This window comes from Scytonema hankhaensis NUACC26 (assembly GCF_045865695.1).
In the GTDB taxonomy this organism is placed as follows: domain Bacteria; phylum Cyanobacteriota; class Cyanobacteriia; order Cyanobacteriales; family Nostocaceae; genus Scytonema.
Genome location: NZ_BAACAP010000187.1, coordinates 1 through 57,671 on the forward strand (window position 1 = coordinate 1; position 57,671 = coordinate 57,671).

46 protein-coding genes and 3 pseudogenes (1 of these 49 running past the window's edge) are annotated in these 57,671 nt (G+C 40.9%); 25 read left to right on the plus strand and 24 right to left on the minus strand.

Annotation, left to right across the window (positions count from 1 at the left end):
• Window positions 1-243: 243 nt before the first annotated feature.
• Window positions 244-1,947: an alpha/beta hydrolase gene (locus ACKTT2_RS18800; protein WP_407889657.1), complete on the plus strand. Its 1,704-nt coding sequence runs from the start codon at window positions 244-246 to the stop codon at window positions 1,945-1,947.
• Window positions 1,948-2,114: 167 nt separating this feature from the next.
• Here the strand turns inward: ACKTT2_RS18800 and ACKTT2_RS18805 are convergent, their stop codons facing one another.
• Entirely contained in the window at window positions 2,115-2,495 is a 381-nt protein-coding gene (locus ACKTT2_RS18805) for a winged helix-turn-helix transcriptional regulator (RefSeq protein ID WP_407889659.1), read from the minus strand.
• A gap of 91 nt (window positions 2,496-2,586) precedes the next feature.
• Here ACKTT2_RS18805 and ACKTT2_RS18810 point away from each other — a divergent pair, with 91 nt between their 5' ends.
• The 4 genes from ACKTT2_RS18810 to ACKTT2_RS18825 all read left to right on the plus strand — a co-directional run bounded on the left by ACKTT2_RS18810 (window position 2,587) and on the right by ACKTT2_RS18825 (window position 6,629).
• Complete coding sequence (locus ACKTT2_RS18810; protein ID WP_407889661.1) at window positions 2,587-3,177, plus strand: isochorismatase family protein; 591 nt, start codon at window positions 2,587-2,589, stop codon at window positions 3,175-3,177.
• Between the two features lie 189 nt (window positions 3,178-3,366).
• Entirely contained in the window at window positions 3,367-4,254 is an 888-nt protein-coding gene (truB, locus tag ACKTT2_RS18815; protein ID WP_407889663.1) for a tRNA pseudouridine(55) synthase TruB, read from the plus strand.
• Between the two features lie 57 nt (window positions 4,255-4,311).
• Window positions 4,312-5,355, plus strand: a complete 1,044-nt coding sequence (locus ACKTT2_RS18820; protein WP_407889665.1) for a threonine aldolase family protein — start codon at window positions 4,312-4,314, stop codon at window positions 5,353-5,355.
• Between the two features lie 443 nt (window positions 5,356-5,798).
• A complete protein-coding gene (locus tag ACKTT2_RS18825; RefSeq protein WP_407889667.1) occupies window positions 5,799-6,629 on the plus strand; it encodes a dienelactone hydrolase family protein in 831 nt (276 codons plus the stop codon).
• Here the strand turns inward: ACKTT2_RS18825 and ACKTT2_RS18830 are convergent.
• From ACKTT2_RS18830 to ACKTT2_RS18840, 3 genes are all read right to left on the minus strand, one after another.
• Complete coding sequence (locus ACKTT2_RS18830) at window positions 6,610-7,224, minus strand: sensor histidine kinase (protein ID WP_407889669.1); 615 nt, start codon at window positions 7,222-7,224, stop codon at window positions 6,610-6,612. The two genes, ACKTT2_RS18825 and ACKTT2_RS18830, sit on opposite strands and share 20 nt — an antisense overlap.
• A 27-nt stretch (window positions 7,225-7,251) precedes the next feature.
• Window positions 7,252-8,346, minus strand: a complete 1,095-nt coding sequence (locus ACKTT2_RS18835; RefSeq protein WP_407889671.1) for a response regulator — start codon at window positions 8,344-8,346, stop codon at window positions 7,252-7,254.
• A 321-nt stretch (window positions 8,347-8,667) separates the two neighbouring features.
• Window positions 8,668-9,030, minus strand: coding sequence for a hypothetical protein (locus ACKTT2_RS18840; RefSeq protein ID WP_407889673.1), 363 nt, complete (start codon window positions 9,028-9,030; stop codon window positions 8,668-8,670).
• A gap of 983 nt (window positions 9,031-10,013) precedes the next feature.
• On the opposite strand from ACKTT2_RS18840, the gene ACKTT2_RS18845 reads away from it, so the two are divergent.
• On the plus strand, window positions 10,014-11,378 hold the full coding sequence (locus ACKTT2_RS18845; protein ID WP_407889675.1) for a hypothetical protein: 1,365 nt from the start codon (window positions 10,014-10,016) through the stop codon (window positions 11,376-11,378).
• Window positions 11,379-11,665: 287 nt separating this feature from the next.
• Here the strand turns inward: ACKTT2_RS18845 and ACKTT2_RS18850 are convergent, their stop codons facing one another.
• Window positions 11,666-12,013: a hypothetical protein gene (locus tag ACKTT2_RS18850; RefSeq protein WP_407889677.1), complete on the minus strand. Its 348-nt coding sequence runs from the start codon at window positions 12,011-12,013 to the stop codon at window positions 11,666-11,668.
• A 320-nt stretch (window positions 12,014-12,333) separates the two neighbouring features.
• Here ACKTT2_RS18850 and ACKTT2_RS18855 point away from each other — a divergent pair, with 320 nt between their 5' ends.
• The 4 genes and pseudogenes from ACKTT2_RS18855 (at window position 12,334) to ACKTT2_RS18870 (ending at window position 17,480) form a co-directional block, all read left to right on the plus strand.
• On the plus strand, window positions 12,334-13,224 hold the full coding sequence (locus ACKTT2_RS18855; RefSeq protein WP_407889679.1) for a clostripain-related cysteine peptidase: 891 nt from the start codon (window positions 12,334-12,336) through the stop codon (window positions 13,222-13,224).
• Window positions 13,221-14,027, plus strand: coding sequence for a hypothetical protein (locus tag ACKTT2_RS18860; RefSeq protein WP_407889681.1), 807 nt, complete (start codon window positions 13,221-13,223; stop codon window positions 14,025-14,027). Before ACKTT2_RS18855 ends, ACKTT2_RS18860 begins: the two co-directional genes overlap by 4 nt.
• Entirely contained in the window at window positions 14,024-15,832 is a 1,809-nt protein-coding gene (locus ACKTT2_RS18865; protein ID WP_407889683.1) for a ligand-binding sensor domain-containing protein, read from the plus strand. The genes ACKTT2_RS18860 and ACKTT2_RS18865 overlap by 4 nt, the downstream gene beginning before the upstream one ends.
• A 13-nt stretch (window positions 15,833-15,845) precedes the next feature.
• Window positions 15,846-17,480 (plus strand): annotated as a pseudogene (locus ACKTT2_RS18870) (Hsp70 family protein).
• A 479-nt stretch (window positions 17,481-17,959) separates the two neighbouring features.
• Here ACKTT2_RS18870 and ACKTT2_RS18875 read toward each other — a convergent pair.
• The 6 genes from ACKTT2_RS18875 to ACKTT2_RS18900 form a co-directional block, all read right to left on the minus strand.
• Window positions 17,960-18,553, minus strand: coding sequence for a macro domain-containing protein (locus ACKTT2_RS18875; protein WP_407889685.1), 594 nt, complete (start codon window positions 18,551-18,553; stop codon window positions 17,960-17,962).
• Window positions 18,554-18,702: 149 nt separating this feature from the next.
• Window positions 18,703-19,029: an element excision factor XisH family protein gene (locus ACKTT2_RS18880; protein WP_407889687.1), complete on the minus strand. Its 327-nt coding sequence runs from the start codon at window positions 19,027-19,029 to the stop codon at window positions 18,703-18,705.
• A 171-nt stretch (window positions 19,030-19,200) separates the two neighbouring features.
• On the minus strand, window positions 19,201-21,012 hold the full coding sequence (modB, locus tag ACKTT2_RS18885) for a molybdate ABC transporter permease subunit (protein ID WP_407889747.1): 1,812 nt from the start codon (window positions 21,010-21,012) through the stop codon (window positions 19,201-19,203).
• A gap of 78 nt (window positions 21,013-21,090) precedes the next feature.
• Window positions 21,091-21,885: a molybdate ABC transporter substrate-binding protein gene (modA, locus tag ACKTT2_RS18890; RefSeq protein WP_407889689.1), complete on the minus strand. Its 795-nt coding sequence runs from the start codon at window positions 21,883-21,885 to the stop codon at window positions 21,091-21,093.
• Between the two features lie 397 nt (window positions 21,886-22,282).
• A complete protein-coding gene (locus ACKTT2_RS18895; RefSeq protein ID WP_407889691.1) occupies window positions 22,283-22,498 on the minus strand; it encodes a hypothetical protein in 216 nt (71 codons plus the stop codon).
• Window positions 22,499-22,575: 77 nt separating this feature from the next.
• A complete protein-coding gene (locus tag ACKTT2_RS18900) occupies window positions 22,576-23,076 on the minus strand; it encodes a NifB/NifX family molybdenum-iron cluster-binding protein (protein ID WP_407889693.1) in 501 nt (166 codons plus the stop codon).
• 478 nt (window positions 23,077-23,554) lie between these two features.
• Here ACKTT2_RS18900 and ACKTT2_RS18905 point away from each other — a divergent pair, with 478 nt between their 5' ends.
• Window positions 23,555-23,734 (plus strand): hypothetical protein, encoded by a 180-nt coding sequence (locus tag ACKTT2_RS18905; RefSeq protein WP_407889695.1) that lies wholly within the window; start codon window positions 23,555-23,557, stop codon window positions 23,732-23,734.
• A gap of 248 nt (window positions 23,735-23,982) precedes the next feature.
• On the opposite strand, the gene ACKTT2_RS18910 is transcribed toward ACKTT2_RS18905, so the two are convergent.
• From ACKTT2_RS18910 to ACKTT2_RS18935, 6 genes and pseudogenes are all read right to left on the minus strand, one after another.
• Window positions 23,983-25,752: a PAS domain-containing sensor histidine kinase gene (locus ACKTT2_RS18910; RefSeq protein WP_407889697.1), complete on the minus strand. Its 1,770-nt coding sequence runs from the start codon at window positions 25,750-25,752 to the stop codon at window positions 23,983-23,985.
• Between the two features lie 327 nt (window positions 25,753-26,079).
• Window positions 26,080-27,045: pseudogene (locus tag ACKTT2_RS18915) on the minus strand (sensor histidine kinase); the annotation flags it as partial.
• On the minus strand, window positions 26,973-27,452 hold the full coding sequence (locus ACKTT2_RS18920; protein ID WP_407889699.1) for a hypothetical protein: 480 nt from the start codon (window positions 27,450-27,452) through the stop codon (window positions 26,973-26,975). The gene ACKTT2_RS18920 and the pseudogene ACKTT2_RS18915, both read right to left, overlap by 73 nt.
• 39 nt (window positions 27,453-27,491) lie before the next feature.
• The gene (locus tag ACKTT2_RS18925) at window positions 27,492-29,237 is read right to left on the minus strand and encodes an ATP-binding protein (RefSeq protein ID WP_407889701.1); all 1,746 of its coding nucleotides are present in this window, start codon (window positions 29,235-29,237) and stop codon (window positions 27,492-27,494) included.
• A 173-nt stretch (window positions 29,238-29,410) separates the two neighbouring features.
• On the minus strand, window positions 29,411-32,062 hold the full coding sequence (locus ACKTT2_RS18930; protein WP_407889703.1) for an ATP-binding protein: 2,652 nt from the start codon (window positions 32,060-32,062) through the stop codon (window positions 29,411-29,413).
• A gap of 97 nt (window positions 32,063-32,159) precedes the next feature.
• Window positions 32,160-33,449 (minus strand): annotated as a pseudogene (locus ACKTT2_RS18935) (dicarboxylate/amino acid:cation symporter).
• Window positions 33,450-33,836: 387 nt separating this feature from the next.
• Between ACKTT2_RS18935 and ACKTT2_RS18940 the strand changes: the two are divergent.
• Window positions 33,837-36,470 carry a DNA polymerase III subunit alpha gene (locus tag ACKTT2_RS18940; RefSeq protein ID WP_407889705.1) on the plus strand — a complete coding sequence of 878 codons (2,634 nt, stop codon included), beginning with the start codon at window positions 33,837-33,839 and terminating at the stop codon, window positions 36,468-36,470.
• A 246-nt stretch (window positions 36,471-36,716) separates the two neighbouring features.
• Here the strand turns inward: ACKTT2_RS18940 and ACKTT2_RS18945 are convergent, their stop codons facing one another.
• Window positions 36,717-37,271, minus strand: a complete 555-nt coding sequence (locus ACKTT2_RS18945; RefSeq protein WP_407889708.1) for a hypothetical protein — start codon at window positions 37,269-37,271, stop codon at window positions 36,717-36,719.
• Window positions 37,272-37,319: 48 nt separating this feature from the next.
• Here ACKTT2_RS18945 and ACKTT2_RS18950 point away from each other — a divergent pair, with 48 nt between their 5' ends.
• Window positions 37,320-37,628, plus strand: coding sequence for a hypothetical protein (locus tag ACKTT2_RS18950; RefSeq protein ID WP_407889710.1), 309 nt, complete (start codon window positions 37,320-37,322; stop codon window positions 37,626-37,628).
• A 784-nt stretch (window positions 37,629-38,412) separates the two neighbouring features.
• Here ACKTT2_RS18950 and ACKTT2_RS18955 read toward each other — a convergent pair.
• Window positions 38,413-39,120: a type 1 glutamine amidotransferase domain-containing protein gene (locus ACKTT2_RS18955; RefSeq protein ID WP_407889712.1), complete on the minus strand. Its 708-nt coding sequence runs from the start codon at window positions 39,118-39,120 to the stop codon at window positions 38,413-38,415.
• Window positions 39,121-39,259: 139 nt separating this feature from the next.
• Between ACKTT2_RS18955 and ACKTT2_RS18960 the strand changes: the two genes are divergently transcribed.
• The 3 genes from ACKTT2_RS18960 to ACKTT2_RS18970 are packed head-to-tail and all read left to right on the plus strand — an operon-like array spanning window position 39,260 to window position 40,191.
• Complete coding sequence (locus ACKTT2_RS18960; RefSeq protein ID WP_407889714.1) at window positions 39,260-39,799, plus strand: LysR family transcriptional regulator; 540 nt, start codon at window positions 39,260-39,262, stop codon at window positions 39,797-39,799.
• Window positions 39,774-39,968, plus strand: coding sequence for a hypothetical protein (locus tag ACKTT2_RS18965; protein ID WP_407889716.1), 195 nt, complete (start codon window positions 39,774-39,776; stop codon window positions 39,966-39,968). The genes ACKTT2_RS18960 and ACKTT2_RS18965 overlap by 26 nt, the downstream gene beginning before the upstream one ends.
• Window positions 39,952-40,191 (plus strand): LysR substrate-binding domain-containing protein, encoded by a 240-nt coding sequence (locus ACKTT2_RS18970; protein WP_407889718.1) that lies wholly within the window; start codon window positions 39,952-39,954, stop codon window positions 40,189-40,191. The genes ACKTT2_RS18965 and ACKTT2_RS18970 overlap by 17 nt, the downstream gene beginning before the upstream one ends.
• Window positions 40,192-40,196: 5 nt before the next feature.
• Here the strand turns inward: ACKTT2_RS18970 and ACKTT2_RS18975 are convergent, their stop codons facing one another.
• Entirely contained in the window at window positions 40,197-40,352 is a 156-nt protein-coding gene (locus ACKTT2_RS18975; protein WP_407889720.1) for a hypothetical protein, read from the minus strand.
• 605 nt (window positions 40,353-40,957) lie between these two features.
• On the opposite strand from ACKTT2_RS18975, the gene ACKTT2_RS18980 reads away from it, so the two are divergent.
• Window positions 40,958-42,208 carry a DNA cytosine methyltransferase gene (locus tag ACKTT2_RS18980; protein WP_407889722.1) on the plus strand — a complete coding sequence of 417 codons (1,251 nt, stop codon included), beginning with the start codon at window positions 40,958-40,960 and terminating at the stop codon, window positions 42,206-42,208.
• On the opposite strand, the gene ACKTT2_RS18985 is transcribed toward ACKTT2_RS18980, so the two are convergent.
• Window positions 42,194-43,054 carry a hypothetical protein gene (locus tag ACKTT2_RS18985; RefSeq protein ID WP_407889724.1) on the minus strand — a complete coding sequence of 287 codons (861 nt, stop codon included), beginning with the start codon at window positions 43,052-43,054 and terminating at the stop codon, window positions 42,194-42,196. The two genes, ACKTT2_RS18980 and ACKTT2_RS18985, sit on opposite strands and share 15 nt — an antisense overlap.
• A gap of 408 nt (window positions 43,055-43,462) precedes the next feature.
• Window positions 43,463-45,514, minus strand: a complete 2,052-nt coding sequence (locus ACKTT2_RS18990; RefSeq protein WP_407889726.1) for an amylo-alpha-1,6-glucosidase — start codon at window positions 45,512-45,514, stop codon at window positions 43,463-43,465.
• 319 nt (window positions 45,515-45,833) lie between these two features.
• On the opposite strand from ACKTT2_RS18990, the gene ACKTT2_RS18995 reads away from it, so the two are divergent.
• The 3 genes from ACKTT2_RS18995 to ACKTT2_RS19005 all read left to right on the plus strand — a co-directional run bounded on the left by ACKTT2_RS18995 (window position 45,834) and on the right by ACKTT2_RS19005 (window position 50,461).
• Complete coding sequence (locus tag ACKTT2_RS18995) at window positions 45,834-45,983, plus strand: hypothetical protein (RefSeq protein WP_407889749.1); 150 nt, start codon at window positions 45,834-45,836, stop codon at window positions 45,981-45,983.
• A 204-nt stretch (window positions 45,984-46,187) separates the two neighbouring features.
• The gene (locus ACKTT2_RS19000) at window positions 46,188-47,165 is read left to right on the plus strand and encodes a hypothetical protein (protein WP_407889727.1); all 978 of its coding nucleotides are present in this window, start codon (window positions 46,188-46,190) and stop codon (window positions 47,163-47,165) included.
• An 80-nt stretch (window positions 47,166-47,245) separates the two neighbouring features.
• Window positions 47,246-50,461 (plus strand): PAS domain-containing protein, encoded by a 3,216-nt coding sequence (locus ACKTT2_RS19005; RefSeq protein WP_407889729.1) that lies wholly within the window; start codon window positions 47,246-47,248, stop codon window positions 50,459-50,461.
• 51 nt (window positions 50,462-50,512) lie between these two features.
• On the opposite strand, the gene ACKTT2_RS19010 is transcribed toward ACKTT2_RS19005, so the two are convergent.
• A complete protein-coding gene (locus ACKTT2_RS19010) occupies window positions 50,513-51,535 on the minus strand; it encodes an AraC family transcriptional regulator (RefSeq protein WP_407889731.1) in 1,023 nt (340 codons plus the stop codon).
• A gap of 142 nt (window positions 51,536-51,677) precedes the next feature.
• On the opposite strand from ACKTT2_RS19010, the gene ACKTT2_RS19015 reads away from it, so the two are divergent.
• A complete protein-coding gene (locus tag ACKTT2_RS19015) occupies window positions 51,678-52,286 on the plus strand; it encodes a cupin domain-containing protein (protein WP_407889733.1) in 609 nt (202 codons plus the stop codon).
• A 518-nt stretch (window positions 52,287-52,804) separates the two neighbouring features.
• On the plus strand, window positions 52,805-53,122 hold the full coding sequence (rbp, locus tag ACKTT2_RS19020; protein ID WP_407889735.1) for an RNA-binding regulator: 318 nt from the start codon (window positions 52,805-52,807) through the stop codon (window positions 53,120-53,122).
• Window positions 53,123-53,249: 127 nt separating this feature from the next.
• On the opposite strand, the gene ACKTT2_RS19025 is transcribed toward rbp, so the two are convergent.
• Window positions 53,250-53,633, minus strand: a complete 384-nt coding sequence (locus ACKTT2_RS19025; protein ID WP_407889737.1) for a hypothetical protein — start codon at window positions 53,631-53,633, stop codon at window positions 53,250-53,252.
• Window positions 53,634-54,262: 629 nt separating this feature from the next.
• Here ACKTT2_RS19025 and ypfJ point away from each other — a divergent pair.
• The 3 genes from ypfJ to ACKTT2_RS19040 form a co-directional block, all read left to right on the plus strand.
• On the plus strand, window positions 54,263-55,120 hold the full coding sequence (gene ypfJ, locus ACKTT2_RS19030; protein ID WP_407889739.1) for a KPN_02809 family neutral zinc metallopeptidase: 858 nt from the start codon (window positions 54,263-54,265) through the stop codon (window positions 55,118-55,120).
• A 94-nt stretch (window positions 55,121-55,214) separates the two neighbouring features.
• On the plus strand, window positions 55,215-56,252 hold the full coding sequence (gene speB, locus ACKTT2_RS19035) for an agmatinase SpeB (protein ID WP_407889741.1): 1,038 nt from the start codon (window positions 55,215-55,217) through the stop codon (window positions 56,250-56,252).
• A 631-nt stretch (window positions 56,253-56,883) separates the two neighbouring features.
• Window positions 56,884-57,671 carry the start of an efflux RND transporter periplasmic adaptor subunit gene (locus tag ACKTT2_RS19040; RefSeq protein ID WP_407889743.1) on the plus strand. The gene runs 910 nt beyond the window's last position, so only the first 788 of its 1,698 coding nucleotides appear in the window; it begins with the start codon at window positions 56,884-56,886; its stop codon lies beyond the right edge, outside the window.

The following is a 57,671-nucleotide window of genomic DNA, read 5'->3' on the forward strand; positions in this document are numbered from 1 at the left end:
GTCACTGGTCACTGGTCAGGTGGTCACTGGTCACTGGTCAGGTGGTCACTGGTCACTGGTCAGGTGGTCACTGGTCACTGGTCGCTGCCAAAAAAAGTACCCTCTGTAGATACTAGTCATCAGTAACTCATACCTGCTAAGTTTGTTATTTTGAGGCATATCTCACCATCCTTTCCAGGTTGACTGCACAGCTACCACACAAAAGCGCCTCCTCCAACATCACTTCCTTGCACAATTAAACCGATGAACACCTTATTTAGTCATTGGACTAGCGCCCTGAGAAAAAATTCTCTACCGCTAGTTTTATCTGCTTTGCTACCAACATTTGGATTAGGCAATTCCGCCTTTGCCGCCGAACGAATTTACGCATCGTATTCTGCTTTTGAACGTTCTATTTCCATCCAAGCATTAGAAGACTATGCTAAAACTGGTGCTATTGACAATGATTTGGACGTTTACAAGCAATATCTTAAAAAAGGGCAACTTCAACAGTTGCGGCGAGTATTACTGACACCCATCAAAGTCAACCATGTCGCCATTTCCCAATTTCTTTATACTCCACAAGGAGAATTTTTACTCAATCGTTTGGGAGAAGTTATTAGAACGGAATCTCGCCAACCAAAACCAAGCTTACACGCTTTACGTTCGGCGCTGATTCTAGCAGCTGCTGAACCGGAAGGTTTAACTTTATTAAATATATTGCGCAAGTATCCTAGCCGTAGTATGTACATTGACTTGGCACGTACTATGGGCATGGCATCGGAGTTAGAAAAACTTGTCAATGAGACCAAACGTGCAGTTGCTGCAGTTGAAGAAAAGTCAAGCATAGAAGCATCTGCCAGCAAACTACCATTTAATCTGTCTCTCCAACCAGATTTAAGGAGAAAAGGACGATATAGAGGGCAAAAACAAACTTTGAAGTTTTTTGATGCTACCCGCAACCGATTTTTGCTGACCGATATTTACCTTCCTAACACTCAAGGTCGAGTTCCTGTTATTGTTGTTTCTCACGGTTTGGGTTCGGACAGTAGTAACTTCACCTATGTAGCAACTCACCTTGCTTCTCACGGCTTTGCTGTCGTTGTTCCCAATCACCCTGGTAGCGATACTAAACAATTGCGATCGCTTCTCAACGGCAAAACAAATGAAGTAGCACCGCCAGATGAGTTTCAAAATCGACCTCTAGATATTAAGTATATATTAGATCGGCTAGAAGATCTTAATAAAGTTGACTCTCGTTATAAAGGTCGGCTCAATCTACAACAAGTAGGAGTTTTTGGTCACTCCTTTGGAGGTTATACGGCTTTAGCACTAGCAGGTGCAAGAGTTAACTTCGAGCGGTTGGCAAAAGATTGTCGAGAAAATTCTATTAAAGACACTTGGAATTTATCTCTACTTCTTCAGTGTAATGCACTTGCCTTGCACCAGAGCGATGCTGCAAGGCAGCCGCTTCGCGAACGCAAAGTCTATGATTTCCGAGACAAAAGAGTCAAAGCCGTGGTAGCCGTCAATCCAATTACAAGCAGTATTTTTGGAGAAACTGGATTAAGTCAAATTCAAACTCCAGTCCTGATTGCTGCTAGTAGTGATGACACCATTGCACCAGCTTTATACGAACAAATAGTCCCTTTTTCCTGGATTGAAAACTCACAAAAATACTTAGCTGTTATTTCAAAAACAAGCCATTTTTCAGCAATTGGAGAAGGTAAAGGAAGTACTAATCAATTTCCACTACCATCAGAATTAGTTGGAGAAAATCCTAGCCTTGCACGTCGGTATTTAACCGTTTTGAGTTTACCATTTTTTGCGACTTATGTTGCAGATATGCCAGAATATAAAACATTCCTTAATGCTGCTTATACCAAAGCCATATCCGGTCAGTCTGTCAGTTTAACTTTTATAAAGTCTTTGACAAGAAACGAATTGGCACGAGGGTTTAAGAAGTAATTTTAACCACATCATAAGTTGGAATATTTAATCTGATAACAAAGGCTGAATGCCGCGATGTAAAAAATCCGGAATAAATGAAGCCTTTGTTACAGGTTTCAAAAAAAGTTCTTGATTTTTTATCTGCAATCACCCTCTACGAGATTGGACAGTTGTTTCATAAAAGCTCAATCAAGTTCAGCACCGTCATATTGATTTCTTGCAGCCTCTACATCTTGAAAGTTAACTTTTGACCATTCACAAAGACTTTTTAGCACTTGACTCAAGGTTTGCCCTAAGGGAGTTAATGAGTATTCAACTCTTGCCGGTATAACGGGATATACTTGACGCTCAATCAGACCATTTCGTTCTAAGTCGCGCAGAGTACGAGTGAGCATTCGTTGAGAAATATCGCCAATCTCTCGCTGCAATTCACTATAACGCTTTGTACCGTGAGAGAGAACATATAAGGCTGCCACAATCCATTTATCGGCAACTAGGTCGAGGGTTTGCCGTAAATAGGGGTGAGAGTCGAGCAGGTTAGAAGTGGGTGTTTCAGGTTTATGCATACATTTTTGTGCGTATGGTACTATTTTGTACCTACTTGCTTATTAAAAACAACGCACAATATAATCGGCACGTGATTTCAGAAGGCTAAAAATGAAAAATAAATTTACTGTTCATAATTCAGCAATGCTATTGATTGACCATCAACAAGGCACAATTAAACTGGCTCGAAATTTGCCGCGAGAAGAGATCGTACAAAACACCCGCGCTCTTGCTCGTACTGCAAAGGAAACGGGTATGCCGCTTGTTTTAACTAGCAGTATGGAAACCGAGTTTCAAGGCTTATTGCTCGAAGATTTACAAACTATTGCGCCGGAAGAATACGCGCAGAGAATAAAACGTCCCGGTATCGTGGATTGTTGGGAATATGAAGAATACAAACAAGCGGTTGAGGCGACGGGTAAAAAGAAGTTGATTATGGCAGGCTTAACTAATGACGTTTGCATCGTATATCCAGCAATCAGCGCCGTCGAAGATGGTTACGAAGTGCAAGTTGTAGTTGATGCAGGTGGATCGCCAACGACAATTGCCGATGAAATGGCTTTACAGAGAATGTCTAGTCATGGTGTCACCCTGACTTCAACAAATCAAGTTATGGCAGAGTTAGCAGTATCGTGGTCACATGATTTTGGGAAAACGATCCAAACAATTATGTACCAAGAAATTCTTTCAAAATTACTATAGTACCGATTTCACAGCGATTTACCCACCAACGACACCACTCGACGTTATATAGTAGTCCTAAATTATTTATCAAAAACAAAATACCCGACTTCTTTAAGAAGTCGGGTATCTGAACCTTTCAATTTTTACAAATTAGATAGATTGCTATAATAAATCGGATTCAAAGAAAGAAAAACTATAAAATTTACCGTGCAAGGCTTTCTCAACCTCAACAAACCATTTGGCTGGACTTCCCACGATTGCGTGGCAAAGACACGAAAACTGTTACGTCTTAAACGTATAGGACACGCCGGAACTCTAGATCCAGCTGCAACAGGTGTGCTACCTATGGCATTGGGCAAAGCAACTCGGTTATTACAATACCTTCCTGGGGAAAAAGCATATAAAGCGACTATTCGTTTGGGTTTGCAAACGACGACTGATGATTTACAGGGTGAAGTTGTTGCCTCTCAACCTTGTCAGGATTTAAGTTTGGAGACAGTGAAACCTTTACTGCAACAATTTGTCGGCAAAATTGAACAAATTCCACCCATGTACAGCGCTATTCAAGTTCAAGGAAAGCGCTTGTACGATTTAGCACGCAAAGGCGAAACTGTTGAAGTACCTATTCGCATAGTCGAGATTTTCCGCCTGGAAATTTTGGATTGGCGAGAAGGAGAATTTCCAGAATTAGATGTCGTCATTCATTGTGGGGCTGGTACTTATATTCGGTCAATAGCTAGAGATTTGGGAACTGCTTTACAAACTGGTGGAACTCTTGCGGCTTTGGAACGGATTGCAAGTAGTGGGTTCCACTTAACAGAGAGTGTAACGTTAAGCGATTTGGAAGCACAACTGCAAGCAGGGGCTTTTCAACCTATGCCCTCTGATGCACCATTACAACATCTTGCATCCGTTACTTTACCGACAACTTTTGCTCAAAAATGGTGTCAAGGTCAGCGCGTGGCTGTTATTCAAGAAGTTTCGGGACTTGTACGGGTTTACCATGAAGATGGGCGATTCTTGGGAATTGCTCAAGTATTAGATTCCACTGACAATCCATTGCTGGTTCCAGAAATGGTTTTTGAAGCAATTTAACTTTGTTTTGGTAACATAGAGTATTTTGTGAACCACACCTAAAAAAGTATATAGCGCATGGATTCTTATTTAGAGCAATTTGCCAGTGATAATTACTCCGGTATTTGCCCGGAAGCATTGGAATACACGATTAAAGCAAACCAGGGTAGCGTTCCTGCTTATGGAAATGATATATGGACTCAGAAAGCTACAGACCGTTTTCGAGATTTGTTTGAAATTGATTGTGAGATATTTTTTGTTTTTAATGGCACTGCTGCTAATTCATTAGCATTGGCTTCATTATGCCAGTCTTACCACAGTGTTATTTGCCACGAAACTGCACATATTGAAACTGATGAATGTGGTGCTCCTGAATTTGCTTCTAATGGCTCTAAACTGTTATTGGCGAAAGGAGAAAATGGTAAGTTAACCCCAGATGCAATAGAAGGTATTGTCAAAAAAAGAATTGACATACACTATCCCAAACCAAAAGTCATTAGTCTGACTCAAGCGACAGAATTAGGTACGCTCTATTCTACAGATGAGTTGCTTGCTATTAAGTCTATTGCGAAAAAGTACAATTTAAAAATTCATATGGATGGAGCGCGATTTGCTAATGCAGTGGTTTCAATTAATAAAAGCCCTGCTGAGCTAACGTGGAAAAGTGGGGTAGATGTTTTGTGTTTTTGCGGCACAAAGAATGGTATGGCAATGGGAGAGGCAATTATTTTTTTTAATAAAACTTTAGCAGAAGATTTTGCCTATCGTTGCAAACAAGCAGGGCAACTTGCCTCAAAAATGCGATTTATTGCTGCACCTTGGCTCGGTTTATTGGAAACGAATGCTTGGCTTAACAATGCACGTCATGCCAATCAGTGTGCTGAATATTTAGAAAACAAATTATTACAGATAGAAGGTGTTGAAATAATGTTTCCTAGGGAGGCTAATAGTGTTTTTGTCAAATTGCCCGAACAAGCGATCGCACAGCTACAAGCAAAGAACTGGCAATTTTACACCTTTATTGGTGTAGGAGGAGTACGATTTATGTGTTCGTGGAATACAACTCAGGCAAGAATGGATGAATTAATTAGGGATATTAAAGAAGCAGTTGTAAAGATATAAAAAATTAGTTTTTGAAACTTAAAACAGCACTATAAGAGGATGTTTGAAAAGTCCTTTCATCAGTAGCAAAATATTCAAGCTCCCCCTAAATCCTCCTTACAATGGGGGACTTTACTCCCTTTGGGCTCTAAAATTACCGCTCTTTGTAGGTGGGGCTATGCCCACCAAAGCCTAACGGTGGGTACTGCCCACCCTACGTGTAATGGTAATCTTCTGACGGGAAGGGAGTAAGAGTATTTTCCCCCCTTTTTAAGCTATGCATTGGTCACATCTTTCTTTACAATCTTAAAAGCCTTGCGCCCTTACATCTTTATCCGGAGAGGTTTATGACTCAATTCTAGTTAAGTTTGGAGATCGCGTGAAGACTCGCTCTTGTATGGCTACTTTATGCTAATTTTTTGTAAAACTAAAGATCGCGATCGTATAGCTAGAGGTTAAAGAAGATGAACGAAATAACGCGCCGCGAATTCATTGTCACTGCTTCCCTAGCAACGGGTTTTGCTCTAGCCGTACAACCCGTTTCTGCTAAAGTCATTACAACCTCTGCCCAAGGGTTGGTTGCTGGTGCGGTGAAAATTCCCGTTAAAGATGGAACAATTCCTGCTTATAGAGCAATGCCTGCCACAGGTCAAAATTTCCCAACTGTTTTGGTAATTCAGGAAATTTTTGGCGTACACGAACACATTCAGGATGTTTGTCGTCGTTTTGCTAAGTTAGGGTACTTGGCAATTGCACCTGAATTGTTTGTGCGTCAGGGGGATGTCTCAAAGTTAAGCAACATAGATGAAATTCGTAAGATAGTTGTGAAGGTACCAGATGAGCAAGTGATGTCCGATCTTGATGCTACGGCAGAATGGGCTGTAAAATCAGCCAAAGGTAATGCCGAACAACTAGCAATTACAGGTTTTTGCTGGGGGGGTCGCATTACCTGGCTGTATGCCGCACGCAATCCTAAAGTTAAAGCAGGTGTGGCGTGGTATGGGAGATTAGTTGGCGATGCTAGTGAATTAACGCCAAAGCATCCTGTTGATATTGCATCGACTCTAAAAGTCCCCGTACTCGGACTTTATGGTGGCGAAGATACGGGTATTCCCCTAGCTACAGTAGACCAAATGCGCGAGCAACTGAAATCTAGTAGCAGCAAATCCGAAATTGTTGTTTACCCCAATGCACCACATGCCTTTTTTGCCGATTATCGTCCCTCTTACCGAGAAAGAGAGGCAAAAGACGGATGGCAACGCCTTCAAGCATGGTTTAAGAAGTATAAAGTGTAACAGTAAAGCAAACTTGCCCGGATCGCGATTCCACTTGAATGGAACCTCCTAAATACTCTACCAATTTTCTGACGATCGCTAATTCCAAGCCACTGTTGTTTGGTCTTGGAGATTGATTATTGGGAATGCGGTAGAATTTGTCAAATATCTGAGACAGTTCCAATCCAGAAACTTCTGCCCCATAATAAGCCACGCTCAAGTGAATTTTTTCAGAGATTGAACGAGCAGCAATAGTAATATCACCATTTAAGGCATACCTGTAAGCATTTTGCAAGAGATCGTGGAGAATGCGTTCAAAACAGGATATGTCTGTTGTTAAAAGTGGTAATTTGGGGTCGAGTTGAACTTTTACGGTTAGCGGTTGTTCTCGATTTTGTACAACAAAGGCTTCTAAGATATGGGGAATCCAATTGTGTAAATCGAGTGTTGTCAGTTCCAGAGGACATATACCGGCTTCTAAATATTGTAAATCTAGCAAATTCTCAATAAAGTAAAGTTGGCGATCGCACTCTTGCTGCAAATTTATTAAGTACTGTGACGCTTTGCTGTTGTGAGCTTCATTATTACAAATTTCTGTTGCTAAAACTTGGCTCAACGATTTGATATCAGCAATAGGAGATCGTCACTCAATAGAGATGGTACGTAAAAAATCATCTTTGAGTTGGTTGAGCCTTTGTAATTCTTCAAGCTGTATCTGTACCGCTTGATAAAGTCGAGCCTGACGGATAGCAATTGCACATTGATTTGTCACCTGTAAAACCAATCGAACTTCAAGTTGGTCGAAACTTTTGTCCTCTGGCTTGAATAACCACAAACTCCCTAAAAAACTTCGCTCGTCGAAAATAGGGCAGACTAAAATCGTGTATTTACAATGTTCTTGTAAGATTGAACTAGGTTGACACAAACAAAACTGTACGCTTAACCCCTGAAGCAATTGTTGATGGATTTCTGGTAACCGGACTAATTCCAATATTCTATCCTTATTTAAAAGAGTTGAAGTAGCCCTGGCATATTCATGACCAATAGTACAAGATTTTAATTCGCGATCGCCAATTGAAGAATAGCATAATTCCAGTTGTAAGCCAACTGCTAATTCCCGAACAGATGTTTGCCAAATTTGTTCTTCATCAAGGCGATCGCGAACTTTATCGGTGATGCGTTTGAGACTTTCCTCAAATTCTAGCGAGCGTTGAAGTTCAGATGTCCGTTCTACAACTTGGTCTTCAAATACACTATTTAGCTTTTGCAATCGTGCTGCTATCTGTTGACGTTTTTGGATTTCTTCTTGCAATTCTTGATTTTTTGCAAATAATTGCTGCTGCTGATGATGGATAATCAATTGATTTCTAACACGTGCCAAAACTTCCAATTCTTGAAAAGGTTTAGTAATATAATCTGTACCTCCATTTTCAAATGCCTTAACTTTATCCACAGTCTGGTCTAATGCGCTAATAAAAATAATGGGTATATTAGCTGTTTCTTCGTTAGATTTTAATTCCTGACAAACTTCATAGCCATTTAAACCTGGCATATTAATATCTAGTAGAATTAGTTCTGGCGGTTCTATCCGTGCTGATTGAAGTGCCATTTTTCCACTAATAGTTTTTCTAACCTTAAATCCATTTTCTTCTAGAATTTTAGATAGTAAGCGTAAGTTATCTGGCGTATCATCAACGAGTAAGATATGACCTGAATAATTTTCTTGACTTTTCACCATAATATTATTTTCAAGATTCACTTTTTAATCATTCTTAATAAATTGATATATTTTTAAACTATGTACAATTTTTTTAAAAGATAAATAATTCCAATTTATGTTGAAACTAACTCAAATATAAGGTCTCACATTTCTTCTCTAGGAATATACCGTAGAAATGCGTAAAATATTATAGGAATCCTATTTAATTTTTGAGATATACGTAGGTAGGGCTATGCCGTACAAAATCTATATGTGGTGGGCATTGCCCACCCTACTAATTCATCCGTAGTAGAAAGTGCAGATATCTAGCCTCCGTTCACTGGTCAGGTGGTCAGGTGGTCAGGTGGTCAGGTGGTCACTCCAAGGTGATGGAATAGCGATCGCCGACATAATTTTAGCGATCTGTAACTTAATTGCGACCCTACCACAATGAGGACAAGTCACCTTAATTTCTTCCTGTTGTGGTTCTCGTTGATGCTGAATCAACACCCCTTCTTTGCAGTGCCAGCACTCGCAAATTACGCGCCCTTCGGGTTTCTCAACATCTAAGAGGCGAATGTGTTGCCCAGAGACAGGTTTCAGTTCTGGCTCATTAAAATCCGGTCGTTCTGACCGAGGACGCGGGCGAGGTCGAGTAAAATCTTCTGACTCTTGTTTGAATTGGCGACGCGGACGCGGGTGGATAGCATCTTCCTGGCGCATAAAAACATTTGCCTTGTTCTGGGCATTAAATTGTCAGTCCTTGTCATGTAATCTAAAAGCAGTATAACGTAGTTTTTCTTGATAAAACGGAATAAATCTGTGTAAGATAGCTAATGTAAGCGTATTAGCTATGATTTTATGTTTTTAACTCCGAATATGTACAAAAAAGATATGGATTTCATCCTAGAACTCTTGTAGATTGGGCTTTATGAGGGAAAAATAGAATGTCTGAAGTCCCAAGTGTGGGCATCGTCGTCCCGTCTGTCACTTCACTTGAAAAAATAAAAACTAGCAGCGCCACAACTGTTCTTTTCTTTATGCGCGTGTTTCAACTACGTTCCAAAAAGACGATCTAAAAGCCCAAGTGGATTATCTTGGGAGTAAATACCTACAGAAGCGAATGCATTACGGATAATAGTTCTGGTTTGAATTTTCAGCGAAAAAAATTTATCCAGTTGATTTGCGAGTTGCCAGGGGGGAGATAGATAGTGTTGTCGTCGCTCATAAAGAGCGCGAGCGATCGCTTTGGGTTTGATTTGATCGAATGGTTTTGTAATTTAAATAATTGCTCCATCGTTGTGTTAAATAATTCTTACAAAACGCCTCCTGACTGAGCTTATGGATGACTTTATTTCATTTGACCCATAAAAAAAGGTGGCAGCCTTTATTGGTCGGAGCATCCGGGAGTCCAAGTTCTTAAAAAATGGGGAAACCTTAATAAAAAGATTGTTATCTATGGCAGAGATTGTTAGCGCAAGAAGGTTTCCCCATTTTTTCTGGCTCCATTCCAGCCCTAATACAGATGGTACAAGTTGTTTATAAGGCTGCCACCTTTTTTTCACGTGGAGCGCCTTTAAGAGTAGAATGCACTGTTTTTCTAACAAATTATATTTTCTCAGGCGTTCTGAAAAAAAGATGACCCAAGAAGTTGACATGCACGGAGTAAATCTGTGAAGATAATATGTGTATGAGGTGATTAACTTATGCTGAAAAAAAAGAAAGGTTTCAATCTAATCCAAAAATCATTGCGATGTAAATTGCTAAGGCAAGGATTTGATTTAACGTCAACTAAAGCTCGTTATAATGAAGCCGTTTCTTTTTATTTCGCCTTGGTTAATACTTTCCCAGAACACGTATTATCAGATGATTGTGAATTATCTGGTTGGTACGCTTACGAAGCTCTTAGTTCTAAGGGAAGTCAATATGAATTCAGAATTGATATTCCAGCAGTCTTAAGGCGTTCAGCTATCCGCAAAGCAATAGGTGCTTGGTGTTCGTGGAATAGCAATTACCAAAGATGGTTAGCTAGACCTCAAAAACACAAACATCATAAACCGCCCGTTCAACCACGTCGTTTTAATTTCTCTCCTAGCTATGACGCTGGTATGTGGAAAAAAGATACTGGTAGTTCAATCATGCTGAAAATTTTGGTAAAAGGTCAGTGGAAATGGATTAAGTTTCACTACCAAGCACCTAACTATCAGCATGACGACACTGGTTTAAACGGTTGGCATAAAGCATCATCAAGCATTGTGACTAAGGGTGATAATGCTTTTATTACTTTTACGTTACAGAAATATGTATCTGCCACAGGAGGATGTAAGAAATTATTAGCTAACGACTCGGTTCGCATTCTTGGAGTCGATACAGATTTAGAGAATAATATTGCTATTCTATCTGTTCTAGAAATCGCAGCTAATGACGAGGTTGTTGAGGTTACACGTCACTTCATAAAACAAACCAATCATACAAAGCTTAGGAAGAGAGATTTAGGACTCATAGCAATCCGAATGAGAAAAACTGGAATAGTGAAAAAAGGTTTCTGTAATCAGAGATGGGAGAAAATCTCTAATAGAGAGAACGAAGCAGGACGAGCCATAGCAAGAGAAATAGTGGAATTTGCTATGTACTGGAACTGTAGCGTTATTTCTTTTGAACATCTGAAAAACTTGAAACCATGTAAAGGTAAGTATTCCAAGCGTTCAAATCAGAAAAGAGCGTACTGGTTAAAGTCGAAAGTATTTAATGAGGTTAGTCGCATTGCATTCCAAGATTATGGAATTCTTACGACTCGTGTAAATCCCAGAGATACTTCTCGATTAGATCCTTGGGGACAGGAGTTAGCACGATTAGATAATTATAGTGGCTTTTTAGCCATTAATTTAATTAAAGAGGGTAAGCTAGAAAATTCTTACCAAAAAGGTGCTAATTTTGTAGTCAACATCAATACTTCCTATTCTGCTCACTCAGGTTTGAACGCCGCGAGAAATATCGGATTAAAAGCAATATTACGTCACAGAACTAACGCAATATTCGTATTGCGGAAAGCCTCAGACAAAGTAATTTGAGAGGTATGTGTTAATCCTTGAATGGTAAGCAACGACCACGATTAACACATTAGGCAAGGGTAGACTGCCTAGTTATTCCTACTGAACTACGTTATCTATGTGGTTGGTTCTAGAAACCACTTGCTACTAATAACGACTACAGAGGAGTATAAGAAAGTGAACGATGAAAAACGAGTAATTCCTACGATTTACTACGTTTTATCGACTACTCGATATTAACAAGAAATATTAGAAATCTTAAATTATTCAGGTAAAATGCACCCAATTGTACTAAAATACACTCAAAATTAATCTTCTAGATACTGAACTACTACAGTTAAATCTTCCATAGCCCGATTTAATCTTTCGAGCAGTACCTCATACACATCTGGGTCAGCATCGACAATTTCTAACTTTTTCCTTAGATAAAGTTCTAAGGCTTCTACCCACAATAACGCCTCTACAGTGTAGATTGCTTTCAGTAATCCCATATTGGTTAGAACAGCTAGCTGAAATCCTATCTGGTCTTGTTCGGAATTGCCCAAGTATCCATTGCTAAATTCTAATTTTGCTGGAATGTAATATTCGTATTGTTCGCTGGTGATACCACTAGGTATTAATTGTGGTTGTGGAAGGGGAGGTTGAGAGTCAGTCATAATTTCAGACCTTGAAGACTATAAACTCATGTTATTTAAATCTCACGCAAAGGCGCAAAGACGCAAAGCTATTTGGTGCGTCTTTCCGTCTTTGAGAATCACCAACATCGTATATTACGTAGGTTGGGTTGAGGAACGAAACCCAACATTGAACCCTTATTGTTAGGTTTCGTTGCTCAATCCAACCCACGATGTCTTAATGTTTACTTTATAAATCATCTCTAAATCTCTATCCCAAGAGCGCATAAGCTGAATATCCCTGCACCTAGTAAGTATCAGGGGAAACTCTCTCCTCGCTTGTCGTTCATTTGTTAAGAATTATGACTCAAACAGAGCGTCGTTGGACTTTAATGGTTTACATGGCAGGAGATAACGGTAAAGTATTCAAGGACGGGACTCAGTTGATGTTTCCCATGGCAAGTCAAGGGTGGGAAGATATTAGAAAAATGGAGAGAGTAGGTTCCACTGACGAAGTGACAGTTTTAGTCCAGTTTGATACTTTAGAAGACCGCGAAAATACCTATCGAATTTACCTCAGTCCTGTTCAAGAAGATTCTGAAACCGAGAATAATACACAAGAAAACACAGAAAATCTAAAACCACCACGGAATGCACGTCGTAAAGGTGAGGAAGAGCCTGAGGTAAATTATACAGAAAACTATATAAACCGTTCTACCCCGCTAAAAGGCACTACTTCTATTCGTTCTCAAATTGAGAATATTCCAGAACAAAATACGGGAGATCCTCAATCTTTACGAGATTTTATTGTTTGGGGGATTGAGAATTATCCGGCGGAAAACTATGCTGTCATTCTTTGGAATCACGGTACTGGTTGGAAAGAAGATGATATCTATGAATTTGCTCGCGAACGAGGAGTGGATTTTCGAGCGACTCAGAATGAAGTCCGCTCGTTAACCCGCAATAATCGACGTTTGTCTCGTGCTTTTTTCCTGTCCTCTGTTACGGAAGTGCTGCAACTCCAAGATGAGGAATCACGAGCGATCGCTTTTGACGACTCATCAATGGATTTCCTCGACAATGCCAAACTTCAGCAAGCCTTTCAGGAAGCAGAGGAAAAAACTGGGCAAAAGGTCAGCTTAATTGGTATGGATGCTTGTTTAATGAGCATGGTGGAAGTGGCATACCAGTTGCGGACAAATACCGAGTATATAGTCAGTTCTCAAGAAGGTAATGAGGTTTTACAACTGTGACTTTAGCAGATGGGGCATGGTTAGATGAAATACATCCAATCTACGTTAAAATACAATCACTCACACATGAGTTAGAATCCTATTTAACGATAGAGCAGGCACGAGACGAGTACAACAAATCGATTGCTGAAGAAGATTCCCAACTAGCCACTCTCGCGGCACAAAAAAGCAAATTGGAAGCAGAAGTACGTATTCTAAACACTTCCAGACTGAAACATAAACCCATCCAACCACTAAAGCTGGATAAGAGCGACCAATCAAAGTTGCAACAACCTGTAATAATCACCCCAAAGCCCAAAGATAAATCGAGTCAAAAAAAGCCAGGGACTGAAGCTAGGGACAAGCTAAAAAAGCTAGTCAATCGATTTTACAGGTTTAAGCTTGATGCTAGCGTTTTGGGTCAGATAAATCGTATCGCTGATGATGTCGATCGCCCCTTAGGTGAAGCTCTAGCTTTATTAGATTGGAGTATTTTTGAGAATTATGCTCGCACTAGTGCTGGCGATCCATCTAAACTGGATATGCTGAAGGAATGGGCTAAAGAGTTACAGGAGTATTGCAGCTACCTATCCGGTGAAGTCGATCTACAAAAATTTCGTTACCGTGACTATTTGGGAATTTGGGAACTGTGGCGCAATCGGGAGAAATCACCCGAACACTTACAGGAGTGGCAAACTTTTATTGCTGAAACCAAACAAGCAAAACAAGATGCGATCGCTAAATTAAAGCAAGAAATTCTTGAATTGGAAGTCAAGATAGCCCAAATCAAAGCAGCCCGCACTCAAGGGGGAGAGGTGCTATGAATAAAATTACTCGCTTTGAAGAACAGCGTATTGCACGTTTTACGGGAACCTCTGAAGGAGTCAAGCCAGAAGCAGTATACCCCGGATGGACTAACTTTGTTTCTCAAAAATCAGTGCGAGCGATCGCAATGGCAATTAAATCATCTTGTCTTTGGATAGCCACAACTGGGGGAGTCATTGCTTGGAAGTGGAAAGACAATCAGCCCTATCAGCGTTATAGTAGCGAACATGGTATGGCTGGTAATGAAGTTGTATGTCTTTGCTTGGACGAAAAAGAACGCCCATGGGTAGGACATAGCGAAGGTGGCTTATCATACTTTGACGGTCAACGGTGGCAAGTTTACTTTGATTTACAAACAGAGACTGTTCGCGCACTTACAGGTGCAGGCAATTATCCGGGAATCTGGGTTGCTGGGCAAGAAATGGTGTATTATATCCCCGAACCGAGCCAGCCTCCCAAACCCGTGTCAGCAACGCCAGATGTTAGTACTGCAGATACCCTGGCTTTACTCGTTGATGACAAGCAATTACTCATAGGTAATCCTTGGGGACTTTTTCAAGCATCACACGAACAAGCCCCCGAACAAATAGTAGAGGAAATTCAATCTTGTACTGCTCTTGCAAAAGACCGTAGTGGAAGAATTTGGATTGGAACGCCTACAGGTCTGTGTCTACTTGAGAATAATAAAGTAGAATTTTGGGACGATAAAGTCAGTGGGCGAGTACTTGCAATAGCAGTCAGTGAGAAGCGTATTTGGATACTGACATCTGATGGACTTTTCCAAATACAGGAAAATGTCTGCCTGCAAGTCCCGGTGTCAGAACAGCCTGTGACAATTCGAGCAATCGCAGCTAGCACGAGTGATTCTTATCTTTGGGTAGGAACAGACCAATTGCTAGCGGGAGTACAAGTCATAAATCCCAGTCATAGCTCTTGGTATTTAGACCTGTTAACTTCCGATCCAGACGATATTTTATATAACTTTGGTCGTTGTGTCATCTCCAAACCAAACAGCGAACAGGTATGGGTAGGTACAGTCGGTGGGTTGTTTACCTATCAATCAACTAATAAAAAATGGCAGTTTTTCTCCAACAACAATGAGGATATTCGTGCGCTTGCCCTAAATTCCACAAGTAACACATTTTGGATATTAAGTTGGCCTAATGGAATGGACAAGCGACTGTTGGATGGCTCACGAGCAGATTATAATCCAGTCCCACAACCACTCAGTTTGCCGTTATTGTTGGCAATGGGTCAGGATGGTCATCCTTACGTTCTCACAGAACGTGCATTATGGCGATTAACGACAGTCAAGACAGAAGAGGTAGTTCCAAGTTCTCCTTCAGGTAGTCTGTGTATGTTGCAATATGATGGGGTCTGGTGGATAGGAACATCTCAAGGATTGTATCGTTTAATGAACGGAAAGTGGCAATTGGTAGGAGATCAACCAGGTCCTTTGGAAGCAGCCGTCTGCGATCTCGCTGTTATTGAAAATACCCTGTGTGTTGCTACTGCAAATGGTCTTTGGACTCTCAAAAATAGTCAATGGGTTCAGCACAACTTAAAACTGCCAAGCAATTTCCCTCTAGTTTGGGTAGTGGCTCCTTCTATACATTTCAAAGCTATTTGGCTAGCCTGTGAAGATGGCGTTGTTTGCTACGATCCTTTTTCCCGTAACATTCGCGAGCATTACACCTGCATCAACTCTGGATTAGCAAGTCGGCGAGTCACTGCGTTAGTTGAAAGCACTCATGTTTTATGGATTGTTACTCAAGCTGGTATCAGCTGTATCACTTTAAATTAAAAAGGTTAATGATATGAATAGTCAACAAGATAACTTGAAAGACAAATTTATTGTTGGAATTGACTTGGGTACAACTAATTCTGGTATCTCAGCATGGATTGCGGAACAACAGCAGGTACAAATTCTAACCGATTACACTTTGATTCCATCGGTTGTGGGATGGAACCGTTCTGATAACACGTATATTGTGGGACGTGAAGCCGTTGAACTGAGCAAACAACATCCAACTGATGTGGTTTATTCTATCAAGCGCTACATCGGACGTGCATTTAATGACGCTAATGTTTCTGGCGATCGCTCCAACCTTACCTATAAATTAATTCCAGGAACAGGTCAAGACAAATTAAATGATGTTGTTGTCGATTTTGGCGATCGCAACGGTGTTCCTCACCAAGTCAACGCTCCAGACATTTCTGCTAAAGTGCTGTTTAAATTACGACAAGATGCTGCATCCCAACTGGGTATCCCCATTGATGAAATTAAGTATGCTGTTATTACAGTTCCAGCTTATTTTAACGTACTTCAAAGAGAAGCAACCAAACTAGCTGGACGACAAGCAGGGTTAGAAGTTGTTGACATTTTGAATGAACCAACAGCAGCAGCTTTATCCTATCGCACAACCGTACTAGAAAAATATGGAAAATGTCGTATCTTAGTTTATGACCTCGGTGGCGGAACATTTGATATTTCCCTACTAGAATTCGAGCGAGATGAGGATGGATACGCATTTTATACTCTTGCTGTAGATGGTGATACACGGTTGGGTGGAGATGATATAGATCGCAGTATTGCCTCTTGGTTAGTTGAAGAAATTGAGAGACGTTATGGCACTCCTATCAGTCCTAACGACCGAGTGACTCGCAATATATTACGTCAAAAAGCTGAAGAGGCAAAAATCCAATTGTCTGCAAAAGATACTGTTGTTATCGATCTACCATCACTCGATATAGGACATCCTTCTTCTACTCCCTTTGATGCTCAAATTGAATTGTCTCGCGAACAACTAGAAAAATGCGCTGCTAAGATCGTATAACGGACGCTAGACATTACAAAACGAGTGGTAGAAGGGGTAGCAGGATTCACATGGAAAGATATTGATGAAGTGATTTTAGTCGGTTGGCAAACACTTATGCCCTCCCTTCAGCGCCAGATAGAAGAACTGACAGGACGGAAACCCCATGTGAGCGATCGCCCACAACTAGCTGTTGCTTTAGGTGCTGGCGAGTATGCCCATATTTTAAGTCTGGGACAAGAGAAGTTTCAGGCAAATACACTCATTAATGTCATTGCCTTACGTTTAGGTATCCGCCTTGACGATGACACTTTTAAAGTTTTGGTTGAAGCAAACAAAACTTTACCTTATACAAGTAAATTATATCCTGTCACAACAACAGAAGACAACCAACAGTCCATTCTTGTAGAAGTTCTTCAAGGACCAAAGGAAGCAACCAAAGCCAGTGATTGTGTGGTTTTAGGCTTCGTAAAAATGAACATACTTTCACCTGCACCAAAGGGAATTCTAAAATTCGAGGTTGTCCTTGATATTCAATCTGATGGAACAATGTACGTGGAAGTTAAAGACACTAGTACTGGAAAAGTTGAAAAACAAGATTTGATTGCTAACACGGCTCAGAAAATACAGCTATGATTTAAATTTTAATACCTAATTTGCCACATTTTACAAACATAGATATAGAAATATTAAATCATTTGTAAACTTCTCTCTTCTCTCTTTTTTTCGTGCTCTTTGCGTCTTTGCGGTTAATAATTTTTAAACTTGAAATAGGATTACTATAGAACCTACCTTCCGCACCCTAAAGTATCACACTACGAATTTTGAACGTTTGAGGATTTGGGGTTGGCGAGCGCCATCGCAATTTTCACCAGGTTTGTATAAAGTACAGCTTTTATAGTTAGTAAAAATCCGAAAAAACCGATTGTGACAGTAGGGGGTGCGGAAGGGGAGATAGAACGTTATTCTATTTCTTAATCCTCAATTTAAAAGGAGTCAAAATAAGTCAATCTCTGGTAGTATTTTTCATTATTATGCCATAAAAAAGTGTAGAGACACGCCATTGCGCGTCTTTACATATCTAAAAATTTCGCTTACAGAAAAACCGAGTCCTATTAATATTTGCCTTCCCATATCAAAAGTTGCCTAGAAGCAGCAACAAAGCAGTTAAGATGCTTGGGTGGGTAAAGAAAATGGTCATACGCTAATGCCATCTGTCGAGCCGCCTCACGATATGGTACTCTACCGATTCCCGTACCTAAACCAGGACAAGCAATACTATTAATCTTGTCCTTAGCGTGTTGGTTGTGGCGTCGAACAGACAAAAGCATAGCCCACATAGCAACATAAGGAATATCAGTCCCAACAATAGACATAGGAACTCGCATTGTAGGTGTATGAGCGAGAAACGGGTGCAATGGATGACCAGTTTCTACAATCATTGACGTTCCCACTGGCTGTTCGCCCAGATAATCTGTCAGTATGCGTTGCTGGACTCTTTCCATCAAAGAACTACCAAAAAAATTGATAATGGCAGCATCTATCCCACCATCCATCATACCAAAGGAGTTGGCAGGACTAACTAAACAGTCAAAATCAGATAACCACTCAAAGTAGTCATTAACTATTTCAACATTAGGGAAATAATAGAAATGTTCTTGAAATGCTGCTGCTAATAATGAATCGGGCGCTACTAATATCAGTTTCAAGCTTTATTCCTCCGCTTGAATATTTATTGTAGTAAAACCTTTATTTTTCAGCAACTCAGAGGATGTTTGTAAAGCACACCGTTGTATTAAGATCCCCCTAAATCCCCCTTAAAAAGGGGGACTTTGAAGATTTCCCCTCTTTTTGGGAGCTATGCGTAAGTCTTAATGATACATTTTGGTAGGCGAACTGCTAGATACAGTTGGCGATCGCTTGCAATTGTTGCTAGAGCATCACGGTAATTGAGAAACTGTCCCAACGTGGTATGAAATTCTGAAACATTAGATGTGCTAATAAAACTTTTAACCTTTACTGCAATTTTTCGTCCCTCTCGTTCTGCTGCTAAGAGTTGCTCTGCTGCTAAATTAATTTCAAAATCTACATCATCCACGTTGATTTCATAAGGGTCAGCCGTAATTTTCCAGATCTCTTTTTCTAAGGCAGTTCTGACAACATGATGAAATCTATCTTTCGCCATAAGAGTCAAACAAGATCCCTTACCTATGAATGCATAACATACATATATAAAGATAGCTTACTCAACTTGAGGTGATATACTGTTGTAGATTGTAGTTCTAACCCACATAAAGTGCAGATTTATCTGCTACGGGCTGCTACAGGCTGCGGTTCCATAACTTTTTCAAGTCCCTCATTCCATCAAGATAAGTCGCAAGGGATCTAAACGAACGTACCAAGGCATCGATCGCTCTTTCAAAACCGCCCATTTCTCTTTAAACACTTCTGCTTGCAAGTGATAATCAGACTGATTCTTAGGTTCACCGTTCAACTTAAGAAACAGCGTCATTCGGTGTGGAGTTTCGCTCGTTCTTGTCAGCCAACAGGGAAATGTATTTTCTTGAGTTGGCTCGTTACTGAGACTGAGATGATGAGCGCGAATTCCAACACTAGATAAAAATTCTGGAACGGGTTCAACAACGTTCAGGGTACAACCCCACTCGACTGCTTCGACTTGATGCGATGTTAAAGCAATAGCGCGAGAAAAGTTTTTACATCCTGTCAACTGAGCAACGCTAGTTGTGGCGGGGTGCTCGAAAATATCGTATCTCGTTCCGGAATGAGCAACTTGTCCTTTATCTAAAACTAGTAAATTGGGACATACTCGATAAGCCTCCTCCATATTATGAGTAACAAATAGAGTTGTTCCTTCGTAAGATGTTAATGTCTCCACCATTTGCTGTTCGAGTTGACTTCGCAAGTGAGTATCTAGTGCAGAAAATGGCTCATCTAGTAATAGTGCTTCTGGATAACTGGCTAAGGCTCGTGCTAGGGCGACTCTTTGCTGTTGTCCGCCTGAAAGTTGATGCGGATAGCGATCGCCCATTCCTTCCAAATGCACGGTTATCAATTGGGCTTCAACTTGTTGTCGAATTGCTGTTGCAGACAATCCTTTTGGTAAGCCAAAGGCAATATTTTGCGCTACTGTCATGTGGGGGAAGAGAGCGTAATTTTGCACGACAAAACCAACTTTGCGATCGCGTGGTGGCAGATCGATGCCCTGTTGAGAATCATATAACACCCGCCCATTCAGAATAATGCGTCCCGATGTTGGAGATTCTATTCCAGCAATACACCGTAGAATCATGCTTTTACCAGCCCCAGATCCTCCCAACAATCCTAATGGTTGTTTATCAGCACTAAAACAGACTTTCAAGTTAAAGCCAGGGAGACGCTTTTCAATATCTACAAATAAGCCAGAGGTTGGGGGATCTGGAATAGAGATTGAAGAGGACTTTCTTGCCTTGTCCCTTTGTCCCCTACTTGCTACTCCCAATCCCCTTCTCTTTCCCTGGTTTTCCTGCCAAAAGTTAGTTGCAATAATTCCAGATAAGGAAATCACTATGATGGCAATTGACCAAAACCAAGCTTCATTTATGGCTCCACCTTCAACCGCAAAATAAATTGCCATTGGGATAGTCTGAGTTTGCCCTGGAATATTCCCTGCTAACATCAAGGTTGCACCGAATTCACCCAAAGCACGAGCGAAAGCCAAAGTTGTTGCAGCTAAAACTCCTGGTAGTGCTAGAGGTAAACCGATCCGCCAAAATATAGTGGAGTCCTTAACACCAAGAGTTCGAGCCACTCGCAAAAGATTGCTGTCGATTTGCTCAAAAGCTCCCAATGCTGTTTTATACATCAACGGAAAAGAAACTACTGTTGCAGCGATCGCCGCACCATACCAAGTGAAAACCACGCTAAAGTTCAAAGGCTCCATGAGTTTTCCCAACGGGCCATTTTTACCAAACAACAAGAGTAGCAAAAAGCCAACAACCGTCGGAGGTAAAATTAGAGGAGAAACAAAAATACCCTCAATTAAAGACTTCCCTTTCCCTCGATATCCCAGCATCCAATAGGCAGCAGCGATACCAAGAAAAAAGGTAATAAATGTTGCCAGTAAGGAAGTTTTAAGGGATATCCACAAAGGAGAGAGGTCGTAAGGCATCATAAGCGTTCGTAGTTAAAAATTTAGTTCCCTCCCCAATCCATCGGGGAGGGCTAGGGTGGGGTAAAAACAATTTCACTAAGGTACGATAAACCCGTACTTTTTCAAGGCTCCCTTAGCAGGTTGACTCGATAAGAATTTCACAAAATCTCCAGCAGCCTTGGGATTCTTACTGCTCTTGAGGACTGCCATGGGGTAAACAATAGGAGAATGGCTATTCTCGGCAGCTGTGGCAACAACCTTCACATTTTTAGAGATTTTGGCATCAGTGGCGTAAACCAAACCTGCATCAGCATTACCACTTTCTACAGACGCTAAAACTTGACGCACGTTGTTTGCGTAGACTAGCTTGGGTTTGACTTTATCAAAAACGCCCAATTTTTGCAGAACTTGCTCCCCATACTGCCCAGCCGGAACGCTTCTAGGTTCGCCAATCGCGATTTTTTGAACCTTTGTGTCAGTCAAAGCATTAAAATTGGTAACCTTAGTAGACTTGTCAGGGACAACTAAAACTAAACTATTGTTTGCTAAGTTAGCGCGAGTTCCAGCAAGCAATAACCCTTTTTGCTCCAAAGCGTCCATTTGTTTTTGTGCAGCCGAGATAAAAATATCTGCAGGTGCGCCTTGCTCTATCTGTTGCTGCAAAGCACCAGAAGCACCGAAGTTATAGCTAATTTTGACCTTCGGTTGACTCTTTTGGTAGAGAGTGTTGATTTCCCCCATGACATCTTTCAGGCTAGCTGCAGCAGAAACAAGAAGTTGGTCATTAGATTGTGCTCTGACAGGAGATGCATCGAACAATCGCAAGCCAGTTGCTAAGAACAGGCTAGCAATAGCTATGCCGAGGAAGCCGAAAAGTTGTCTTCTTTTCATATAAAACTGATGTAACAGAGATTCACTGCTAGGAAACTATGGTTGGTAAGACATACCAAGATAATATCCTAAGATTGCCAATATTATTGGTACATTGCTGGTATTTATGTAGTTTTCAATACAAAATTCCCTACAATAAATGTTTTTATACAATATTTTTCCGTATTTCTAAAGCTAAACAAAGTTGGTAAAAATAAAATTGCCGTTACTGCACTCCCAGGTGGAACCTTACAGCGTACACATAAGTCTGAAATAGCTAACAGACGGAAGTTTTGGTTCAACTTTACCCCACCCTAACCCAGACCTTGTTAAGGGGAGGGAATTAATTTCTTGTTTCCCCCCCTTTATAAGGGGGGACTAAGGGGGGGTAAATCTCACTTATGTGTACACAGTAACCTTACTCTCGTTCAAAAGTATGTATTTTGTGCGTAATGAGGAGAAAAGCGATCGCAATTAAAATTTCACTGGGAACAATTGAAAAAAACCAGCTCGAACACAACCAAAAGATAGCTATCAAGAGAGTTAGTAACTGCAAGATTTGGTGTATAATTTTTGAACTGACAAACAGAAAAATAATTGCTAGACCAAGAGACACCAATGAAGATACAAGCATAATTGAAGAAAGTGTAAAAATAAACAAGTAACTCAATAAATCCCTTTACATAAAGTAGGAGATTAATTGGTCACTGGTCACTGATTACTGGTTACTGTATTTTGTAAAGCTTTACGCAACCAAGGAGGAGGATTTCCTTTAAGAGACTCCACTAAACGATTCAAAATATAAGTAATATTTTCTTCATCCGATCGCGGTTTAACTGGCATCATACCGTTTTTAATCAACTTAGCAGCAGCCGTACCACCAATTGAGGCGACATAAACAATAGTACAATCAGCTAACACTTCTAGTTTGCGTGCTATTTTATCATCACTTTCGCCATCTTTCTCTTTTTTCGAGCTACCTTCAGCTTCTTTGGAACCACCTTGACCTTTCTTGCAATCAGGTTTACCATGTTTGCAATCACCTTCACTGGTTTCAGTATTTTTTTCAGCTTTTTTAGATGGCTTTTCAAAGAGAAGCGTTTCGACAAACTTGTATCCAGTTTCTGAGACTTCATAAACATCAACCTCTTGTGCCGAACCAAAATGAGCGTTGACATTAACTCTGTCAGTTGTCATGAAGGCAATCTTCATTTTTTGTTCCTTAATAAGTGATGGTTAGTGGTTAGTTGTTAGTAGTTAATTGTTAGTGGTCACTGGTCACTGGTCACTGGTCACTGGTCACTAGTCACTGGTCAGGTGATTACTAGTTACTACTCACTACTAACTGTTCTCGCCATTTATTTGCAGTGACATGATATACGCTTGGCATTAAAATAAAAGTGAGCAGCGAGCAGTCATCACCTGACCAGTGACCGTAAAAATTCCTATTCCCTACTCCCCACCCCCTACTCACTATTTTCCTGTTCATCAAAACTAGTTTTGGCAATAGTGGATTTAACGGAATTTTTGCACGACCTACAGGAGTAATCTCTAAATTTTTCCGCGTTTGTCCGCAAGACAATCGTATGTATATTTTGTAAGGTTTAACTAAGGAACGGTAATAAGCATATTTTTTACCAGATGTTCAATACTGAGCCTGCTATTGTGTTGTGATATTTTCTTTGTATATATGACTTCAGACGCTAACAATCTTAAATTTCCCTTGTGGCAGTATCTCAATCAACCTGTCATGAATCCCAACGTTAAACTGGTGTTAGATCCCCGGCGCTTTGCCCGTCACTACAGAGTTGAGCTTTTGGAAAGGTGTTTTGCTAAAGAGTGTGATGCCAAAGGTCCGCAACAGACTTAAATTAGATAAGTAAGTCAGCACAATTAAAGTTAACTAGTGAGGATCGTCATTAGTCATTTGTTATTCGTCATTAGTAAGAATTTCAAGCAGATTGACATTTTGTAATGTAGTTCGGTTTATTTCCACCTAGCTACTTAATTCATCTACATATACTTATACAAGTCCACATAGGTGGACTTTGTTTGTATAGTAGCAAATTCTATTTACCCATTAAATCTAAAATCCAAAATCTAAAATTCAAAATGGTATTAATTCTGTTTTAAAGGAATTTGAACGACAAACTCTGTTCCTAAATTGAGTTTTGACATACAGTAAAGCGAGCCACCATGTTTTTCTGTCACAATTTGGTAGCTGATGGATAAGCCCATTCCAGTTCCTTTACCCACAGGCTTGGTTGTGAAGAAGGGATCGAAAATTCGCTGACGAGTATTTTCACTCATACCTAATCCGTTATCAGCAATATAAATAAAAGTTTGGTTATTCATAACTTTAGTACGAATGGAAATTGTAGGAATTCTCTTTTGTTCTTTATCCTCTACTAATGACCAATGACCAATGCTTAATGACTCTTCTAAAGCATCGATCGCATTACTCAAAATATTCATAAATACCTGATTTAATTGACCGGGATAGCACTCTACTAATGGTAAATCGCCATATTCTTTGATAACTTGAATTTGAGGAGAAGAACTTTTGCTTTTAAGCTTGTGTTGTAAAATCATTAACGTACTATCAATACCGTCATGGATATTAACCTCTTTCATGTCGGATTCATCCATACGGGAAAACACCCGAAGAGATGCCACTATTGTTCGGATGCGTTCCGTACCAACGCGCATTGAGGATAAAAGTTTAAGTAAATCTTGTTGTATAAATTCTAGATCCATCGCTTCTGCTTGTTTCTGAATCTCTAAATTTGGCTCTGGGAAATATTTCTGATACAGAGCTAGCAATGCCAAAATTTCTTGAGTATATAGGTTCGCGTGAGTGAGATTGCCATGAATAAAGTTCACAGGATTATTAATTTCGTGAGCAACTCCGGCTACTAGTTGTCCCAAGCTAGACATCTTTTCGCCGTGGATCATCTGCGTTTGTGTTTGCTGAAGTTCTTGTAATGTGCGTGTCAATTCTTCGGCTTTCTCTTTGAGTTGTGCTTCGGAACGACGCATGGCTTCTTCTGCATGATATCTCTCGGTTAAGTCACGACTCAATCCAAGTACGCCAAACACTTTTCCATCTAAGTTGTACAAAGGATTTTTACGAACATCGAAGATGCGTAGCGAACCATCTGCAATTGTTGCGGGATCGAAGGAGTTACATACAGGGTTACCAGCAAGTGCCATGCGATCGTCGGTGCGGAATCCTCGAATACCTTTTGCAGGATTTCCAAAAACAAGTTCTTCAGAAAAACCTAACTCCAAATCGTCTTTGCCAATAATCTCTTCCACTGTTTTACCAATTGTGGTGGCATAACTCCGACTGACTAGGATGTAGCGGAAGTTTGTATCTTTGGCAAAAATCCAGTCTGTAGTTGAATTCAGCACGGCTTGTAGCAAGCAGGATTGGTACTCAGCTTGGTGTAAAACTTGCTGTAATGCGATTTCAGCTTGTTTGCGTTCGCTAATATCCATTACAGTACCTACAAGTGTGACGACTCGTCCGAATTCATCTGCTTGGGATTCTCCTATGACGTTGAGATAACGCAAAGAATCATCGGGACGGTAAATACGTAGGTCAAAATTAAAAGTAATGGGTTGAGCAATCGCTTTTTCTAGTTTTTCTTGCCAAACAAGTAAATCATCTGGGTGAATTTGCTGTTTATATTCGTGGGGAGGTGGTGCTTCTGTTTTAGGTTCCAATCCAAAGATACGGAAGACTTCTTCTGACCAAATCGTCACTTGGGTTGCAACATCAATTTCCCAATTACCAATGTGAGCAATTCTTTGAGCTTCTTGCAATCGCTGTTGGCTCTGACGCAAAGCAATTTCTGTATCGGTTTCCTGGGTTGTTGTATGCATAAACTTATTGCTAATATCCATAACCTATTTAAGTAACTAGGCGAAAATAAACCAAACTATAAATCCTTACCAATGACAAATGACTAAGAGGATGTTTGAAAAGTCGCGATCGATGTATCAAATATTTTTTAACCCACCCTAACCCTCCCCGATGCATTGGGGAGGGAACTAGATTTTTCTTGTTTCCCCCCCTTGCAAAGGGAACTAGATTTTTCTTGTTTCCCCCCTTTACAAGGGGGGATTAAGGGGGGTAATAATGTGATTAAAGTGACAGCCAACCAATTTTCAAACATCCTCTAATAACTATCCTCCTCAATCCAAAATTCACTACTGACTGGATATCGGAAGTACGATCGCAAACTCTGCTCCTTGTCCCAAAACAGAATTGACTTCTATCGTTCCTCCATGACGCTCAACAATAATTTGGCTAACAATTGCTAACCCCAATCCCGTTCCATGTCCAACGGCTTTGGTTGTGAATAGATAGTCAAAAGCGCTCTGTTTTACCTGTTCGGTCATACCAATACCATTATCAGCTATCCGAATCATAATATATTGTTCGTCTTTCATAGTAGTTTGAATAGTGATACAGTTAGGATTTGCTGTAATTTTTTCAAACCTACGTCCTCTATTATATTCTTCTAAAGCATCAATAGCATTTGCCAACAAATTCATAAACACTTGGTTGAGTTGCCCTGGGAAGCATTCCACTTGAGGAATATTGCCATAGTCTTTAATAATATTAATTCCTGGTCGGTCATCATTGGCTTTCAGACGATGTTTGAGAATAAGTAGCGTACTGTCAATACCTTCGTGAAGGTCAAATAGAACCTTATAGTCTTTGTCAGATCGAGAGAAAGTTCGCAAGCTGTTACTAATATTACGAATGCGTTCAACCCCTAACTTCATGGATTCAATTAACTTTGGTAAATCCTGACGCAAATACTCCAAATCTATAGCTTCTATTTCATCTTCAATATCCTGTCCGGGATGAGGAAACTTTTCCTGATACAGAGCGAGTAATCCAAATAAATCTTTTACGTATTCTTTAGCGGGGTCAATATTACCAGCAATAAAGCCTATGGGATTGTTAATTTCATGAGCAACCCCCGCAACTAAATTCCCCAAAGCAGACATTTTCTCGCTTTGTACCAATTGAAGTTGTGTTTGTTGTAAGTGAGCAACAGCGTTTTGTGCTTGTTGGTACAGACGGGCATTTTCTAAGGAAATAGCAGCTTGAGTGCAAAGAAAATTGAGGATTTCAACACGATGATGGGTAAAGACTCCAGTTGAAGTAGAAGTTGCCCAATTTCAAGATGAGTGGCTTGTTTTTGTGTCTCTGGAATTAGAGAATAAGCTGCTTGCTGAACTCGGTCATGAAGGAAGCGATACCCTACACTCACTTCAAAACCTAGAGCGTCTAATTCTTGAACGGAGAATAAAAGAGGAACTCGATAGTTATTGTTAAGAGGTAGAATAAACCCTGTTTGGAGAGAAGGTTGTAACGCTTTAGCAGTATCCAAGAGACTCGTCTTGCTAACAGTTGCTAAAATATCTAGGTTAAAGCGATCGCCTATACAAGCTGCTAGCTGAAGTATTGTTTGTGTAGTATTTGGTAATTTTTGTAAATTTCCTGCTACTAACTCTACCACATTTTTGTTAGTAATTCCAACGTTTTGAATTCGTTCGAGATCCCACATCCAACAACCCTGAGTGAAATCAAAGGTTAATAAATGCTCTTAATATAATGATTTAAGCAGTTGAGTTAAAAAGAAGGGATTGCCTTGAGAAATATTAAATAATAACTCTGCTAGAGAGTTTATCCTGTTTGCATCATTTAATGTATCGGCAACTAATTGACGAACGTAGTGTATTTCCAATGGATACAGAACAATATTATTGATGGGAGCGTTTACTTTTTGAAGTGCATTTAACATCTTCATCAATGGATGAGTTGAACTAACCTCGTTATCTCGATCTGCTCCAATCAACAGCAAATATTTGCTTTCGGAATGACTCATTAGTACTTCGATGAGATTAAAAGATGCAGAATCAGCCCATTGCAAATCGTCTAAAAAGAGTACCAGAGGATGTTCTGGTTGAGCAAACACCTCAATAAAGCTTTGAAAGATGCGATTGAATCTGTTTTGTGCCTCAGTTCCCCTCAATTCTTCAACAGGAGGTTGTTTGCCAACAATTGCTTCTACCTCTGGAATTACGTCTACAATCACTTGTCCATTTTCACCCAAGGCTGTTCTAAGTTTTTGTTGCCAATTTTGGAGTTTGTAAGTGTCCTCTGTCAGCAATTGCCGCATGAGAGATTGAAATGCTTGAATCAGAGAAGCGTAGGGAATATTACGCTTGAATTGATCGAATTTACCTGAAATGAAGTAGCCTCTTTGACGAACAATTGGTTTGTGGACTTCATTGACAAGTGACGATTTGCCAATACCAGAGTAACCAGAGACAAGCATAAGTTCGCTTCGTGAAGAGGAACTACCATTCTCTGGACACGCTACGCGAACAAAAGCTTCTAGCAACTGTTTGACTTGCTGTTCTCGTCCATAAAGTTTTTGAGGAATATTCAGTTGACCGATTGTATCTAGTTGTCCAACCTCAAAGCTGGATATTTGCCCGGTCATTTTAAGTTCTGTTAAACATTTTTGTAAGTCTGCAAGTAATCCTGAAGCACTCTGATAGCGGTCTTCAGCATTTTTTGCCATCAACTTACTGACAATTGCAGATACAACGAGTGGAATAGCAGGATCGATCTTATGAATTACAGGTGCTTGCTTGGCAATATGAGAATAAACTAACTCCATTGGGTCATTGGATTGAAAGGGTAACTGACCGATGAGTAATTCAAAAAATGTAACTCCCAAGGAGTAAAAATCACTACGATAGTCAATTCCTCGGTTCATCTGACCTGTTTGTTCTGGTGAAAGATAAGCGAGAGTTCCTTCTATTCCGTTGGGATTTTGCAGAGTTTGTGTTTCGTGTATGAGGACGGAGGCAATACTAAAGTCAATCAGCTTGATTTGTTTTGTTTGGGGATGAATAAGAATGTTGGCAGGTTTGAGGTCTTTGTGAATGACTCGATGTTGATAGAGTCCGTGAAGAATTTCAGCAAGTTGAAGCGCAATAACCAAAAATTCTTCCAATTCTAATGGATGCCCTTGAGTATACTCTGTTAAGGAGACACCACCAAAGTCTTCCATAACTAAAGCATAGCCGCGACCGAGTGGTTCGAGACAGTATGGGGTGACGACTCCCGGTAAAGAGAGAGTTTTGGCAATGTTATACTGGTTGCGGAATTGCAACAGTTCATTGACTGTTGGGTACTCCCGCTTCAACAATTTAATAATGACAGATTGTCCGTCTGCTTCTCGGAGGGCGCGGTAAACTAGAGTTTTGGTACTAAAATAAAGCTGTTCGACCAAGCAGTAGCCTGGAAGCGTTGTTCCTACATCAAATAATACTTTCATTGCGATCGCCTTCTCTATAAAATACCATCTCTAACAGACTCACAGTTAGTATGCCCATTAAGGAATACCAGTTATCATTGGTCACTGGTCACTGGTGAGTCCAGTCCTGCAGGCGGGTCTCCCGCCGTAGGGAACTGGCGAACCCGGAGGGTCACTGGTCACTGGTCAAGTGATTATTGTTGACGTGTAGGAATTTCGATGGTGAATTCAGCCCCACATCCTAGTTCTGAATGACAAACGAGCCTTCCGCCATGTTTTTCGGTAATAATTTGATGGCTAATGGACAAACCCATACCAGTCCCTTTACCAACAGGTTTTGTTGTGAAAAATGGATCGAATAACAGACATCTAATATGTCCGGGAATTCCAATTCCGTTGTCTTTTATAGAAATTTTAATATAATTGTTGTCGATAACAGTTGTCTGAATGTGGATAGTTGGTTTTGTCTTTTGTTCTTGGTTGTCTTCTAATGATGAATGACTCTTGATAAATGACTCTTCAAGAGCATCAATTGCATTGATAATTATATTCATAAATACCTGATTGAGTTGACCGGGATAACATTCAACAAGGGGGAAAACACCATATTCTTTAATGACTGTTATTTCAGGACGATCTGCTCTAGGTTTCAACCGATAGTCTAGAATCATGAGGGCGCTTTCAATTCCATCATGGATATCGACTTCTTTCATCTCGGCTTCATCAAGGCGGGAGAAAATACGTAGCGATCGCACTATATCCCGAATTCTGTTAGTTCCTGTCTGCATAGAATTTAATAGCTTGGGCAAATCTTCCTGAAGGAACTCTAAATCTATATTGTCCAGTTCTGCTTCGATTTCATAGCTAGGATTGGGATAATATTGCTGATAAAGATTCAGTAACTTCAAGATATCTTCAGTATATTCTTGGGCGTGTAGTAAATTGGCATGAATAAAATTGACGGGATTATTGATTTCGTGAGCCACACCCGCCACCAATTGCCCTAAACTAGACATTTTTTCTGTTTGTATGAGGTGAGTTTGGGTTTGTTGCAAATCTTTGAATGCTTTTTCTAAAGTTGCTGCTTGCTGACGAAGCTGTTCTTTGGATTGCATCAAAGCTTCAGCAACTCTATGTCGTTCGGCAATTTCATTGACAAGTTCTTGGTTCTTGACAGAAAGTTCTTGAGTTCGTTCGATAATTTTTTGTTCTAAGGTTTCATTAGCTGTTTTAATATCTTGAAACTGTTGCTTTAAGATCTGAGCCATCTCCTTAGAATTATCTATTAACATCCTGAGTTCCAAGACCTGACTTTTAGGAAAAGTAATACGGGAACGCTCAAATAATTTGTTGGGAAAATTTGTAGTCACAGTGGCTAATTGTACGATTGGTTGTACAATTTTCTGGCTGATTAGAGTAGCAAGAATAAGAGCTGCGATCGCAATTAACCAAATTACTCCAAATCCTTGAATAAAAAGGATTTGAAGACCTTCAAGCTGTAAAGCGACTGGAACTTCAGCAACCAATTGCCAAGATAAATAGTTACCAATTGGTACTGTATAAACATAAAACGAGCGTCTCTGACGTTCAACAGCTGGCATATTACCAGGTGGCAGCCACTGGTACATTTGCTCCATTATCTTCCGGGATAGCTTGTTTTCTAAATGGTCAAACACGCTATTAGTTGATAAATCGGAACGAGTTGTGCTGACAACTCGCTTTTGATTATCTAACAACGTGATTTTGATATCCAATGGAGTTTTACTGAGTTGCAATAACTGACCGATTGCATCTAAGCTAATTTCGTTGCTGACGTGTCCCCGCACGCGATTTCCAACAACAATCGGTACTTGCTCGATAACTGTAGCAGGTAATTTTGTTTTTTCAAATAGATGGAGTAGACTTGGTTGGTCAGAAAGTTTTGTCTCGGTATGATAAGTTGACGGTTTAAACTGAGGGTCGGGAAAAGCAGCAATTGTGTCTCCAGAGAAATCTGAAATCGCAACTCGGCGGCTATGTAACAAGCTTTTTTGTAGCAGTTGTGTCCCTTGCTGTAATGCTGTTGATGGAGAAAAATTAGATTGTATCGCTAGTTTTGCTAATTGCTCCAATATCAAATAGTCTTGTTGTTGCCAACGTTGTATTCCTGTTGCTACATTTGCTGAAACAGCTTTAAGAATACTAGGAGTATTGGTTTGAATTTTGGTAAAGGCTTGTTGATTGTTGAACACTATGAGAGTCAACGATGGAAAAAATACAAACGCAACTAGCACGATTGACAATGTTTGTCGAAACGAGAACTTTGGGATGCGATCGACAGAAACTAACTTTACAATAGGTGTGTAAGCAATGAGTAAATCGGCAATCAGAGCATTAAAGATACCGTTCACTGATTGCTTAAAAACAACCATTAGAGATGGATACATCGGGATCTTCATGATATGGTAAAAGGCAATCCATCCTAGTGGCATACCAATTAAAGACCAGTAAATGATATCTGCCAACACAAGACTTTGTTGCCGCTTGTTAATCCACCATCTCACAAATACAACTTCCAGCAAGAATGATATCAATGCATAAGGATGTCCCCAAAGCCAAACAGTGTAGACTGCAGCAATAAATGTTGCGATGACTCCCCAAAAGGTTCCATAGATATAGGCAATAAAAAGCGTTGCAATGCTACCAAAGGTAAAACTTACAGAAAAAAATAGAGGGACATTGCAATAGTTACCTAAAAATCCCAACACTATTAAAGTACACAGCTTGCCAATAAAGTATTTGTCAAGTTGAGAAGTTTTCTCTTTTGGAAACCAGGAGGATTTTGGGGACGAAGGTTTAACCGTCATTGCGAGCTGTTAACTATAGTGTTTTTGCAGTTCTCTATCTAAAAGCATTCCCAAAAGTTTTTACTCCTCAACATTTATCGGTGTTTTGTTAAAAAACTTAATCAGTCTTGGTTACTGATTGCGGTTTTTTTCCATCAATTAAAGCACTGACAGTCATATCCTCCATAACATTGATAACAGTGCGGCATCGATCTAGGAACCAATCAACTGTAACTAACAAAGCAATATACTGTGTAGGCAAGCCAACAGAAGTGAAAACCAATGTCATTGTTACTAATCCCGCCTCTGGAATACCAGCTGCACCTACTGATGCAAAAATTGATGTTAGAATAACTATAAGTTGTTGCACTAAGCTTAAATTTTGACCCAGAACTTGCGAGATAAATAATGCAGACATGGCTTCATAAAGAGCAGTGCCATCATTATTGAAATTTGAACCAACTAATGCTCCTAAAGAAGCGGAAGATTCTCTCACACCTATTTTTTGCTGCAAAACCTCGAAGGTAATGGGCATTGTCGCTACCGAGGAGTCTGTTGAAAAGGCAGTTAAAAAAGCATCCGTACCGCCACGAAGAAAGTTAAGCGGGTTTACCCAAGAACCAAATCGAACTCGCAACAGGTAATAACAAGCTTGCAATATCAGCGCTACCAGTACTGCTATCACAAATGCTCCTAAAGATTTAAATGGCTCAAAACCTTTTTCGGCAACAGTTTTTGATACAATACCAAAGACAGCTAGCGGTACTGTGGCAATGACCCAGTGAAGAACTCGGATGATAGCTTCAAATAAAATTGCGATCGCATCCTCAAATTGCCTGAAACCCTCTCTTATTTGCAGCAATTTGTTCTGATTTGATAGCACGTAACACTATACCAAAAGTCAGGGCAAGAACGATCAGTTGAATAACATTATTATCAACTAGAGGGCTGAGGATAGCAGGCGGGACAGCATCTTTAAACAGTCCCCAAGGATCGAAATTTCGCTTCGCGATTTCTGAAGTTGCTGGTGCAGCCAAGCGTCCCCACGTACCGGGACGCAATACATTGGCTACGAATAGCCCAACAAGAATAGCAACTGTGGTATTTGTCAGCAGTAGTACTCCAAACGCCGTCCCGACCTACCAGGGATAACAGTGGTCATAAAAGTATGTAGCACCGCCATTAAAATCAATGGTGTTGCTAGGGTGCGGAGTGCTTTGAGGACTAACTCCGCCGGAATTGCCAAAGTCTCAATAAAGGCTTTGTTTGTTGGGCTGGGGTTTCCCGCACCAAGTGCAATCCCTAAAGCGACTGCTAGTACTAACGCGATGATAATTTGTAATGTTAGCGGGATGCTTTGCCACCAAGGGCGGGCTTTGGGCTTATCGGGGCTGTCTTGTTCGTTCATTAAACTGGTTAGTGGTTAGTGGTGGTAGCGGCGCAAGGCGGGTGTTTTATTAAAAAAGGCGGGCGAGGACGCCCACCCCACAAGAGAAGAGTATTGCACTTATTGAATTCACATCCCTAAGTGAGCTTTTCTGAATTGATAGCAGAATTTAATTTTCTCAGGGGACAAAGTGCGTTATCCTTAAATACACTTGTATTTGTAACAGATACTTGGCTAGCGATGTCTATTATGTATAAAAATACTCTAGCAATCTTATCTGATTTATAAAATACAGTAGGTAGGGCTAAAGCCCACCACGAAGACTTTTGTAAGGCATAGCCCTACCTACTGGAAATTCTTACAAATGATTTAGGGCTGCTATATTTAATTTTTCATTTAAATTTGCTTATGTCTTTTGTACCTTTACACATTCATAGTGATTACAGCTTGTTGGATGGTGCAAGTCAATTGCCTGCTTTGATCGATCGCGCTCTTGAATTAGGAATTAAAGCGATCGCACTGACAGATCATGGAGTTATGTATGGGGCAATTGAACTGATAAAAACCTGTCGTAACAAAAATGTTAAGCCAATCATTGGCAATGAAATGTATATTATCAACGGCGATATTACAAAACAGGAACGCCGTCCTAAATATCATCAAATTGTCTTAGCTAAAAATCTAAAAGGATACAAACATTTAGTTAAATTAACATCTATTTCTAATCTGCAAGGAGTTCAAGGTAAAGGGATTTTTGCACGTCCTTGTATCAACAAAGAATTATTAAAACAATACCATGAAGGTTTGATTGTGACGAGTGCTTGTTTGGGTGGAGAAATTCCTCAAGCAATTCTGAGTGGTAAAGTAGATGCAGCCCGAAGAGTGGCTCAATGGTATAAAGATGTTTTTGGAGATGATTATTATTTAGAAATACAAGACCACGGATTCCCAGAAGACCGTATTGTTAATGTAGAAATTGTCAAAATTGCACGGGAATTGGGAATCAAAATTGTAGCAACTAACGATTCTCATTTTATTTCCTGTTACGATGTCGAAGCTCATGACGCTTTGTTATGCATACAAACAGGCAAATTGATTGTTGAAGACAATCGAATGCGCTACACCGGGACAGAGTATTTAAAATCAGCAGAGGAGATGAAAAAGCTGTTTCGCGATCATTTGCCAGAAGACGTAATAGAAGAAGCGATCGCAAACACTCTTGAAGTTGCAGAAAAAGTTGAACCTTACAATATTCTAGGGGAACCGCGCCTTCCCAACTATCCCATTCCTTCAGGTCATACAGCTGATACTTATGTTGAAGAAGTTGCTTGGCAAGGGCTTTTAGAAAAGTTAAATCGCAAATCGAGAAATGAAGTCGATCGAGTCTATAAAGAAAGACTCGAATATGAACTCGCAATGATACAGAGGATGGGTTTCTCCACATACTTCCTAGTTGTGTGGGACTACATCAAATTTGCCAGAGACAATGATATCCCCGTTGGACCAGGACGCGGATCTGCGGCGGGGTCTTTAGTCGCTTATACTATGGGAATCACAAACATTGACCCCGTACATCACGGCTTGCTATTTGAAAGATTCCTCAATCCCGAACGTAAATCTATGCCTGATATCGATACAGATTTTTGTATTGAGAAACGGGATGAAGTGATTGATTACGTGACTCAAAAATACGGGAAAGAGAGAGTCGCACAAATCATTACCTTTAACCGCTTGACTTCCAAAGCCGTTTTAAAAGATGTTGCTAGAGTGTTAAATATTCCCTATGGGGAAGCAGACAAAATGGCAAAAATGATTCCTGTTTCTCGGGGAAAACCAACAAAACTCAAAGTAATGATCTCCGATGAAACACCGGAACCAGAATTCAAACAAAAATATGATACCGACGAGAGAGTACGCCATTGGTTAGATATGGCAATTCGGATTGAAGGAACTAACAAAACCTTTGGAGTCCATGCAGCAGGCGTAGTGATTTCGTCCGACCCCTTAGATGAAATCGTTCCTCTACAAAAAAATAATGACGGTGCTGTCATTACCCAGTATTACATGGAAGATTTAGACTCTCTGGGTTTATTAAAAATGGATTTTCTTGGGTTAAAAAACCTAACGATGATTCAGAAAGCGATTGATTTGATAGAAGAAAATAAAGGGTATAGGATAGATCCTTACGAAATTACATCTCAAGAAAGAAAAGCTCAGAGAATATTAGCAAAAGGTGGAGATAGCGCAAAACTTCCACAAGATGTGAAAAAAACTTACGAACTGTTAGAAGCTGGCGACTTAGAAGGAATATTTCAATTAGAATCTTCTGGAATGAGACAGATTGTAAGAGATTTGAAACCTTCCAATATAGAAGATATTTCCTCAATTTTAGCACTGTATCGACCCGGACCATTGGATGCAGGGCTGATTCCCAAGTTTATTAACCGCAAGCACGGGCGAGAGCAAGTGGAGTATCAGCATTCTCTGTTAGAGCCAATTTTAGAAGAGACTTACGGAACGCTATGTTATCAAGAGCAAATCATGAAAATGGCTCAGGATTTAGCTGGGTATTCTTTAGGTCAAGCTGACTTGCTGCGTCGTGCAATGGGGAAAAAGAAAGTTGATGAAATGCTGAAGCAGCGAGAAAAATTTGTTGATGGTGCGGCAAAAAATGGAGTTAAAAAACAAATTGCCGATGACTTATTTGACCAAATGTTGAAGTTTGCCGAATATTGTCTCAGCTACGATACAGAAGTTTTGACTGTGGAATACGGTTTTCTACCAATTGGCAAAATTGTAGAAAAAGGTATTGAGTGTACGGTGTATTCTGTGGATAATAATGGAAATATTTACACTCAACCAATTGCTCAATGGCACAATCGCGGTCAACAAGAAGTTTTTGAATATGGTTTAGATGACGGTTCGGTAATTCGAGCAACAAAAGACCACAAATTTATGACAACCGACGGGAAAATGTTACCTATCGATGAAATTTTTGAAAGAGGTTTGGATTTGATGAGAGTTGACGGTTTGCCAGAGTAGTCACTAATTTAAACTCCTCTTTAAGGCTACAGTGTACATACAAGTCGAATTTACCCCACCCTAACCCTCCCCTTGGAAAGGGGAGGGAATCGGAAATCTAATTTCCCCCCTTTATAAGGGAGAACCGGAAATCTAATTTCCCCCCTTTATAAGGGAGAACCGGAAATCTAATTTCCCCCCTTTCCAAGGGAGAATCGGAAATCTAATTTCCCCCCTTTCCAAGGGGGGACTAAGGGGGGTAAACCACTATCGTACATAAGGAATGCAGCTTGTTTTTTCTACCAAAAGTTTGTCATCAGGTAATCTTGTAATTAAAAGTGCATCAGTCTGAGAATTCTGAGTAAAATACACGGCATAATATCTTGTAGTCCTGTCTCTACCTGTTGCACTGTAGATTCTTGGATTTTCATTATCTATTCTAACAGGGGCATTTTCTATCAAAGGTCTCGATCCCAAAGCAACATTCATTAATGTTTGTCTGTTGTTAGAAAAGACTCTGACTGATTTGTCATTAGTAATAAAATAAATTAACGTATTTGTCTCTGGTCTTTGCTTTGGACAAGGGCTAAGACTTTGATTATTTGGTCTTCTTTGTTGTTGGTTAACTGTTCCTTGAGAAATCAAATTTGTTATTTCTCTGTCTTGGTCAATATCAGCGATAGTTGTGGCTGGGTAAAATAGCACTCCCAACAAAGCCAGGAAAAATGAAACAGATTTTTTTACTACCATAAGAGATTTTTTGCGAGTAAAGACTTTGATAATTAACTGACTTTCAAGTCTTTGAATTATTAATATATACATATACAGTATGTTGTATACAATTAAAGAGCATAAACTAAAAAAAATATTATGAATTCCTTTTCACCTGCAACATCACAGAGTAGTCAAGGCAATAACGAGGTTTCAGTAAACGTTATTGTCAAGCAAGAAGCTAATGGCAGAACGATCGCTATTGTTCCAGAATTACCTGAATTACGAGTTGAAGCCAGCGATGTCTGGCGACAAGTCGCTTCGCGCCTACGCACAACAGCATTAACTCAACTCCAGCAACGCCTAGAAACCCATCTAGCTAATGCAGAAATTGTTTCTTTATCTGTAAAATTGCCATCTACTGAGCAGAAAAACCCTTGGTTAGCAATGGCTGGTGGAGTTCTATAAGGCGGCTGCAGGAGCACGAGAGAGTATCTTGATATATATTGCCTAGAAATAAACGTGCTCTTTTACGGTTCACCAGGTACAGAAAAAATAATTTGCGGTAAGTACTGGAGTTCCGTGTCTGTAAGCGCAAGCGCAATAGGTTGTTTAATCCAGACTGCGAGTGAAAATCATCAAATTTCATAATATGTGACAGAAATCACTTACTTAAACTGAGGTCATATTGCCAAAAAACCCCTTTAAAAAAAAACGGCATCTGATATCTTGCACCTACGGCAGAAACCAGGAGTACGCGAATAAAGCGTGCAAAAAAATTACATCAACCCGAGAAATCTATCACTTAGGCGCATGCAAAAGAAATCCTTATTCTACAAGACATCGAACGCCTGAAAGACTTGGCACTTAGTCATGGAATTGACATTCAAGTTTCCAGGTGCAAGATATGAGCCTCTCACTAGCAGCTTTCAGCGCTAGTAACATATGAAAGAAACACATTTTACCTAAATTTCTAAAACCCTTGCTATATCTTGCTTTCAAAATGTGTTTCTTAGGAGCAGAGGGAGTAGGAATGATGGACGCGATAAGCGAAGCTTAACGGCTATACTGCGGTATCGCATCAGGGCAAAAATGATTACAGTTAGGCGTAGACTGTAACGTATACACGGTAAGGCTTTTTAGCTCCTCTACTCGAAATTTTCAACTTTTCCATTTTGCCTAAACGTCAGTGAAAGCTTTTGAGACGCACTTGTTAACGTGCTTATCTTCAGATACAGTGAGTCAGCAAGGCTTACGCAGAAACAGCTGAAGAAAGAACGCTCGTATTTTGCTTCAGCAATTCTACCATGCGCTCAGCGACACCCATTGCCGATGCGGGATTTTGTCCGGTCACGAGGCGATCGCTCACGAACACCTTGGCTTGAAAATTGGGTGCTTTCTCCACAGTTGCACCGCGTTCAATCAGCTTCGATTCCAATAGGAACGGTACAACTTCAGTTAATTCCACTGCAGCTTCTTCTTCGTTAGTGAAGCAGGAAACGATTTTATTTGCAACCAAATACTCACCATTAGAGAGTTTGATGTTCGCAAGTCCCGCCGGACCGTGACACACTGCTCCAACCACGCCGCCAAGCTCGTAAATCGCTGTCGCAATGCGAGCAAGTTCGGTGTTATCGGGGAAATCCCACATGGTACCGTGTCCACCTGCATAGAAGATAGCATTGTACTCAGCCGGATTGATTTGCTCGGGGCGCAGTGTGTTTTCTACTTGTGCGACTTTTTCTGGATTGTCGAGGAAGGCTTTGTTGAGCGGGTCATTTAGGTCAACCCCAGTCATGGGAGCTTTGCCACCTTTGGGGCTTACGAATTGAACGCTCAAGCCTGCTTTGTCGAACACTGCTACTGGATGGCTCACTTCAGACAAGTAGAACCCGGTTTCTTTGCCTGTATCTCCTAATGTGTCATGACTGGTTAAAACGACTAAAACTTTTGCAGACATAGTATGGCTCCGTGAGTCAAAAACGTGCTATTCCAGGCAAACACTTGTTTTGCGTAAGAATGTGCCTGATAGTTCCATGCTAGAAGCAACTTATCTAAAATACAAATTATAAAAGTTGGGTCTTTCCATAAATATAATTATGGTTAATTTGGAATGGTATCGTAGCTTTATTGAGGTCTATCGGATTGGAACCGTATCGGGGGCGGCACAAGTGTTGTATTTAACACAACCCGCAGTCAGTCAGCATATTGCAGCTTTGGAGTCTACCTTGGGTACGCAGTTGTTTCAACGCATGCCGAGACGTATGTTACCAACCGACGCGGGAAAGCGGTTGTATACTCAAATTGCTGCGGCTATTGAAACGCTGGAATCGATACCAACAAAGTCAACCCTGGCTGATGCTCCACTTCTCATCAGGCTGGGAACGCCGCCAGAATTTTTCTCCGAATACATACTGAAATACCTGTCTCAAGCTGATTTGACGCTATTTTCAATTCGATTTGGATTAACTCAGGAATTGATTGAGCAACTCTTGGAGAAGAATCTTGATTGTGTCATTGCTACGCAAAAGATTACATTATCGGAACTGGAATATCAACTCCTGTTTGAAGAAAGCTTTTGGCGGCGTTGGACCACCGAGAGCGATCGTTCCAGTGTCTCAAGATGTTTTACAGGTTGATTTAACACCACTAGAACAGTGGCTAAGCCAGCAACCTTGGATTGCTTATAGTGAGGATTTACCAATCATTCGGCGATTTTGGCGGGTGGTTTTTGGTCGTCGCTTGAATGTTAATCCACAATTTGTAATCCCAGATTTACGCAGCATTCGGAGTGCGATTCGGCTTTAGCCGTTACGCTTCGCGTATCTCTCTTGGGTTGGGTTACAGTGTTTTACCCGACTATCTCTGTAAGGAATGGATTGCTGAAAATCGTCTAACGCTAGTTCTCAAACCAACTTTAGCTGTAACGAATCATATTTGGCTAGCTTACCGAAAATCGGAAAGACAGTCACAGCAGACAGCAATGCTTTTGAACTTACTAGAATCCGCATCTAAGGTCGTGAATTCATGATTCTTTTACCTTTCGTTCATTGGCAATCGATCCACAGTACTATCAAATAACCCAGCCGTGGAAGTCGGTATATTTGTTATAGCAGCGATCGCACTCAAGCATCCGGTGACAAAACAAATCTGCAAAGACCGCCACATGAAATAAGTAGTTTTGTTGACCATCTTATCGATTCTGGATTTTGGATTGAGAAAAAAGCTATCCTTGAAGAAGTCGTGGATCTGAGTGCAACTTGCGATCGCATTCAAACGACATTTGTTTAACTAGTCACTGATTACTGTAAACTTAGCACCACGAAGCCGTAGAGCGTCACGTTGATATTGTGTTAATCCAATACCTTCTCCAAACTCACATCCTTACTAATGACCAATGACTAATGACGACCTTCACTAATTAACTTTAATTGTGCTGACTTACTTGCATTTTACCCTCAAAATAGTACCGCACTACTATAAAGCAGTGCGGCAAAGGTTTCGGTATAGAGTTTAATGGTTAGTTGGTTTAGATATAATTAGCTACGAAATGGTACTGTCATGAGAGTTAGGTAATTTCACCTGTCTCTAGCAGTTTATATTGCTGTTTGATTGCCAGTCCACCTTTCTACATGGACATACTAATCTACAAAGTCAAATAGTCGCATTCCGGATTTTACTGAATTATTTTTTTTTGCTAATTACAAGTCAAAATTGCGTATCACGGAGTACATACCACGCAAGCTACAAATGTACTATAATTCCTTATTTAGTACTAGTAACAGATAAAGATACCGTTGAACAAGCATTGGACTGTCATTGACCTTTTTTCAGGCGTAGGAGGGATGAGCTACGGTTTCCACGCCCATCCGAAATTTAAAATAGTGGGAGCAGTTGATGCTCAGATAAGTAAGCCTAGCAGCAAGAGAGGGTCTTTGCAGTGTAATATTGCCTATCAAGCGAATATGGGTTTAGAGCCACTGGATGAAGATATATCAACTCTCGAACCGAAGAATTTACGCAACATTCTGACAACAACTCTTGGTACTGACGCTCTTGATGTCCTAATTTCATGTGCTCCATGCACGGGGTTCTCTAGAACTCTGCCGGACAATCACCTCTTAGATGACCCCCGAAACTCACTCGTCATGCGTAATGCTCTTTTTGTAAAGGAATTCAGACCGACAATTTTCTTAATGGAGAATGCAAGAGAGTTGCTTGTTGGTAACTTTACTCATCACTATCAAAGACTGCAAGAAGAACTTATGCACCTTGGTTACCAGGTTCACGGGAAAAATTACATACTTAATCAATTTGGTCTTCCCCAACGTCGAGAACGGGCATTAGTTATTGCAGTGCGAGAAGATTTAACACTCAGAACCCTTGAAGATTTGTGGAGCGGCTTTCATGTTAGATTAGAAGCAACCCATGTTCGCAGAGCCATTTCATCGCTACCTCCAATAGCACCGGGACAGCCAAATCCAAAAGATTTTCTACATATTGCACCGGGATTTTCAGAGCAAAAAAGTTTGAAACGACTTCAGATGATACCAAAAGACGGTGGCTCTTGGGCCGATTTAAGATATTGCCCAGAAGCACCCGATCTTCTAACCCCTGCTATGCTGCGTCACATTGCCAAGGGAAAATTAGGGTCTCATCCGGATGTATACGGTCGGTTAAGCTGGGATAAGCCTGCCGTAACTATTAAAAGAGAATGTGCTCATATCGGTAATGGGCGTTACAGCCATCCCGAACAGGATCGGCTGTGTACTGTTCGCGAGATGTCGATCCTTCAAGGCTTTCCAAGAAACTACCAATTTATGGCATCTGGGCAGGCAAATATGTACAGGCAGATAGGGGACGCAGTTCCTCCGCTTATCTCCTATCAATTAGCCCATGTATGTGAATGGATTCTCAGTGGCAAAAAACCCTCAATCAGTTCAGTCATACTTGCTCATACTCATCTTAAACCAGAGGATATTGAATCGGAATTTGATGAACAACAGACAAGTTTTGAGTTACCGTCACATATTTCAGTCCCCGTTTGATTGATTCTTAGCTCTGTTTACTTCAATCGTAGGTATAACCCATGAGCCGTGAAGGAAACAAAGATCGATCCCCATGTTACTGATTGTGATTTTCTCGACACTACCATCTAAGATTAAGGTGAAAGCTGCTTTATTGTCTGCTGTATAAACCTTGGCGCTACTACCTCCATTTTTGGTTCTTGGCTTGAAGTTACTTTCTTTTAGCTTTTGGACAAGCATTAATACGTTAAGTGGAATTTCATATAAGTCATACCGGACTTTAGGTAAGGTTTGAATTGCATCCCTATTTTGAATCAGAGGTACAGTTTCGGTTTGATTTTTTTTAAGTAAAGGTGGCAGTATGTCGTATGCGCGTAGCATAACAATCCGGTCGTAATTTCTTAGATGAGAAACTACACGGTATGTTGTTTCTCTAGCAAAGTCTGTAGGAACTTTGCATTCTCTAATCCATCGTGCTTCCATTAACTTTGAAATCGTAATACTTTTCTTTGGAGTAAGCCCAGTCGAAGCTTCTGTTTTCAATGAAAATTTTACTCCATCAACTATGACATCTTCTCCTGGATTTGTAGAGTTGAGATTAATAGAGGCATTTCTTCCCGCAGAGGTAGAAGCCGATACAAAAGCATATTCAAAAGATTTTTTACTAAATTTTTCTACATGAGTTGCATGATGAATTATGAGACGATTGGAGAAATTTGTAACAAATTCAGGAGTCAAAAGATTGCTACCCTCATTCACAAATTCCTCAATTTCTACAGTCATGGCTTGAGCCATTTCAAGAAGAAGCCCTACTTGAACTACACTCAGATTACGAATGACTAAGGCTAACTTTTCACTAATGTCCATTCTTTTTAAGGGAGATTTAGGGGGGAGCTAGAAAATTAGGAGGCTAAACAAGTAGGAGTAGTTTGAAAACACGCTCCAGTGCTGGCTTCTAGCCCGCCACTAATAAAGTACGGGAGGGGACGACCGTACCACAAGAGTATAGTCTGGTTGATTTACTTAAAAACAGATCCTCTCGTTCTCTTCCTCTGCGTTCTCTGCGCCTCTGCGGTTTTTTATTTTATCCCTCACAATTATTGTAATGAACCACTAGCTTGACTAAAATCTAAAATAGAATCACTTAGAGGTCATTTATAAAGTCAATCTTGAATCGCCAAATGGTACTGTGTATGTTGGGTTGAACCAAGTGACGCCCAATAATTCGATTAAATGTTGGGTTTCGTTCCTCAACCCAACCTACTTTATAAATTATCACTTATTCGCTCCTGCTTCTTCTGTTGCAAACCAAGCACGTAACACTTCCGCCACTGTCCAAGCTTGGGCGATGCAGCCTCGGGGAGTCATAGGAGGATCGCCATCAAAAATTTCACTGAGACTTCCAACCCCATGAGCTTGCAAATGATTTGCCATCGGTTCCAAAAACTGGCGGGCTTGCACGGGATCTTTGTAAACGCGCAAATGTGCTAAAACAAAAGGACCAATCAACCATCCCCAGGTTGTTCCTTGATGGTAAGCCCCATCTCTTTGCAAGGCGTCTCCTCCGTAATGAGCTTTATATTCTGGATTATCGGGACTCAAAGAACGCAATCCATGGGAGTTGAGCAATACTCTACCACAAGTGTCTACAACTTTCTGTTGTTGTTCGGGAGTCAGTGGACTATGTGGTAATGAAACTGCAAAAATTTGATTGGGACGTAACGTGCGTTCGCGAAGCGGCTGCTTTGCAGCATCGCCCTTGGCGCAAGCCGTACCCGGCTTATCGCTACCTTCTGGACTGTCTACCACATCGTAGCAGTAACCCATCTCATCATCCCAAAATTTGGCAAAACTGGCTGAGGTGCGCTCTGCCATTGCCTCATACCCTTGATGCGGATTATCAAGGAGGCGAGCAAACTCTGCTATTGTCCGCAAAGCATTATACCATAGAGCATTCACTTCAATTGGTTTGCCAATACGAGGCGTTACTACCCAGTCACCGACTTTAGCATCCATCCAAGTTAATTGCGAAGACCCAACACCAGCATAAAGTAACCCATCTGTCATATCGAGATGAATGTTGTATCGCGTTCCCTGACAGTGCCAATCAATAATATCAACCAAAACAGGAAAGAGTTCTTGCAGTAAATCCTTATCTTCTGTGGCACTGTAATAGCTACGAATAGCTTCAAAGTACCACAAAGTTGCATCCACAGTGTTATATTCCGGTATCTCCCCAGCATCGGGAAACCGATTGGGTAACATTCCCCGATCTACATATTTAGCAAAAGTGCGAAGAATAGAACGAGCAACTTCCGGTCTTCCAGTGGCAATTGTCAAACCCGGTAGACTAATCATTGTATCCCGTCCCCAGTCACCAAACCAGTGATAACCTGCAATAATCGTCTTGCCATTGGGGTCATCACTTAAGGGGCGTGACACAATAAATTGGTCGGCTGCAAGAACTAATTGATTGATCCAAGCAGGCGTTTCCTTCGCATTGATTGGTCGATTTGCTTTCCAAAGGCTGATTAACTTCTGCTCTTGCGTCCGCTTTAACTTGAACGCTGCTTCACCATCTAACTCTGGTTCCTTTTCAAGACTCGCAACAAAAGTCACGGATTCTCCAGCATTTAAAGTCACTTCAAAGGTAGCAGCATGGAGGTGATTTTCGCGATCGCTTAACCCCCGATACCGTTCTACTGCTAAATCAAAACCATTCACCCAAGTATGACACGGCCAGACTCGCGCATCCTTACACAGGATATAAAATGGGACTGCATTTGTCCAAGCGATCGTACAAATTCCCCCTTCAATTTCCTCTATACTCATTTGCCAATCGCTACTCTGAGTATCGCCGTGATAATCGCGATAATTCACCATCGCCTTCAGTGTCAGCTTTAGAGGTTGCGTTGCGCGACGTAATGTGTATTGAATATAAGTTGTGTTTGCTCCTTGCTGCATCCAAATACGCTTTTCCAATAAAGCATCAGCACAAGCAAAACGCCATGTAGGGGTGGTGCCTTGTAAATAAAAGCGTTCAATATGTAGATAACCGTGAGGACTAACAGTCCCATCACTCCAACGATTGGTAAACAGTGGATAAGACTGCTCTCCGTACACAGCCGTATCATCAAACTTAGACAGCATCAAAGTACGACCCAAAGGCGGATTGAGAGAAGCAACAAGCAAGCCGTGGTAACGACGAGTTAGCAGTCCTCCTACAGTACCAGAAGCGTAACCACCTATACCATTGCTTACTAACCATTCTTTTGATTCTACTGTATTAAGATAGCCGCAAACTTCTCGACCAAATTCAACACACATAGCTTGTTTTCCTCTTACTTTGTTTCCTTTGCGACGCTAGGCAGACAAGGATTCGGGGAACTGCAAAACTGATTATCTCACCTTGTGAGAAGAGTTAAATTAAAAACTGCACAAAAATCTCAGTGAGGGATTTTCAAGAAATCAGTACTTGAGGGATCTGAGCGACTAGCCCGATTCTTCAATTGATAACTTTTACTAATGAGATCTATTAACTTTAATAAAGTTAATACTATTGATAAAGTAATGTAACTTAATGTAAATTATAGTTAAGGGTGAAACACCACCCCATATATACATAAATCATCGCGATCGTAAAAGCATGACAGCAACCTTACAACGCGCCCGTAGCGCAAGCGTATGGGAGCAGTTCAACCGTGCAAACCTGGGTATGGAAGTGATGCACGAGCGCAACGCTCACAACTTCCCTCTCGACTTAGCTGCAGTTGAAGCTCCTGCTATTAACGGTTAAGGTTAACGGAATTCAAGTTTCTCTTTTGATGTTACGAGTGCTTAACTAATGCTAAACAGCGCTTCTGAGACGAAGCGCTTTTTTTTTGTTTTATTTTGGGAACACTAAGAAAAAGTTTTATAAATTTAAAAGCAAATGGTTGGAGTCCAGTTGTAATTTATATAACCTACATTTTTCGTCGCGAGTGGGAGAAATTTAATCTTTATGGCAAAATCGCGCAAGCTTGAGGAAACTTTATCTGTCCTAGCTCAAATTCGAGAAAATCCAGTAGATGAGCAAGCGATCGCCACTTTGCGTCAAACTTTGAAAAGCAAGTATTCTGTGGCAGTTGCCAGAACTGCAAAAATCATAGGAGAATTAGGGATTGCTAACTCAATTCCTGACCTAGTTGCAGCTTTTGAGCGAATGATGGTCAAGCCAGCAGAGACAGATCCAGGTTGTCTAGCCAAAAAAGAAATTGCAGAAACTCTCTATCGTTTCGAGTACGGTGAGGAAAGTCTTTTTCTCCAAGGAATTCATCATATCCAAATGGAACCTGTTTGGGGAGGACAAGAAGATACAGCAGCAGTTTTGCGTGGAGTATGCGCTTTAGGTTTGGTGCGGATGAATTATCCAGATGTCATGAACGAATTAGCAGATTTACTCGCCGATCCAAAACCGGAAGCACGAGTTGCTGCAGCTCGTGCAATTGCTTATACTGCAAATCCCCAAGGCGTACCATTATTGCGGCTGAAAGTTCGTATGGGGGATAAAGCACCATCTGTTCTCTCGGAATGTTTTACTGCTCTATTACAACTCGCTCCCGTACAATCGCTGCCTTTAATTGCGAGTTTTCTGGTAAATTCAGAAGAACAGGTGTGCGAGCTTGCTGCTTTAGCGTTAGGTGAATCAAGATTAAATGAAGCATTTCTTATTCTCAAAAATTGGTGGGAGAGAACGATAAATGCTCAGTTGCGTCGCACGGGACTGCTTGCGATCGCAATGCTAAGACAAGATTCCGCCTTGGAGTTTTTACTATCTCTTATACAAGAAGGAAAAAGTGTAGACGCAAAAGATGCGATCGCGTCTTTAAGCATATACCGAGAAAATACTGAATTGTGGCAGCGAGTTGAGCAAACAGTTCAAACAAGAGGGGATGATGCCATACTTAGATATTATGCTCTTAACAGTTATCCTAAATGAATGATTTAACTAACTAGACCCCTATGAGCAATAACCCATAACAAAGTCATGAAAACCCTCTTTTCCTACTCCCTTAAGCAATGAGCGACCGACCTCCGACCTTTCATATTCAACATTTTCTACTCCGTATGTGTCGTCTTTCCCTGGGTCGGGCGCTCGTTGTTCCATTTGTATTACAGATCGTTGCTGCAACAGTGCTAGTTGGCTACTTATCCTTTAAAAATGGTCAACAAGCAGTTGAGGTAATGGCAAATCAGTTAATGACAGAGGTAGGATCTCGCGTCAACTTATACCTCAAAAACTACTTAGCCACACCACCACAAATCAACCGTATAAATGCTGATGCCATTCGTTTGGGATATCTAGATTTTCAGAAGCGCTCGGAGTTGGAACGTTATCTGTTTACCCAACTCATGCAATTTGAAACTGTTAGTCATGTCATGGTAGGTACAGCGCGAGGTAATTTCATTGTTGCTAATCGTAACCCCCAACTGAGTCTGTTAAGATCCGACCCTGCTGACCCTAGCTTAGTCTATTACAATGCTGTAGATAGTAAAGGAAATAAACTCAGTCATATAAGAACAATTCGACAGTTTCAGCTGAAAGAACGACCTTGGTATCGTTCGGCTATTGAGGTAGGAAAACCAGTTTGGAGTTCAATTTTTGTATTGGCAGATAACTCAGATATGTCCCTCAATGCCAATTATCCCATTTACGAACCAAAAACGAAAAAACTACTTGGTGTATTCTCTAGTGCTTGCGATCTATCCTTCTTCCGAAAATTTTTAACTAGTGTAAAGGTAGGTCAAACAGGAAAAGTTTTTATTGTTGAACGCAATGGACTTTTGGTAGGCAGTTCAAGCGATCGACAATCTGTTCTTTTTAAACAGCAAAATAGAAATGGTAAGTTAGAGCGCATAAAAGCAACTGATGGTCAAGATGCTTTGATTCAAGCAGCGAGTCAATATTTAGAAGCCAAGTTTGGGAGTTTCAAAGGTTTTCAAAAAAGTCAGCAATTTAGCTTTTGGATTCACAATCGTCGCCAATTTCTACAAGTTATTCCTTATAAAGATAAACTTGGGCTAGATTGGACGATCGTTATTGTAGTGCCAGAGTCAGATTTCATGGCACAAATCAACGAACAGACAAATATTACTATATTGTTATGTTTGGTAGCGGCTTCTTCTACCACGGCGATTGGCGTCGTTACATCTAACTGGATAATCCGTCCTTTAAAAAATTTGAATGTAGTAGCCAAGAAAATTTCTCATGGAGATTTTAATTATCCAATCGTTATAGATCGAGAAGATGAAGTGGGAGAACTAGCAGATTCATTCAGAGATATGGCAACTCAACTGCAAACCTCATTACTAGCATTGCAACAGACAAATGCTGAATTAGAAAGGCGAGTTTGCGAACGAACATCTGAATTGCAACTGAGTGAAGAACGATTGAAACTAGCTCTCGAAGGAGCGGGCGATGGTTTATGGGACTGGAATTTGAGCACGGGTGAAGTCTACCTTAGTCCTCGATACTTGGAAATGCTTGGCTATGATGCAGATGAATTACCCCAAGATGTAAGTACATGGGAACAACTGGTTCATCCAGAGGATATGGTTTGGGTGAAAGAAATCTTGGAAGCGCACCTAAAAGATTTTTCAGTTCGCTATGGGTTCGACTATCGACTTCAAACCAAATCTGGAGAATGGAAATGGATTGCTGACTACGGTAAAGTTGTTGCTTGGGATGAAAATGGGAAACCTTTGCGAATGACGGGAACGCATCGGGATATCAACGATCGCAAACAAACTGAAGTCGAACTGCAACGTGCAAAGGAAGCTGCAGAAGTCGCAAACAAAGCGAAAAGTGTTTTCCTGGCAAACATGAGTCACGAACTCCGGACACCCTTGAATATCATTTTAGGCTTTGCTCAAGTTATGAATCATGACTCATCGCTAACACTAGAACAGCAAGAAAACTTACAGATGATTCATCGCAGTGGCGAGCACTTGCTGAGTATTATCAATGATGTTCTTGATTTATCAAAAATCGAAGCGGAACGAGTTACGTTAGACGAAAGTAGTTTTGACCTTCACTCCTTACTATATTCTTTACACACTATGTTTCGTCAACGCGCTGAAGCTAAAGGTTTGCAACTTTGCCTTCACCTTGCTTCAGATTTACCGCAATTTATTACGACTGATGCTAACAAACTTCGCCAAATATTGACAAATTTACTCAGTAATGCCATTAAATTCACTACAAAAGGTAGCGTAACTCTAACAGCAGCAAGAGGAACAAAGCAAAGGCAAAATCAGGAAGATAAGGAGAACCTGACATCTTCATTTCTTGAAACCCTTCTCTTTACTGTTGAAGATACTGGGGTTGGGATTGCACCACACGAACTCGATACTATCTTTGATGCCTTTGTTCAAACGCATTCTGGTAGATCGTCACAAGAAGGGACAGGGCTGGGGTTGACAATTAGTCTTGGATATGCATACTTACTAGGTGGTACGATCGCGGTGACTAGTACTTCCAGTCATGGCAGTACGTTCAGCGTTGAAATTCAAGTTCAGTTAGCAAAAGTATCAGATGTGTCACTAGCACCAACTCAGCGTCGTGCGATTGGACTAGCCGTTGGACAACCAACTTATCGAATTTTAGTCATCGATAATGAGTCGGAAAATTGTTACCTACTATTCAAACTTTTGACTAACATAGGGTTTGAAGTACAAACAGCCAACAATGGAGCAGAAGGCATTAGAGTTTGGCAAGAGTGGCGTCCCCATTTAATTTGGATGGACATTCGGATGCCAGAAATGGACGGGTATCAAACAACACAACAGATTCGTTCTACTACAGAAGGTCAAGCGGTTATCATAATAGCTCTATCAGCTCAAGCATCAACGAGCGATCGCACTCTTGCCATTCAAGCCGGATGTAATGACTTCATCCGCCAACCCTTCCAAGAAAGCGAGCTGTTTGCCAAGATGGAAGAATATTTGGGAGTGAAGTACATATACGCCAATGATGAGATGTTATCTTCTTTTGGTCAGAGACAAGAACAACCATTTACCCGCGTGTCATTAACACCTGAGAATCTATCGGTTATGCCTCCAACTTGGATTGCCGATTTACATCGTGCAGCACTCTTGTGTTATGACGGTGAAGTATTTCGTCTTATCGAACAGATTCCAAAACAGTATACCCCTATCATAACTGAGTTGAAAGAATTAGCTTATAACTATCAGTTCACAGAAATCTTGCAACTTACTGAGAAATTAGATTCGTAGTAACCCTATACCCTGCATCAGTACGCTACGCGAATAACATATATATCGTTACTACAAACTGGACTGCCGATAATTACCTGGGGTTTGCCCGGTCCATCGCTTAAATGCTCGGTTAAAAGCACTGGGTTCAGAAAACCCTAACAAAAAGGCTACATCATAAATTGGAGTATCTGGGTTTTTTAAATGTCGCAAAGCTAATTCTTTACGGGTTTCATCAAGAATTTGTTGGTAAGATTTCCCTTCCGCTTGCAATTCTCGCTGCAACTGACGGACACTAATTGCTAAAGATTGAGCGATCGCTTTAATTGATGGTAGCTCCCCTTTGAGTTGTTGCGCGAGGGCTTGTACCACTTGTCGAGTATAAGTATCCTCTCGAACCATTGTACTCAGTATTGCCTCTGCATGCTGCTCAAAGACTAACAAAAGATTCGAGTTAGCTGATAAAACAGACCAATTCAAGCAATTGGCATCAAAGATGAGACGGTTTGTCGGCATTGAAAATTGTACATTAGTTTGAAAGATGCGATCGTGTTCGGAAGTATCAACGGGGCGTGGATACCCGAACCAAACAGCGTGAAGACGAAGTTGTTTTCCTGTCAAAACTCTTGTTGCTGTCAGCAAAGATGAAAAAGTACTTTCAATGGCTTGTCGGGGTTCAGTTAACAAGTAATTTTTTAGATCATCTGCTATATCGCAATCGCAAAACACCAAACCTTCAGATACACTAAAGCGAATATACACACCTTGACTAAACAAATGAGTGTATCGCGACAGCTTTTCCAAGACTTGCTCCAGTGTTTGACAATTCACTAGTACATAGCCAACAATACCAAAGGCTGCTAGATTAAAAACTTCACCCAGGTGTAAGCCAAGATTTTCATCCCCTGTACGCTGAATCGCTTCTCGCCATACGGCGCTGTGAAGCGTACCTGGAATTCGCTCGTCAGGCTGCTTCAGTAAAGTACTCTCGATCCCCGCCGCCACACACAAGCTATCTGCATCCACTCCATATTTGACAACTGTATATTGCACAATGCTGCGGGTTAGGTAAACAGAAAAAGTGGCTTCTTGCATCTTGTCACAATCGGTTAATTTCTTGGCAGGAGATGTCAATTCACAACTTAGCAGAACCCATATTCTTGAACTATAGCCAAGCAGCAATGCATTTAGTAACACCAAGGTTCAAACACAATCTTAACCCAAAGGAGTTCTTGTTATGATGTTGACAAATATCCAAACCCAACCAGCCCAGTTAGTTGCAACTCAGCAATCAGAAACCATTGTTAATCCAGTTACGGGCGATCGCATGACGGTTTTGCACTCCAACCCTTTAGGCGAAGGAGCGTACTTTAAAGTCCGCTTTGACTTACCTCCCGGTGCTAAAGGCAGTCCGTTGCACTACCATACCAAGATGGGTGAAACCTTTACCGTATTGCAAGGTTGTCTGGAAATGGAGGTTGGAGGGAGAGGCAAACGTCTGACGCTACAAGCGGGAGAAAGCGTACACGTTCCCCCAGGAGTGCAGCACAGTTTCCGCAATGCTTCAGAAGAATGGGTGACATATACTAGTGAAAATACACCCGCAAGGAAGTTTGAGCAATTTATCAGAGGATTATTTGGTTTAGCAATTGACGGTAAGACTAATGATGAAGGAATGCCCACTAATCCCTTGCACCTCGCTTTGTTATTAAGGAAAGCCGATACCGTCCTAGTCGGTCCACCGCGTCTCGTGCAAAAGTTACTCATAGACGCCCTAATTCAAGTGGCTGATTGGTTGGGTAGCGAACAAGCGATCGTTAAATACTGGGATAAAATCAGTGACTAGTGACCAGTGACCAGGGATTGAGTAAAAATACTTAATTTCCAATCGCCTAATTATAGTACTTAGAAATTTCCAAGAAATAGATTATCCATCTTGTGGGACAGGCTTCTAGCCTGTCCTATACTGCTGGCTTGTGGGACGGGCTAGAAGCCTGTCCTATACTGGTGGCGGGCGAGACGCCCGCACCACAAGAAAGTTTGCGAGATTTTTTATTTAGAAGTCCTCGATCCTATTACTCATTTCTGAAGTAGAATCAACAGATTCATAATTCAAATTCGTGATTTTCAAGTATAGAGATGAACTGGTAACTGACGATTAGTAACTATTAATAAAAATATTCTTTAGAGTTCCTTAACTTTAAGTAATTTTTACAATTTTTTAAAACGATGACAATCTGCCTACCAACCTGTGTTATCCTTATTCCACAGGATTTATATTCGGTTTTGCAGTTTGTCTCATGGTACTTACAAGCGTAATCTCCGAATCTAACTCTCATCGCCATTTGATTCAGGAGATGTTTTATGTCAATTTACGTCGGTAATTTATCCTACGAAGTTCAGGAGAATGATATTAGACACGTTTTTTCAGAGTATGGAACCGTAAAAAGAGTCCAATTACCAGTAGATCGGGAAACAGGTCGTGTTAGAGGTTTTGCTTTTGTCGATATGGAAACAGATGCAGAAGAGACTACAGCAATTGAATCGCTTGATGGGGCTGAATGGATGGGTCGTAACCTAAAAGTTAACAAAGCTAAGCCACGTGAAGACAGAGGTTCTTCCTATGGTGGTGGCGGTAGACGTGGAAACAACAGTGGCGGTTACTCTTCTAGACGCTACTAAAGCTTGAGAACAAGAATTAAATAACTGTAAAGTCGTTGGCAGGCACAAAGCCTGCCTTTCTTAATAAAAAATAGAATTTTTACATAGTTAATTTCCCGGTCACTGGTCACTGGTCACTGATTACTGGTCACTGGTGAGTCCAGCGCTGCAGGCGGGTCTCCCGCCGTAGGCGACTGGCGAACCCGTAAGGGTCACTGGTCACTGTAGTGAAGCGTTTTTGTAAGAGGATAGCCCCTATATTGGTTAGTAAACAAGAGAGTGCTAGCGATAATAAAATGTAAGTGGGAGCCAAGACTATACCAACTGCAAACCAAGTATATACGTGCAGTACCATAATTAAAGCGAGAAGACCGGCAACTCCTGCAGAGCGTCTGATTTGGTGTGTTGGGCGATGGAGTGCGGTTAAAACCATGGTAACGATTGTGGCAACTAGGTTAGCTGGTACGAGAAAGGCACAAAGACTGACACAATTGCCACGGGAAAGCTCAGCTAAGCTGTTTAAATCAAGCATTAATGTTCTGGGATAATGTTAACCTAGTGCAAACAAGCAGCTATGCTGAGGAAAGTAGTCAATAAAGCTTAGTGTTTAAGCTATAAAGTACTTTTTCAACTGCATAATTATGTTTGCCTGTACGCGCTAGATATAGAATGTTTAACATATTTATAAAATAAGGAAGTGTACACTAGCGTGCATAGTTAACAAAATAACGATTAAGTTAACAAAAGTTAAATAAAGAAAATATTTTTATCATTACTCCTCAAGAAGTAATCTACATATATCCATGTGGTATAATATCTAAGCTTACCTACGCTATTATCGGAACAAGTGCATTGGGTGGGGTGAGGCTTTGCCTTCCTGAAGTAAGATCGCCGAGTGAACGATCGCAACTCCTGTGACAGATGCTTTAAATAAATAAAATTACTTATATTCTTAGTGCAATCCTATTTAATTCATGAAATATTAAGTAGGGTGGGCAATGCCCACCGCTAAGACGTTTGGTGGGCATTGCCCACCCTACTGTAGTACTGTAAATTTTCAAAAATGATTTAGGGTTGCTGTAGTGCATTTATAAAAATTTCAAAAATGCGATTGCCAAGTCGCACTTTTACCAAATTTAAGTTATGGGGAGACTCTAGGCTATGCGCTGGGAATTTGGTCGTAGAAGCACCAATGTTGAAGATAGGCGTGGAAGTCGGATTTCCGCACCAGTTGTCGGAGGTGGTATCGGGGCTATTGTTTTGTCATTGATTGTCGCTTTGTTAGGTGGCGATCCCAGTGTCATTTGGGAGCAAACACAAGCGCCAAGCAACCCAAACTCAGAGTCTTCTCAAACAGAACGTTCTGCAACAGGCGACGATCGCTTAGCTGACTTTGTTTCAGTTGTCCTAGCAGATACAGAGGACACCTGGAATAGCCTGTTCCGGCAAATGGGACGAACTTATGTAGAGCCAAAGTTAGTTCTTTACTCAGGTGCAGTCCAGTCTGCTTGTGGTTATGCGCGATCGGCAGTGGGTCCTTTTTATTGTCCGGGCGACCAAAAACTTTATATCGATTTAAGCTTTTATAGAGATTTAAAGAATAAATACCAAGCCCCCGGAGATTTTGCCCAAGCATATGTGATTGCTCACGAGGTTGGACACCACGTTCAAACTCTTATGGGCATTTCTAACAAAGTTCGTGCAGCCCAGAGCCAACTTCCTCAAGAAAAAGCCAATCAACTCTCCGTTCGACAGGAGTTACAAGCAGACTGTTTTGCTGGTATTTGGGCGCATCACGCCCAGCGATCGCGCCAGGTTTTAGAAACAGGCGATATTGAAGAAGCACTCAATGCAGCTAGCAGTCTGGGAGACGATCGCTTGCAAAGTCAAGCCAGAGGATATGTGACTCCAGATTCCTTTACACACGGTAGCTCAGCCCAGAGAGCGCGTTGGTTTAAGCAGGGTATTCAGACAGGCGATCCCGCACAATGCAATACTTTTGCAACGACCAACCTCTAGAAATAGGTAAAAGACGTTACCGAAAGCATAACCTGCGCTACTATATTGCAGTATTCACCAAGTGGTGTTTTGTCTACCCAATCTCCATAGGACAATGCAACTCCAAGACTACAATCCCAGTGGCGTAGGTCAAATAAATGGTAACCTCCTTGGGTTACCATTTGATTACGAGTCAGCGAAACTAATTGTATTTGGCGTACCGTGGGAAGTAACTGTTTCCTATGGAGCAGGTACTGCCAACGGACCACAGCGCGTTCTTGATGCTTCAACACAATTGGATTTGTTCGATCTCGATAATCCTGACGGATGGAAACAGGGAATATTCATGGTAGAAATTCCTCAAGATATCTTGGAGAAGAACGCATACTATCGCGATCGCGCTGCCGAAATTATCCAACGTCTAGAGCAAGGTAAACCCCTAACAGACACACCAGATTTAACACCAGTACTTACAGAAATTAATCAAGCCTGTCAACAAGTCAACCAATGGTTATTTGAAAAGACTAAGGAAGCAATAGAAAAAGGCAAGCGAGTTGCTGCGATCGGAGGAGATCACAGCGTACCATTAGGATATTATCAAGCATTAGCAACTTCCTATCCAAACTTTAGCATTTTACACATTGATGCCCATGCAGATTTACGAGATGCATATGAAGGATTTGAGTTTTCTCATGCATCCATCATGTTTAATGCCATGAAACTGCCGCAAATTTCCAAGTTAGTGCAAGTCGCTTTGCGCGATATTAGCCATGATGAGGTGCAAACTATTGACCGATCCAACGGGCGAATTGTTGCCTATTACGACTCAATTATCAAACAAAAACTCTACTCTGGAACGACTTGGATTGAAATATGCCGAGAAATTATCAGTCATTTGCCCGAACAAGTATACATTAGCTTTGATGTTGACGGTCTCGATCCTAAACTCTGTTCGAGTACGGGAACCCCTGTTCCTGGAGGGTTGGAATTAGAGCAAGCTTTTTCTCTGTTCCGCGAATTAGTTCATAGCGGTAGAAAAATTATTGGCTTCGATCTGTGCGAAGTTGGTGATGCAGAGTGGGATGGTAATGTCGGTGCTCGTATCATTTACAAGCTATCAAATCTCATGGATTTATCACAAAAGAGTAATTAATTCTTGACCACCTTTGCTTTGATTTTAGATGCGTTTTCCCTGGGGAACCCCCCACGGCGCTGCTCTTCGCATCACAAGAAAAAGTTGCATATTTTTTTATTTGGAAGTCCCTAAATATTTTCGGAATTTATAATATAGCAGTTTTCACTTGAATGAAGTACAGATACATCCGCGTTCGTCCGCTACAGGCTGCGGTTTCATAACTTTTTTATGTATTGCACCCAATTGAAAACCGCTATATACTATCTGATGTAATTTTTCCCATGTAATACACGGAAAAACCCAACTCCATCCACTTAATACACGAGGATGGAATGAAATCAAAAAACTTCAACCACATCTCCAAATTCGGTTTTTCCATCGTCGAGTGTTCAGTAATATTTTGCTAACAGTATCCGTATCTCGGCGTCTAACCATCATGTTATGGCAAAGCTCTGAAGCTTCTCAAAATTTCATCCTATTTTCATAGCGATATGAAAAACTAGAAAAGGAGCGCTAGCTATGCTCCAGAAACAACTTGTACGGAGCGCGATGTAGCTAACCAAAAAAAGCGCGAGATTTCAATCCCATATAAAATGCCAACATCCAAACGTAATTCCGATCCCTCGTGACTCAAGGACACTCAAGAGCAATGCTTTTCTCTAACCGTTTTCAACTTTATACGCCACTCCATTGTGTTTCTTTGACAATGTTGAGCTTGCTGCTGCTAACTGCTCCTGCATCTGTTTTAGCTCACGGTAATCACGGAAATGAATTTCAAGGCGCAAGCGAACCAACTGCAAAAGTTGAAGTTGATGCAGAAACTGCCAAACGGCTGGGAATTAAAGTTGAGCCCGTTAAACAAGAGCGGCTAGATGTTGGCATTAAGACCACAGGTCAGATTGAAACTTTGCCCAACCAAAAAGTGGAAGTAAATACTCCAATTTCCAAGGCGAAAGTGGTTGAATTGTTGGTGGAACCTGGTGCAGTCGTGAAAAAAGATCGACCCCTAGCTGTATTAACGAGTCCTGACTTGGTGGAACTGCGGGTTAACTCCCAGGAAAAATTTGCCGAAAGTCAGGCTGACTTGCAGCAAGCGGAAGCTGACTTAACGCTAGCACAGCAAAACTACGAAAAGTATCAGCAAATAGCTGCAGCTGAAATAGCCGAAGCCCAAAGCCAAATCGCATTTGCTCAAGAAAAGTATGACAAAGATAAGCAGTTAGCTGGTAATGGCGCTCTCCCCCGTCGAGATGCTTTAGAATCCCAAACCCAGCTAGCACAAGCTAAGGCACAACTGACCAAAGCTTCGAGCCGCCGGGACGTTATTGATGCTGAAAATAAACTGAAGCGTGCTTCTTCAGCAGTTGAAGTAGCAAAAAAACGTATTGCTCTTAGTAAGACTACGTATGAAACTCGGTTGCAACAATTGGATAACAG

Bases quoted from the DNA above. Each gene is read 5' to 3' on its own strand.
- ACKTT2_RS18800 (WP_407889657.1), top strand. From the start codon at position 244: ATGAACACCTTATTTAGTCATTGGACTAGCGCCCTGAGAAAAAATTCT.
- ACKTT2_RS18805 (WP_407889659.1), bottom strand. From the start codon at position 2,495: ATGCATAAACCTGAAACACCCACTTCTAACCTGCTCGACTCTCACCCC.
- ACKTT2_RS18810 (WP_407889661.1), top strand. From the start codon at position 2,587: ATGAAAAATAAATTTACTGTTCATAATTCAGCAATGCTATTGATTGAC.
- ACKTT2_RS18820 (WP_407889665.1), top strand. From the start codon at position 4,312: ATGGATTCTTATTTAGAGCAATTTGCCAGTGATAATTACTCCGGTATT.
- ACKTT2_RS18825 (WP_407889667.1), top strand. From the start codon at position 5,799: ATGAACGAAATAACGCGCCGCGAATTCATTGTCACTGCTTCCCTAGCA.
- ACKTT2_RS18835 (WP_407889671.1), bottom strand. From the start codon at position 8,346: ATGGTGAAAAGTCAAGAAAATTATTCAGGTCATATCTTACTCGTTGAT.
- ACKTT2_RS18840 (WP_407889673.1), bottom strand. From the start codon at position 9,030: ATGCGCCAGGAAGATGCTATCCACCCGCGTCCGCGTCGCCAATTCAAA.
- ACKTT2_RS18845 (WP_407889675.1), top strand. From the start codon at position 10,014: ATGCTGAAAAAAAAGAAAGGTTTCAATCTAATCCAAAAATCATTGCGA.
- ACKTT2_RS18850 (WP_407889677.1), bottom strand. From the start codon at position 12,013: ATGACTGACTCTCAACCTCCCCTTCCACAACCACAATTAATACCTAGT.
- ACKTT2_RS18855 (WP_407889679.1), top strand. From the start codon at position 12,334: ATGACTCAAACAGAGCGTCGTTGGACTTTAATGGTTTACATGGCAGGA.
- ACKTT2_RS18865 (WP_407889683.1), top strand. From the start codon at position 14,024: ATGAATAAAATTACTCGCTTTGAAGAACAGCGTATTGCACGTTTTACG.
- ACKTT2_RS18880 (WP_407889687.1), bottom strand. From the start codon at position 19,029: ATGGCGAAAGATAGATTTCATCATGTTGTCAGAACTGCCTTAGAAAAA.
- modB (WP_407889747.1), bottom strand. From the start codon at position 21,012: ATGCCTTACGACCTCTCTCCTTTGTGGATATCCCTTAAAACTTCCTTA.
- modA (WP_407889689.1), bottom strand. From the start codon at position 21,885: ATGAAAAGAAGACAACTTTTCGGCTTCCTCGGCATAGCTATTGCTAGC.
- ACKTT2_RS18895 (WP_407889691.1), bottom strand. From the start codon at position 22,498: ATGCTTGTATCTTCATTGGTGTCTCTTGGTCTAGCAATTATTTTTCTG.
- ACKTT2_RS18900 (WP_407889693.1), bottom strand. From the start codon at position 23,076: ATGAAGATTGCCTTCATGACAACTGACAGAGTTAATGTCAACGCTCAT.
- ACKTT2_RS18905 (WP_407889695.1), top strand. From the start codon at position 23,555: ATGACTTCAGACGCTAACAATCTTAAATTTCCCTTGTGGCAGTATCTC.
- ACKTT2_RS18910 (WP_407889697.1), bottom strand. From the start codon at position 25,752: ATGCATACAACAACCCAGGAAACCGATACAGAAATTGCTTTGCGTCAG.
- ACKTT2_RS18920 (WP_407889699.1), bottom strand. From the start codon at position 27,452: ATGTGGGATCTCGAACGAATTCAAAACGTTGGAATTACTAACAAAAAT.
- ACKTT2_RS18925 (WP_407889701.1), bottom strand. From the start codon at position 29,237: ATGAAAGTATTATTTGATGTAGGAACAACGCTTCCAGGCTACTGCTTG.
- ACKTT2_RS18930 (WP_407889703.1), bottom strand. From the start codon at position 32,062: ATGACGGTTAAACCTTCGTCCCCAAAATCCTCCTGGTTTCCAAAAGAG.
- ACKTT2_RS18940 (WP_407889705.1), top strand. From the start codon at position 33,837: ATGTCTTTTGTACCTTTACACATTCATAGTGATTACAGCTTGTTGGAT.
- ACKTT2_RS18945 (WP_407889708.1), bottom strand. From the start codon at position 37,271: ATGTATATATTAATAATTCAAAGACTTGAAAGTCAGTTAATTATCAAA.
- ACKTT2_RS18950 (WP_407889710.1), top strand. From the start codon at position 37,320: ATGAATTCCTTTTCACCTGCAACATCACAGAGTAGTCAAGGCAATAAC.
- ACKTT2_RS18955 (WP_407889712.1), bottom strand. From the start codon at position 39,120: ATGTCTGCAAAAGTTTTAGTCGTTTTAACCAGTCATGACACATTAGGA.
- ACKTT2_RS18960 (WP_407889714.1), top strand. From the start codon at position 39,260: ATGGTTAATTTGGAATGGTATCGTAGCTTTATTGAGGTCTATCGGATT.
- ACKTT2_RS18975 (WP_407889720.1), bottom strand. From the start codon at position 40,352: ATGGTCAACAAAACTACTTATTTCATGTGGCGGTCTTTGCAGATTTGT.
- ACKTT2_RS18985 (WP_407889724.1), bottom strand. From the start codon at position 43,054: ATGGACATTAGTGAAAAGTTAGCCTTAGTCATTCGTAATCTGAGTGTA.
- ACKTT2_RS18990 (WP_407889726.1), bottom strand. From the start codon at position 45,514: ATGTGTGTTGAATTTGGTCGAGAAGTTTGCGGCTATCTTAATACAGTA.
- ACKTT2_RS18995 (WP_407889749.1), top strand. From the start codon at position 45,834: ATGACAGCAACCTTACAACGCGCCCGTAGCGCAAGCGTATGGGAGCAG.
- ACKTT2_RS19000 (WP_407889727.1), top strand. From the start codon at position 46,188: ATGGCAAAATCGCGCAAGCTTGAGGAAACTTTATCTGTCCTAGCTCAA.
- ACKTT2_RS19005 (WP_407889729.1), top strand. From the start codon at position 47,246: ATGAGCGACCGACCTCCGACCTTTCATATTCAACATTTTCTACTCCGT.
- ACKTT2_RS19010 (WP_407889731.1), bottom strand. From the start codon at position 51,535: ATGCAAGAAGCCACTTTTTCTGTTTACCTAACCCGCAGCATTGTGCAA.
- ACKTT2_RS19015 (WP_407889733.1), top strand. From the start codon at position 51,678: ATGATGTTGACAAATATCCAAACCCAACCAGCCCAGTTAGTTGCAACT.
- rbp (WP_407889735.1), top strand. From the start codon at position 52,805: ATGTCAATTTACGTCGGTAATTTATCCTACGAAGTTCAGGAGAATGAT.
- ACKTT2_RS19025 (WP_407889737.1), bottom strand. From the start codon at position 53,633: ATGCTTGATTTAAACAGCTTAGCTGAGCTTTCCCGTGGCAATTGTGTC.
- ypfJ (WP_407889739.1), top strand. From the start codon at position 54,263: ATGCGCTGGGAATTTGGTCGTAGAAGCACCAATGTTGAAGATAGGCGT.
- speB (WP_407889741.1), top strand. From the start codon at position 55,215: ATGCAACTCCAAGACTACAATCCCAGTGGCGTAGGTCAAATAAATGGT.